The organism is Bradyrhizobium sp. P3_C3 (genome assembly GCF_056402655.1).
Genome location: NZ_JBFUGY010000030.1, coordinates 56,762 through 110,956 on the forward strand (window position 1 = coordinate 56,762; position 54,195 = coordinate 110,956).

General features: G+C 62.4%; 63 protein-coding genes, 1 tRNA gene and 2 pseudogenes (1 of these 66 running past the window's edge). 18 read left to right on the forward strand and 48 right to left on the reverse strand.

Annotated features, from left to right (window positions below):
- Nucleotides 1-183: the start of an ABC transporter permease gene (locus AC1DW2_RS28920; RefSeq protein WP_063982990.1), read on the reverse strand. Its footprint begins 741 nt before the window's first position; 183 of the gene's 924 nt are visible here — the first part of the coding sequence; the start codon lies at nucleotides 181-183; the stop codon falls past the left edge of the window.
- Nucleotides 184-243: 60 nt separating this feature from the next.
- A complete protein-coding gene (locus tag AC1DW2_RS28925) occupies nucleotides 244-1,833 on the reverse strand; it encodes an ABC transporter substrate-binding protein (RefSeq protein WP_135216792.1) in 1,590 nt (529 codons plus the stop codon).
- Between the two features lie 252 nt (nucleotides 1,834-2,085).
- On the opposite strand from AC1DW2_RS28925, the gene AC1DW2_RS28930 reads away from it, so the two are divergent.
- Nucleotides 2,086-2,253: a hypothetical protein gene (locus AC1DW2_RS28930; protein WP_244623428.1), complete on the forward strand. Its 168-nt coding sequence runs from the start codon at nucleotides 2,086-2,088 to the stop codon at nucleotides 2,251-2,253.
- A gap of 216 nt (nucleotides 2,254-2,469) precedes the next feature.
- Nucleotides 2,470-2,961, forward strand: coding sequence for a hypothetical protein (locus AC1DW2_RS28935; protein ID WP_244623427.1), 492 nt, complete (start codon nucleotides 2,470-2,472; stop codon nucleotides 2,959-2,961).
- A gap of 13 nt (nucleotides 2,962-2,974) precedes the next feature.
- On the opposite strand, the gene mtnK is transcribed toward AC1DW2_RS28935, so the two are convergent.
- From mtnK to AC1DW2_RS29065, 26 genes are all read right to left on the reverse strand, one after another.
- Complete coding sequence (mtnK, locus tag AC1DW2_RS28940) at nucleotides 2,975-4,261, reverse strand: S-methyl-5-thioribose kinase (RefSeq protein WP_135216791.1); 1,287 nt, start codon at nucleotides 4,259-4,261, stop codon at nucleotides 2,975-2,977.
- Between the two features lie 89 nt (nucleotides 4,262-4,350).
- Entirely contained in the window at nucleotides 4,351-4,698 is a 348-nt protein-coding gene (locus tag AC1DW2_RS28945; RefSeq protein WP_135216790.1) for a hypothetical protein, read from the reverse strand.
- 36 nt (nucleotides 4,699-4,734) lie between these two features.
- Complete coding sequence (locus tag AC1DW2_RS28950; protein ID WP_038943027.1) at nucleotides 4,735-5,010, reverse strand: DUF1467 family protein; 276 nt, start codon at nucleotides 5,008-5,010, stop codon at nucleotides 4,735-4,737.
- A gap of 11 nt (nucleotides 5,011-5,021) precedes the next feature.
- Nucleotides 5,022-5,426 (reverse strand): methylmalonyl-CoA epimerase, encoded by a 405-nt coding sequence (gene mce / locus AC1DW2_RS28955; protein ID WP_028149063.1) that lies wholly within the window; start codon nucleotides 5,424-5,426, stop codon nucleotides 5,022-5,024.
- 41 nt (nucleotides 5,427-5,467) lie between these two features.
- The gene (locus tag AC1DW2_RS28960) at nucleotides 5,468-7,138 is read right to left on the reverse strand and encodes a ribonuclease J (RefSeq protein ID WP_135216789.1); all 1,671 of its coding nucleotides are present in this window, start codon (nucleotides 7,136-7,138) and stop codon (nucleotides 5,468-5,470) included.
- Nucleotides 7,138-7,944, reverse strand: a complete 807-nt coding sequence (locus tag AC1DW2_RS28965) for a biotin--[acetyl-CoA-carboxylase] ligase (protein ID WP_135216788.1) — start codon at nucleotides 7,942-7,944, stop codon at nucleotides 7,138-7,140. Before AC1DW2_RS28965 ends, AC1DW2_RS28960 begins: the two co-directional genes overlap by 1 nt.
- 1 nt (nucleotide 7,945) lies before the next feature.
- Complete coding sequence (gene nuoN, locus AC1DW2_RS28970; RefSeq protein WP_063982984.1) at nucleotides 7,946-9,382, reverse strand: NADH-quinone oxidoreductase subunit NuoN; 1,437 nt, start codon at nucleotides 9,380-9,382, stop codon at nucleotides 7,946-7,948.
- A 22-nt stretch (nucleotides 9,383-9,404) separates the two neighbouring features.
- Nucleotides 9,405-10,913: an NADH-quinone oxidoreductase subunit M gene (locus AC1DW2_RS28975; protein WP_135216787.1), complete on the reverse strand. Its 1,509-nt coding sequence runs from the start codon at nucleotides 10,911-10,913 to the stop codon at nucleotides 9,405-9,407.
- On the reverse strand, nucleotides 10,914-12,992 hold the full coding sequence (gene nuoL / locus AC1DW2_RS28980) for an NADH-quinone oxidoreductase subunit L (protein WP_439036702.1): 2,079 nt from the start codon (nucleotides 12,990-12,992) through the stop codon (nucleotides 10,914-10,916).
- Nucleotides 12,993-13,000: 8 nt separating this feature from the next.
- Nucleotides 13,001-13,309 carry an NADH-quinone oxidoreductase subunit NuoK gene (nuoK, locus tag AC1DW2_RS28985; protein WP_008547737.1) on the reverse strand — a complete coding sequence of 103 codons (309 nt, stop codon included), beginning with the start codon at nucleotides 13,307-13,309 and terminating at the stop codon, nucleotides 13,001-13,003.
- On the reverse strand, nucleotides 13,306-13,944 hold the full coding sequence (locus AC1DW2_RS28990) for an NADH-quinone oxidoreductase subunit J (protein WP_028149057.1): 639 nt from the start codon (nucleotides 13,942-13,944) through the stop codon (nucleotides 13,306-13,308). Before AC1DW2_RS28990 ends, nuoK begins: the two co-directional genes overlap by 4 nt.
- A gap of 9 nt (nucleotides 13,945-13,953) precedes the next feature.
- Nucleotides 13,954-14,442: an NADH-quinone oxidoreductase subunit NuoI gene (gene nuoI / locus AC1DW2_RS28995; RefSeq protein ID WP_027529879.1), complete on the reverse strand. Its 489-nt coding sequence runs from the start codon at nucleotides 14,440-14,442 to the stop codon at nucleotides 13,954-13,956.
- A 14-nt stretch (nucleotides 14,443-14,456) separates the two neighbouring features.
- Nucleotides 14,457-15,524 (reverse strand): NADH-quinone oxidoreductase subunit NuoH, encoded by a 1,068-nt coding sequence (nuoH, locus tag AC1DW2_RS29000; protein WP_063982981.1) that lies wholly within the window; start codon nucleotides 15,522-15,524, stop codon nucleotides 14,457-14,459.
- A gap of 4 nt (nucleotides 15,525-15,528) precedes the next feature.
- Nucleotides 15,529-17,604, reverse strand: a complete 2,076-nt coding sequence (gene nuoG / locus AC1DW2_RS29005) for an NADH-quinone oxidoreductase subunit NuoG (RefSeq protein WP_439036703.1) — start codon at nucleotides 17,602-17,604, stop codon at nucleotides 15,529-15,531.
- A 5-nt stretch (nucleotides 17,605-17,609) separates the two neighbouring features.
- Entirely contained in the window at nucleotides 17,610-18,935 is a 1,326-nt protein-coding gene (gene nuoF / locus AC1DW2_RS29010; protein ID WP_014494861.1) for an NADH-quinone oxidoreductase subunit NuoF, read from the reverse strand.
- 15 nt (nucleotides 18,936-18,950) lie between these two features.
- The gene (locus tag AC1DW2_RS29015; RefSeq protein WP_028149053.1) at nucleotides 18,951-19,151 is read right to left on the reverse strand and encodes a hypothetical protein; all 201 of its coding nucleotides are present in this window, start codon (nucleotides 19,149-19,151) and stop codon (nucleotides 18,951-18,953) included.
- The gene (gene nuoE, locus AC1DW2_RS29020) at nucleotides 19,151-19,762 is read right to left on the reverse strand and encodes an NADH-quinone oxidoreductase subunit NuoE (protein WP_028149052.1); all 612 of its coding nucleotides are present in this window, start codon (nucleotides 19,760-19,762) and stop codon (nucleotides 19,151-19,153) included. Before nuoE ends, AC1DW2_RS29015 begins: the two co-directional genes overlap by 1 nt.
- Nucleotides 19,763-19,772: 10 nt before the next feature.
- Nucleotides 19,773-20,735: an FkbM family methyltransferase gene (locus tag AC1DW2_RS29025; RefSeq protein ID WP_028149051.1), complete on the reverse strand. Its 963-nt coding sequence runs from the start codon at nucleotides 20,733-20,735 to the stop codon at nucleotides 19,773-19,775.
- Entirely contained in the window at nucleotides 20,735-21,931 is a 1,197-nt protein-coding gene (locus tag AC1DW2_RS29030) for an NADH-quinone oxidoreductase subunit D (RefSeq protein ID WP_135216783.1), read from the reverse strand. Before AC1DW2_RS29030 ends, AC1DW2_RS29025 begins: the two co-directional genes overlap by 1 nt.
- Nucleotides 21,932-21,933: 2 nt before the next feature.
- The gene (locus AC1DW2_RS29035) at nucleotides 21,934-22,545 is read right to left on the reverse strand and encodes an NADH-quinone oxidoreductase subunit C (protein ID WP_135216782.1); all 612 of its coding nucleotides are present in this window, start codon (nucleotides 22,543-22,545) and stop codon (nucleotides 21,934-21,936) included.
- An 11-nt stretch (nucleotides 22,546-22,556) separates the two neighbouring features.
- On the reverse strand, nucleotides 22,557-23,144 hold the full coding sequence (locus tag AC1DW2_RS29040) for a NuoB/complex I 20 kDa subunit family protein (RefSeq protein WP_014494855.1): 588 nt from the start codon (nucleotides 23,142-23,144) through the stop codon (nucleotides 22,557-22,559).
- A complete protein-coding gene (locus AC1DW2_RS29045; RefSeq protein ID WP_007603535.1) occupies nucleotides 23,135-23,500 on the reverse strand; it encodes an NADH-quinone oxidoreductase subunit A in 366 nt (121 codons plus the stop codon). Before AC1DW2_RS29045 ends, AC1DW2_RS29040 begins: the two co-directional genes overlap by 10 nt.
- 248 nt (nucleotides 23,501-23,748) lie before the next feature.
- Nucleotides 23,749-23,979, reverse strand: coding sequence for a hypothetical protein (locus AC1DW2_RS29050; protein ID WP_063982974.1), 231 nt, complete (start codon nucleotides 23,977-23,979; stop codon nucleotides 23,749-23,751).
- Nucleotides 23,979-25,115 carry a PepSY-associated TM helix domain-containing protein gene (locus AC1DW2_RS29055; RefSeq protein ID WP_477007738.1) on the reverse strand — a complete coding sequence of 379 codons (1,137 nt, stop codon included), beginning with the start codon at nucleotides 25,113-25,115 and terminating at the stop codon, nucleotides 23,979-23,981. Before AC1DW2_RS29055 ends, AC1DW2_RS29050 begins: the two co-directional genes overlap by 1 nt.
- 22 nt (nucleotides 25,116-25,137) lie before the next feature.
- Nucleotides 25,138-27,390 carry a TonB-dependent siderophore receptor gene (locus tag AC1DW2_RS29060; RefSeq protein WP_477007751.1) on the reverse strand — a complete coding sequence of 751 codons (2,253 nt, stop codon included), beginning with the start codon at nucleotides 27,388-27,390 and terminating at the stop codon, nucleotides 25,138-25,140.
- 175 nt (nucleotides 27,391-27,565) lie between these two features.
- Complete coding sequence (locus AC1DW2_RS29065; protein ID WP_038943030.1) at nucleotides 27,566-28,081, reverse strand: MarR family winged helix-turn-helix transcriptional regulator; 516 nt, start codon at nucleotides 28,079-28,081, stop codon at nucleotides 27,566-27,568.
- A 183-nt stretch (nucleotides 28,082-28,264) separates the two neighbouring features.
- Here AC1DW2_RS29065 and AC1DW2_RS29070 point away from each other — a divergent pair, with 183 nt between their 5' ends.
- The 4 genes from AC1DW2_RS29070 (at nucleotide 28,265) to AC1DW2_RS29085 (ending at nucleotide 31,449) form a co-directional block, all read left to right on the forward strand.
- The gene (locus tag AC1DW2_RS29070; protein ID WP_135216779.1) at nucleotides 28,265-29,455 is read left to right on the forward strand and encodes an aromatic ring-hydroxylating dioxygenase subunit alpha; all 1,191 of its coding nucleotides are present in this window, start codon (nucleotides 28,265-28,267) and stop codon (nucleotides 29,453-29,455) included.
- A gap of 116 nt (nucleotides 29,456-29,571) precedes the next feature.
- Complete coding sequence (locus AC1DW2_RS29075; RefSeq protein WP_354112917.1) at nucleotides 29,572-30,867, forward strand: spinster family MFS transporter; 1,296 nt, start codon at nucleotides 29,572-29,574, stop codon at nucleotides 30,865-30,867.
- A 142-nt stretch (nucleotides 30,868-31,009) separates the two neighbouring features.
- Nucleotides 31,010-31,213 (forward strand): hypothetical protein, encoded by a 204-nt coding sequence (locus tag AC1DW2_RS29080; protein WP_135216777.1) that lies wholly within the window; start codon nucleotides 31,010-31,012, stop codon nucleotides 31,211-31,213.
- Between the two features lie 159 nt (nucleotides 31,214-31,372).
- Nucleotides 31,373-31,449: transfer RNA gene (locus tag AC1DW2_RS29085), tRNA-Asp, on the forward strand.
- 38 nt (nucleotides 31,450-31,487) lie between these two features.
- On the opposite strand, the gene AC1DW2_RS29090 is transcribed toward AC1DW2_RS29085, so the two are convergent.
- Complete coding sequence (locus AC1DW2_RS29090; RefSeq protein WP_477007739.1) at nucleotides 31,488-32,681, reverse strand: hypothetical protein; 1,194 nt, start codon at nucleotides 32,679-32,681, stop codon at nucleotides 31,488-31,490.
- Nucleotides 32,668-32,970, reverse strand: a complete 303-nt coding sequence (locus tag AC1DW2_RS29095) for a hypothetical protein (RefSeq protein WP_477007740.1) — start codon at nucleotides 32,968-32,970, stop codon at nucleotides 32,668-32,670. The genes AC1DW2_RS29090 and AC1DW2_RS29095 overlap by 14 nt, the downstream gene beginning before the upstream one ends.
- Nucleotides 32,971-33,387: 417 nt before the next feature.
- On the opposite strand from AC1DW2_RS29095, the pseudogene istA reads away from it, so the two are divergent.
- A pseudogene (istA, locus tag AC1DW2_RS29100) lies at nucleotides 33,388-34,878 on the forward strand (IS21 family transposase); the annotation flags it as partial.
- Nucleotides 34,879-34,886: 8 nt separating this feature from the next.
- The gene (gene istB / locus AC1DW2_RS29105; protein WP_039183785.1) at nucleotides 34,887-35,750 is read left to right on the forward strand and encodes an IS21-like element helper ATPase IstB; all 864 of its coding nucleotides are present in this window, start codon (nucleotides 34,887-34,889) and stop codon (nucleotides 35,748-35,750) included.
- Between the two features lie 585 nt (nucleotides 35,751-36,335).
- Here the strand turns inward: istB and AC1DW2_RS29110 are convergent.
- Nucleotides 36,336-36,773 carry a YybH family protein gene (locus AC1DW2_RS29110; protein ID WP_014494436.1) on the reverse strand — a complete coding sequence of 146 codons (438 nt, stop codon included), beginning with the start codon at nucleotides 36,771-36,773 and terminating at the stop codon, nucleotides 36,336-36,338.
- 572 nt (nucleotides 36,774-37,345) lie between these two features.
- Nucleotides 37,346-38,908, reverse strand: a complete 1,563-nt coding sequence (locus tag AC1DW2_RS29115) for a winged helix-turn-helix domain-containing protein (RefSeq protein WP_014494435.1) — start codon at nucleotides 38,906-38,908, stop codon at nucleotides 37,346-37,348.
- Between the two features lie 779 nt (nucleotides 38,909-39,687).
- Here AC1DW2_RS29115 and AC1DW2_RS29120 point away from each other — a divergent pair.
- From AC1DW2_RS29120 to AC1DW2_RS29135, 4 genes are all read left to right on the forward strand, one after another.
- Nucleotides 39,688-40,158, forward strand: coding sequence for a hypothetical protein (locus tag AC1DW2_RS29120; protein ID WP_477007741.1), 471 nt, complete (start codon nucleotides 39,688-39,690; stop codon nucleotides 40,156-40,158).
- Nucleotides 40,155-40,424: a hypothetical protein gene (locus tag AC1DW2_RS29125; protein ID WP_441260040.1), complete on the forward strand. Its 270-nt coding sequence runs from the start codon at nucleotides 40,155-40,157 to the stop codon at nucleotides 40,422-40,424. The genes AC1DW2_RS29120 and AC1DW2_RS29125 overlap by 4 nt, the downstream gene beginning before the upstream one ends.
- 499 nt (nucleotides 40,425-40,923) lie before the next feature.
- Complete coding sequence (locus AC1DW2_RS29130; RefSeq protein ID WP_441260041.1) at nucleotides 40,924-41,184, forward strand: hypothetical protein; 261 nt, start codon at nucleotides 40,924-40,926, stop codon at nucleotides 41,182-41,184.
- 33 nt (nucleotides 41,185-41,217) lie between these two features.
- On the forward strand, nucleotides 41,218-41,448 hold the full coding sequence (locus AC1DW2_RS29135; RefSeq protein WP_441260042.1) for a hypothetical protein: 231 nt from the start codon (nucleotides 41,218-41,220) through the stop codon (nucleotides 41,446-41,448).
- A 10-nt stretch (nucleotides 41,449-41,458) separates the two neighbouring features.
- Here the strand turns inward: AC1DW2_RS29135 and AC1DW2_RS29140 are convergent, their stop codons facing one another.
- Nucleotides 41,459-41,707, reverse strand: coding sequence for a hypothetical protein (locus AC1DW2_RS29140; protein WP_441260043.1), 249 nt, complete (start codon nucleotides 41,705-41,707; stop codon nucleotides 41,459-41,461).
- Between the two features lie 14 nt (nucleotides 41,708-41,721).
- Nucleotides 41,722-42,120: pseudogene (locus tag AC1DW2_RS29145) on the reverse strand (IS5 family transposase); the annotation flags it as partial.
- A 362-nt stretch (nucleotides 42,121-42,482) separates the two neighbouring features.
- Between AC1DW2_RS29145 and AC1DW2_RS29150 the strand changes: the two are divergent.
- Nucleotides 42,483-42,857: a hypothetical protein gene (locus tag AC1DW2_RS29150; protein WP_477007742.1), complete on the forward strand. Its 375-nt coding sequence runs from the start codon at nucleotides 42,483-42,485 to the stop codon at nucleotides 42,855-42,857.
- A 167-nt stretch (nucleotides 42,858-43,024) separates the two neighbouring features.
- Here the strand turns inward: AC1DW2_RS29150 and AC1DW2_RS29155 are convergent, their stop codons facing one another.
- From AC1DW2_RS29155 to AC1DW2_RS29205, 11 genes are all read right to left on the reverse strand, one after another.
- Nucleotides 43,025-43,297 carry a hypothetical protein gene (locus AC1DW2_RS29155; protein ID WP_041953481.1) on the reverse strand — a complete coding sequence of 91 codons (273 nt, stop codon included), beginning with the start codon at nucleotides 43,295-43,297 and terminating at the stop codon, nucleotides 43,025-43,027.
- 169 nt (nucleotides 43,298-43,466) lie between these two features.
- Nucleotides 43,467-43,685 carry a DUF6894 family protein gene (locus AC1DW2_RS29160; protein ID WP_441260045.1) on the reverse strand — a complete coding sequence of 73 codons (219 nt, stop codon included), beginning with the start codon at nucleotides 43,683-43,685 and terminating at the stop codon, nucleotides 43,467-43,469.
- Nucleotides 43,686-43,961: 276 nt separating this feature from the next.
- Entirely contained in the window at nucleotides 43,962-44,351 is a 390-nt protein-coding gene (locus AC1DW2_RS29165) for an NUDIX hydrolase (protein WP_212455092.1), read from the reverse strand.
- A gap of 425 nt (nucleotides 44,352-44,776) precedes the next feature.
- Nucleotides 44,777-44,953 (reverse strand): hypothetical protein, encoded by a 177-nt coding sequence (locus tag AC1DW2_RS29170; RefSeq protein WP_477007743.1) that lies wholly within the window; start codon nucleotides 44,951-44,953, stop codon nucleotides 44,777-44,779.
- Nucleotides 44,954-45,198: 245 nt separating this feature from the next.
- A complete protein-coding gene (locus AC1DW2_RS29175; RefSeq protein ID WP_039151950.1) occupies nucleotides 45,199-45,576 on the reverse strand; it encodes a response regulator in 378 nt (125 codons plus the stop codon).
- Nucleotides 45,577-45,584: 8 nt separating this feature from the next.
- A complete protein-coding gene (locus tag AC1DW2_RS29180) occupies nucleotides 45,585-45,977 on the reverse strand; it encodes a response regulator (RefSeq protein ID WP_477007744.1) in 393 nt (130 codons plus the stop codon).
- Nucleotides 45,978-46,084: 107 nt separating this feature from the next.
- Entirely contained in the window at nucleotides 46,085-46,390 is a 306-nt protein-coding gene (locus tag AC1DW2_RS29185; RefSeq protein ID WP_039151952.1) for a hypothetical protein, read from the reverse strand.
- A gap of 127 nt (nucleotides 46,391-46,517) precedes the next feature.
- Nucleotides 46,518-46,763, reverse strand: coding sequence for a hypothetical protein (locus tag AC1DW2_RS29190; protein WP_477007745.1), 246 nt, complete (start codon nucleotides 46,761-46,763; stop codon nucleotides 46,518-46,520).
- Nucleotides 46,764-46,801: 38 nt separating this feature from the next.
- The gene (locus AC1DW2_RS29195) at nucleotides 46,802-47,008 is read right to left on the reverse strand and encodes a hypothetical protein (protein WP_038937313.1); all 207 of its coding nucleotides are present in this window, start codon (nucleotides 47,006-47,008) and stop codon (nucleotides 46,802-46,804) included.
- A gap of 425 nt (nucleotides 47,009-47,433) precedes the next feature.
- Nucleotides 47,434-47,820 (reverse strand): DUF1236 domain-containing protein, encoded by a 387-nt coding sequence (locus tag AC1DW2_RS29200; RefSeq protein ID WP_477007746.1) that lies wholly within the window; start codon nucleotides 47,818-47,820, stop codon nucleotides 47,434-47,436.
- 435 nt (nucleotides 47,821-48,255) lie between these two features.
- Complete coding sequence (locus AC1DW2_RS29205; RefSeq protein WP_038960229.1) at nucleotides 48,256-48,486, reverse strand: hypothetical protein; 231 nt, start codon at nucleotides 48,484-48,486, stop codon at nucleotides 48,256-48,258.
- Between the two features lie 237 nt (nucleotides 48,487-48,723).
- Here AC1DW2_RS29205 and AC1DW2_RS29210 point away from each other — a divergent pair, with 237 nt between their 5' ends.
- Complete coding sequence (locus tag AC1DW2_RS29210; RefSeq protein WP_223153920.1) at nucleotides 48,724-48,951, forward strand: hypothetical protein; 228 nt, start codon at nucleotides 48,724-48,726, stop codon at nucleotides 48,949-48,951.
- Nucleotides 48,952-49,945: 994 nt separating this feature from the next.
- On the opposite strand, the gene AC1DW2_RS29215 is transcribed toward AC1DW2_RS29210, so the two are convergent.
- On the reverse strand, nucleotides 49,946-50,167 hold the full coding sequence (locus AC1DW2_RS29215) for a hypothetical protein (RefSeq protein ID WP_477007747.1): 222 nt from the start codon (nucleotides 50,165-50,167) through the stop codon (nucleotides 49,946-49,948).
- Nucleotides 50,168-50,420: 253 nt separating this feature from the next.
- Here AC1DW2_RS29215 and AC1DW2_RS29220 point away from each other — a divergent pair, with 253 nt between their 5' ends.
- A complete protein-coding gene (locus AC1DW2_RS29220) occupies nucleotides 50,421-50,573 on the forward strand; it encodes a hypothetical protein (RefSeq protein WP_155794997.1) in 153 nt (50 codons plus the stop codon).
- Nucleotides 50,574-50,631: 58 nt separating this feature from the next.
- On the opposite strand, the gene AC1DW2_RS29225 is transcribed toward AC1DW2_RS29220, so the two are convergent.
- The gene (locus tag AC1DW2_RS29225; RefSeq protein ID WP_014494414.1) at nucleotides 50,632-50,856 is read right to left on the reverse strand and encodes a hypothetical protein; all 225 of its coding nucleotides are present in this window, start codon (nucleotides 50,854-50,856) and stop codon (nucleotides 50,632-50,634) included.
- A 116-nt stretch (nucleotides 50,857-50,972) separates the two neighbouring features.
- Here AC1DW2_RS29225 and AC1DW2_RS29230 point away from each other — a divergent pair, with 116 nt between their 5' ends.
- From AC1DW2_RS29230 to AC1DW2_RS29240, 3 genes are read left to right on the forward strand one after another with little or no spacing between them, the layout of a single operon-like run.
- The gene (locus tag AC1DW2_RS29230; RefSeq protein ID WP_014494413.1) at nucleotides 50,973-51,323 is read left to right on the forward strand and encodes a hypothetical protein; all 351 of its coding nucleotides are present in this window, start codon (nucleotides 50,973-50,975) and stop codon (nucleotides 51,321-51,323) included.
- Between the two features lie 3 nt (nucleotides 51,324-51,326).
- Nucleotides 51,327-52,298, forward strand: coding sequence for a non-homologous end-joining DNA ligase (gene ligD / locus AC1DW2_RS29235; protein WP_477007748.1), 972 nt, complete (start codon nucleotides 51,327-51,329; stop codon nucleotides 52,296-52,298).
- A 44-nt stretch (nucleotides 52,299-52,342) separates the two neighbouring features.
- On the forward strand, nucleotides 52,343-53,446 hold the full coding sequence (locus AC1DW2_RS29240) for a DNA topoisomerase IB (protein ID WP_477007749.1): 1,104 nt from the start codon (nucleotides 52,343-52,345) through the stop codon (nucleotides 53,444-53,446).
- A gap of 315 nt (nucleotides 53,447-53,761) precedes the next feature.
- Here the strand turns inward: AC1DW2_RS29240 and AC1DW2_RS29245 are convergent.
- Nucleotides 53,762-54,195 (reverse strand): SDR family oxidoreductase (locus AC1DW2_RS29245; protein ID WP_477007750.1); only part of this gene is annotated, 434 nt, incomplete at its 5' end.

Below are 54,195 nucleotides of genomic sequence, written 5' to 3' on the forward strand. Positions count from 1 at the left end.
ATAGAGGGGATCGTCGAGGCCGAGCTGCTTCTTCATGCGCAGCTCGACCTGGGGATCGCTGTCGTCGCTCATGCTCGAGACAATGCTGCCGGGAACGACGCTGAACAGCACGAAGACCAGCAGCACGACAGCGAGCACGGTCGGAATGGTTTGCAGAAGACGGCGGAGCAGGAACGAGAGCATCCAGGCTTTTCCTCTCTCCCCCCACCGCTCGTCGCGATGGAGGGAGCGCGAGAGCGCGTGTCACTTCGCGGGCGAGGTCTCGCCGACCCAGAGGTCTTCGACGTTCTGATGGGTCAGCTCCGTCGCATTGAGCTGAACGCCCTTGAGCCACGGCTGCACCGCCATGACCGCCTTGTTGTAGTTGAAGAACCAGACCGGCGCTTCCTCATAGAGCAGCGCATTGGCCTTTTGCAGCAGCTCGGTGCGCTTTGCGGGATCGTCGGCCTGCCCTGCCGCATCGATCAGCTTGTCGAAGTCGGCATTCTTGTAGTTCATGTAGTTGCAGGCCGGCTGCGGCGTCGAGGAGTGGAAGCATTTGAGCGCGGCCAGGGGATCCGGGCCGGTCGCCTGGGAATAGATGAAGGCCTGGTAGTCGCCGCTGCGCACCACCTCGGCCAGCACCGCGGTTTCGACCTGCTTGACCTTCGCCTTGATGCCGACCTTGTCCAGCATCGGGATCACGGCCGAGACGATCGGCAGGCCCCAGCTTTCATTCTGGCTGGTGGTCCATTCGAACTCGAAGCCCTGCGGATAGCCGGCCTCCGCGAGCAGCTGCTTGGCCTTGGCGGGATCGTAGGGGTAAGGCTTCATCGCCTTGTCGTAGGCTGGAGATGTCAACGGCAGCCAGCTGGTGGCGCGATAGGCTTTGCCCTTGACCAGCTTGCTGATGATCAGGTCGGTATCGATCGCGTAGTTGATCGCCTGCCGGACGCGCTTGTCGGTGAACGGCTTGAACGAGGGATTCATGCCCATATAGCGCGTGAAGACCTCGGCGACTTCGACGATGGTGCCCTTGAGGTCGGCGTCCGACTGATAGGCGACATACTGGGCGGGCCCGAGCACCGAGGTGTCGATCTCCTTGTTGCGGAAGGCGACATCGCGCGCCGCGGCCTCACCCATGATCGACACGATGACCTTGTCGGCGTAGGGCTTGCCGGGCTTGTAGAACCGGTCCCACCGCTCCAGAACGATGCGCGATCCCGGCACGTGCTCGACGAATTTGAAGGGCCCGAGACCGATCGGCTTCTGGATAAAGCTCTCCTTGGCGGCCTCGTCGGCGGGATAGATCGAGGTCAGCGCGGTGAAGAAATAGAAGCCCGGATCGACTTTCTCGGTCAGCTTCATCTCGAGGGTGAAGTCGTCGATCTTCTTCAGGCCGGAGATCTCCTTGGCCTGGCCCTTCTCGACCGCGGCCGCGCCCTCGATCACACGAACAAAACGCGCGCCGGGATAGGCCTTGGTGCCGTCCATGATGCGGTTGTAGGACCAGATGACGTCGTCGGCGGTCATCTTGCGGCCGTTGTGGAAATAGGCGTCGTCGCGCAGCTTGAAGGTGTGAACGAGACCGCCGCCCGAGACCACGTCCTCCTTGGCGAGCTCCAGAACCGGCTTGCCCTCCGCGGAATTCCAGATGTAGAGCGACCGGTGCAGCGCCTTGGCGTAGATCTCGTCCTGGGCGCGCTGCGTGGTGTGAATATCGAGGCTCGTGAAACTCGAACCGTAGGGCGCCGTCATGCGGATGGTTCCGCCCTTGCGCGGCGCCTGGGCCTCCGCCGAGGTGGCGAGCGCCAGCCCCAAACCAGCGACGATCGCGATCATCCTGAACATCATGTGTCCCCCAACAACGCAGGTATTCCGATTAGGGATTTGATCATTCGTAGCCCGTCGAACGCAAGCTTCGTTTTGATGGCGACGGGTTCCGGAACGCGGCGCTCGCGAGACCCTCGGAGGCCAGGTTGCGTCCCAAGCGGTGCAAGCCGCCGATTGCGGTGCATCATGAGCGACCAAGAGCAGTGAACATTTTTCGTGATCAACGCGACCAAGCTCAGGATCGTTATCTGAGCCCCAGGGATCGCGGAAAAAATGAATCGCCGAACGCTAGGTATCTTGCTCGCGGGCGGACTGCTCGCCGCCACGGCCGTGCTGGCAAGCCCGGTCGCGGCCAGCCTCGGCAGGTACAGCGAGGCGGACAGCATCCGGTTCAGCTGGAGTCGCACCACCGGCGTGAACGACTATCTTGACGAAACGTGATGGGCGGTCCGGGGCCATGACACTCCGGATAATTTCGTCGAACGACTGCTGAGCATCCCCGTCAGAGCGGTCGCACGGGGCGCAGGTGCGGGCTTCGAAGCCAGGGTTTCCCAGGGCACCGGCCTGCCACTGCCCGAGAGCTGGAGCATCGCTACGGCGAAGAATTCGCCGTTCATCACGTCGGTCTACGCCGAGACCCCGCGCGATCTCGCGGCTGTGCTCGGCTTCTATCGCGCCGAGCTCGGCAAGCGTGGCTGGATCGAGACGGTGGTCGAACCGGACCGGGCCGTGATCACCTTCACGACGGCCCGTGGTCCGGTCCTGCTCCGGCTTTCCCGTCAGGACGACAGGACAATCGCCGAACTTTCGCTGCGCAAGCCGGGTATCGCGGATGCCGGCCTCCTGCCGAGGCCGAGGCAGGCAAAGCTGATGCTCGGCAACAAGTCGGACGAGGCGGCGGTCATCACCGTCGCCGACCAAACCGTCAAGCTGGCGGCGCACGCCGGCGAGAAACTGGCGCACTCCGACTCCGCCGCAGCCGAAATACCGGACAGCCAAAAGATCGATCTGCCGCCCGGCAAGTACAAGGTCACCCTCAAGGTCGAGGGCGGCACGGTCCAGATCCGGGAGTTCGAGGTCGCGGCCAACGAGACCTGGGGCCTGCTGGCCGGCACGGACGGCGTCCTGCTGCCGATGCGGCTTTATTGAAGCGCATCGGCCTCTAGCCGTTCGCAAACTCCGGCTGCCAATCGCGCAGTTTTCGCGCTGCGCCGGTGACGTCCGAGATGTTCGGAAATGCCCCCGCCTCCACCATCATCGCCCTCGCCAGCCGCACCGCGCGCGCCTCGCTGATCGCCCGCCTCCGCGGGTCCTCGATCAGCTCGAAGTCGATGTTGTGGGCCAGGCCGAAGATACGGCGGAGGGTTTTGGCGGCAGCGAAGCCGACGGTGTCAGTGAATAGCCGCTGCATGTAAGCCTGCCGCTCGGCTTCCAGGCATGCAGCGCCCTTCTCGCCGGCAAAGAGCGATGCCGGATAGGCATCGCCGGTGGCGCCAGCGCGCCAGAGATCGAGGAACTTGCGGGCGAACTCGTTCCAGACCTGCTCGACCGTCTCCAGTACCCAGCTTTCGAACGCCTGCCGCTCACCCGGCGTGCGCTCGTGGCCGGCGGAGGCGAAATAGGCCATCAGGAGGTTCGCAAGCACGGCGCCGACGTCGAATCCCATCGGGCCGTAGAACGCGAATTCGGGGTCGATCACCCGCGTTTGGCTCTCCGTCACCATGATCGAGCCGGTGTGGAGATCGCCGTGGAGCAGCGCCTCGGGACTTGCCATGAACTTCAGCTTCAGCCGGGAGATCGCGACATGCAGCTCCATGTCATCGCGCAGCCCTGCGGCCAGGCGGTCGAGATAAGGCGCAGTCCACCGGTTCTGCTCGGCAATGCGGTAGGGATCGGTGAAGATCAGGTCCTCGGTGATCTTGCAGAGCGCGTGGTTGCCGGCAAAGGCGGCGATGCCCTGCTTCTTCTCGGCCGCCGACAGCGCGAGGTCGGAGGTGAAGAACAGGGTGCGCGCCATGAAGGTGGTGATGTCGTCCACGAAACCGGGATATTGCGTTGCGGCGACCATCCCCTTGCGCATGATGGTGTGGGGCTCAAGCAGCTCCATTACCGTCAGCGCCAGCGTCTCGTTGTGGTGCAGCAGCGCCGGCACGAGACCGGGCGCGAGCTGGGCCTGCTTCGACAAGGCGAGATATTCGTAATGGGCCCGCGACAGCGGCAGCGGCCAGCTCTCGCCGACGAGGCGGACGTAGGGCAGCGCCTGCTTCACCGCGACGCCGCCGCGCGCGCCCTTGACGATGAAGACGAGATTGAGATTGCCGTCGCCGACCTCGGTGATGACCCAGGCGGCTGGCTCGCCGCCGATGAGTGCCTTCAGGTCGGATATGCCCGCGAGATGGTCCCGCAAGGCCGCCTCATGCAGAATCCGGTAGTCCCCCACTTCGGCCATGACGATCCCACCCCATGGTATTTGAGCATGATCTTATCGGAAAACCGCTTCGCACGTTTCCGGATCATGCTCTTGGCATGGCCGGATCGTTACTCCCGCTCAAGGAAGCTCGAGCCGATCTCGGCCTTTCTTTTGATGGGATCGTAATCACAATAGACGCTGTCCGCCACCAGCGTGTAGCTGGCGCTGACGGTGTATTTGTCCAGCTTGACCGAGTTCAGGCCGATCACCGAGGTGCTCTTGCCCCCGTTCCATCGAAACGGCGTCGAGCTCTTGGCCTGCTCGCAGGCCATCACGGCTTCGTTGAAGACAGAGCCCTCGACGAACGCCTTCAGCGTTCGGACCTGCACGGCCATCTTCCACTCGAAATAGCCGATGGCGCCAAGGCCGGCGACGATCAACACCAGAAGCGCGATGACGATCCGCTGAAAAGTCATTCGTTTCCCCCAAAACAATATTGCCGGCAAAAACGTCTAGAACGGCATTCCCATCAATTTGGACAAGCGCTCGATCGAAAGATAGCCGGCATGATAGGCCGCGATGCCGATCCCGTAGATGATCGCCGAGATGATCGTGGTCCAGATCAGCTTGCCTCTCATCCGCGTCAGGACCGGTGCGCCGGGGTCGGTGCCGGGCGCGCCGACGCCGTCCTCGTGCTGGCTGCGCACGCCGAACGGCAGCGTCAGAAACAGCGCGATCCACCAGATGACGAAGTAGATCGCAAGCGCGGTCGATATCTGGATGGCCATGATCCGGCGCCCTACGCCTGCTCGATTTCGACCAGCGCCCCGGAAAAATCCTTCGGGTGCAGGAACAGCACCGGCTTGCCGTGGGCGCCGATCTTCGGCACGCCGTCGCCGAGCACCCGCGCGCCCTCCTTCACCAGCGTGTCACGCGAGGCGATGATGTCGACGACCTCGTAGCAGATATGGTGGATGCCGCCGTCGGCATTGCGCTCGAGGAACTTCGCGATCGGCGAGGCCTCGCCGAGCGGCTCGATGAACTCGATCTTGGTATTGGGCAGCGTCGCGAACACGGTGGTGACGCCATGCTCGGGCAGCGCGACCGCCTCCGAGATCTGCGCCCCGAACGCCGCGCCATAGATCTTCGCGGACTTGACGGCGTCCTTGGTCGCGATCGCGACGTGGTTGAGGCGACCCAGCATGTTTCTTCTCCCTCAGCGCATGATCCGAAGACCATGCTCAACTACACCGTCAGGACGTGTACCAGACAGGGGGGCTTTTTGCCCCAATGTTCGTTGATGACGGCCCGGACAGCGCGTCGCACCGACTCAGCCAGCGCATCCGCATCGCGGCGGCGGGCCTTCGGCAGGCCCTCGATGGTGGAGACCACGGCATCGAAGACGAGGTCGTCGAAGGGCTCGCCGTCCCGGTTCTTCTCGGGAATGCCGACGAGATCGACCTCGGGATCGTCGGCAAGCTCGCCCTGCTCCGTCATCGCGACCGCGACGAAGGCGCAGCCGGAGAAAGCCATGCGGCGGCGCTCGACCACGGCGCGGGACTTGGAGTCCTCCAAGATCGTGCCGTCCTTGTAGATCCGGCCGGAGGGCACCTCGCCGATGATGCCGGGATCACCCGGGCCGAGCTTGATCAGGTCGCCGTTGCGAACGACCAGGACGCGCGGCACGCCGGCGGCGCGCGCGAGCTTGGCATGCTCGTTCAGGTGCAGCGCCTCGCCATGGACGGGGATCAGGAGCTGCGGCTTGGTCCAGGCGATCATGTCGCGCAATTCGTCGCGGCGGGGATGGCCGGAGACGTGGACCAGATGGTCGCGGTCGGTAAGGACCTCGACGCCCTGCAGCACCAGATTGTTGATGATCGAGCCGACGGCCTTCTCGTTGCCCGGGATGGTGCGCGAGGAGAAGATCACGCTGTCGCCGCGGTTGAGCGTGATCTCGGGATGGTCGTCATTGGCGATGCGCGCCAGTGCCGCGCGCGGCTCGCCCTGGCTGCCGGTGCACAGCGCCAGCACCTTGTCCTGCGGAAGATGGCCGTAGACCTCGGGCGAGCGGAAGTTCTGCACGCCGTCGAGATAACCGGTCTCGCGCGCGACCTGCACCACGCGCTCCATGGCGCGGCCGACCACGACGACCTCGCGATCGGCAGCCCTGGCCGCGGCAGCGACGGCCTTGATGCGCGCGACGTTGGAGGCGAAGGTCGTCACCGCGACGCGGCCCTTGGCGGCCTTGACCAGATCGATGATGGTTCGCGCGACCTCGGCTTCCGAGGGCGAGCGGCCGTCACGCACGGCGTTGGTGGAATCGCCGATCAGGGCGAGCACGCCCTCCTCGCCCAGTTCCCGTAGCCGCTTCTCGTCGGTCGGGCTGCCGAGCGTCGGGGTCGGGTCGATCTTCCAGTCGCCGGTGTGCAGCACCGTGCCGACGTCAGTGTGGATCGCCAGCGCGTGCGCTTCCGGGATCGAATGCGCGACGGGAATGAACTCGACGTTGAACGGCCCGATATCGACGCGGCCGCCCGACGGCACCACCGTCACCGGGATTTTCGGCGCGTTGCGCTCGGCGGCGCATTTGGCCTCGAACAGCGCCGCGCTGAACTGCGTGGCATAGATCGGGCATTTCAGCTTCGGCCAGAGGTCGATGATGGCGCCGAAATGGTCCTCATGGGCGTGGGTCAGCACGAGACCCATCAGGTTCTTGCGTTCCTTCTCCAGGAAGCTGATGTCGGGCATGATCAGGTCGATGCCCGGCAGATGCTCCTCGTCGCCGAAGGAGACGCCGAGATCGACCGCCAGCCAGGCGCGCTGCTGGCGGTTGCCGAGGCCGTAGATCGACAAATTCATGCCGATCTCGCCGACGCCGCCGAGCGGCGCAAATACCAGTTCGTCAGGCTTCGCCATCACGCAGCTCCCACGGAGGCGGCCGAGCCGAAGAACACCTCGCCGGCCGCCACCGGCAGGCGTCGGCCGTCAACGGTGCGGACGATCAGGCAGCCGGTGTCGTCGATGGTGTCGAAAATGCCTTCCAGCGTCATCGTTCCCGTGTTGATCGCGACCCGTTCGCCGAGGCCGCAGGCGCGCTCCAGCCAGAGTTTGCGGATCTCCGCAAAGCCGCGGCCATTGTCCCAGATGCCGAGGAACTCGACCCAGGCGTCCGACAGCGCCGAGAACAGCTCTTCCGCGCTGATCTGGACGCCGAGCGCGGCCAGTGACACGGCTGGCGTCGGCGTACCCTCCGGCGCCGCCACGACGTTGGTGCCGATGCCGACCACGACGGCGAGACGATCGCCGATGGCCTCGGCTTCGAGCCCAATGCCGACCAGCTTCTTGCCGCCCGCGAGGACGTCATTCGGCCATTTCAGGGCGTATCTGGGCCTGTCAGGACCAAGCCGGAGCGCGGCCTCGAGGCTGACCTTCTCCAGCGCCGCCTCTTCCGCAAGCCCCGCCGCAAACCCGATGGTGGCGGCAACCGCAGGCGCAATATCCAGCACCTCGAGGACGCTGGCGGCGAGATTGCCCTTTGGCGCGATCCAGGCGCGCTGGCGCCGGCCACGACCGGCGGTCTGGTCGGAGGTGACGAACCACATCGGGCCGCGTTCGCCGGCCCGCGCGTGCTCGATGGCGTCGGTGTTGGTCGAGCCGGTCCGTTCGAAAGCTGCGAGCTTGTAGCCCGCCGAGAGTGCGCGAGGACCGAGCGCGAACCCCATCCTAAAACAGCGACTTTGCCGCGGCGGAGGCGACGCTCACCACCGGGCCCGCGAACAGCGCGAAGAGGATGTTGAACAGGCCAAAGACAGCCAGCACAGTCTTCACCTCGACGCGCACCGGATCGACCTGACCGGCCGGCTCGTCGAAGTACATCGTCTTGACGATGGTCAGGTAGTAGTAGGCGCCCACGACGCTGGTCAACACGCCGATGACGGCGAGCGTGAACAGGTTCGCCTTGATGGCGGCGACGAAGACGTACCATTTGGCGAAGAAGCCGGCGAGCGGCGGGATTCCGGCGAGCGAAAACAGCAGCATCGCGAACATGAAGGCGAGCAGCGGATTGGTCCGCGACAGACCGGCGAAATCGCTGATCTTCTCGACGGCCTGGCCGTTGCGCTTCATCGCCAGAATGACCGAGAACGAGCCGAGCGTCATCGCCACATAGATCACGATGTACATCAAGACGCCCTGCGCGCCCTCGACGGTGCCGGAGGCGAGGCCGACCAGGGCAAAGCCCATGTGGCCGATCGAGGAATAAGCCATCAGGCGCTTGATGTTGGACTGGCCGATCGCGGCGAAAGAGCCGAGCGCCATCGAGGCGATCGCCACGAACACCAGGATCTGCTGCCACTGCGAGACGATGCCGGGGAACGCGGTCAGCGTGACGCGCGTGAAAACGGCGAGCGCGGCCACCTTCGGCGCCGAGGCGAAGAAGGCGGTGACCGGCGTCGGCGCGCCCTCGTAGACGTCAGGCGTCCACATGTGGAACGGCACGGCCGAGACCTTGAAGCAGAGGCCGGCGAGCAGGAAGACCAGGCCGAACACCAGGCCGATATTCGAGACCGTCGCGGCCGCCGCGATGCCGGTGAAGCTGACCGTGCCGGTGAAGCCGTAGACCAGCGAGGAACCGTAGAGCAGCATGCCCGAGGACAGCGCGCCGAGCACGAAGTACTTCAGACCGGCTTCGGTCGACTTGGCGTTGTCGCGGTTCGAGGCCGCCACGACATAGAGCGCGAGCGACATCAGCTCGAGGCCGAGATAGAGCGAGATCAAGTCGCCGGCCGAGATCAGCACCATCATGCCGAGCGTCGAGAGCAGCACCAGGATCGCGTATTCGAAGATCCGGCGCGACGGGTCCGACAGGAACTCGGTCGACAGCACCAGCGTCACCGCCGAGCCGATCAGGGCCAGGATCTTCATGAAGCGGGCAAAATCGTCGACGATGAAGCTGCCGCCGAAGGTGACGTGCTTGCCCGCAGGCTGTGCGTAGACGAGCACGCCGACCACGACCAGCAGCAGGACCGAAAGCGTCGTGACGGTCTTGGTGGTCTCCTGCCCGCGATAGGCCCCCAGCATCAAGAGTGCCATGGCGCCGACCGCGAGCACAATCTCGGGCAGCACCGGCGCCAGTTGATAACCTGCAGTCTCAAAGCTCATGGCGATATCCTGACCTGCCCGATCACTGGAGCAGTGCGGCGGCCTTCACGGCCGTCACAGCGGTGTTGTAATTATTGACGAGTTGCTGGACCGAGACTGCCGACATGTCGAGCACCGGCTTCGGATAGACGCCGAACAGGATCGTCAGCGCGATCAGCGGGAACAGCGTCACGCACTCGCGGAAAGTGAGATCCTTCATGCTCGCCAGCGACGGCTTGACCAGCGCCCCGAACACGACCTTGCGGTACAGCCACAGCGCGTAGCAGGCCGACAGGATCACGCCGAAGGTCGCGAAGAACGCGGTCGGGATCGAGACCTTGAAGGTGCCGAGCAGCGTCATGAACTCGCCGACGAAGCCGGAGGTGCCGGGCAGACCGACATTGGCCATGGTGAAGATCATGAAGGTCAGCGCGTAGAGCGGCATCCGGTTGACGAGGCCGCCATAGGCCGCGATCTCGCGGGTGTGCATGCGGTCGTAGACGATGCCGACGCAGAGGAACAGCGCGCCGGAGACGATGCCGTGCGAGATCATCTGGAACACGCCGCCGGCGACGCCCTGCATGGTGCCGGCGAAGATGCCCATGGTGACGAAGCCCATATGCGCCACTGACGAGTACGCGATCAGCTTCTTCATGTCCTCCTGCATCAGCGCCACCAGCGAGGTGTAGATGATCGCAATCGCGGAGAGCGTGAAGATCAGCGGCGCGAAGTCGTGCGAGGCCAGGGGGAACATCGGCAGCGAGAAGCGCAGGAAGCCATAGCCGCCCATCTTCAGCAGGATCGCGGCCAGAACCACCGAGCCCGCGGTCGGCGCCTCGACGTGGGCGTCGGGGAGCCAGGTGTGCACCGGCCACATCGGCATCTTCACCGCGAACGACGCGAAGAAGGCGAGCCACGCCCAGGTCTGCAGGGATCGCGGCACGGCGGTGTGCATCAGGGTCGGGATGTCGGTGGTGCCGCCGTTCCAGTACAGCGCCATGATGGCGAGCAGCATCAGCACCGAGCCGAGCAGCGTGTAAAGGAAGAACTTGAACGACGCGTAGACCCGGCGCGGACCGCCCCAGACGCCGATGATCAGGAACATCGGGATCAGGCCGCCCTCGAAGAACAGGTAGAACAGCACGAGATCGAGCGCCGAGAAGGTGCCGATCATCAGCGTTTCCAGGATCAGGAACGCCATCATGTATTCGCGGACGCGGTTGGTGATCGCCTTCCAGCTCGCGATGATGCAGAACGGCATGATGGCGGTGGTCAGGATCACCAGCGGCAGCGAGATGCCGTCGACGCCCATGTGGTAGGTGATGCCGGTGGCGAGCCAGTTCGCCTTCTCGACGAACTGGAAGTCGGCGCTCGACGGATCGAAGCGCATCACCAGGATCACCGACACCGCGAAGGTGATCAGCGTGGTCCACAGCGCGATCCAGCGCGCATTGCGCCGAGCCGCCTCGTCATCGCCTCGGCTGAGATAGACGATCAGCGCGCCAACCAGCGGCAGGAACGTCGTGACCGAAAGGATTGGCCAGGTTGTCATTTACTGGCCTCCAAAGCCGAACATGAACCAGGTGATCAGGCCGGCGGCGCCGATCAGCATGGCGAACGCGTAGTGATAGAGATAGCCGGTCTGGATCTTCACCACGTTGCGGGTGACGTCCAGCACGCGGGCCGAGATACCGTCGGGACCGAGACCGTCGATGATGAAGCCATCGCCCTTCTTCCAGAGCTGATAGCCGATCCACTTCGCCGGACGGACGAAGATGACCTCGTAGAGCTCGTCGAAGTACCATTTGTTGAGCAGGAACTGGTACAGCATCGGCTGCGTGTTCGCGAGCTCGACCGGCAGATACGGCCGGCGGATGTAGAACAGATACGACACCAGGAAGCCCAGCACCATCATCACCGTCGGCAGGATGGCGATGGTCTCGGGGATGTGGTGCATCTCCTCGATGATGTGCGGGTTCATCTTCACGGACTCGCGGAAGAACTCCTCGACGCCGTGACCGGCGAACAGCTCCTTGAACGGGAAGCCCGCGACGATCGAGCCGACCGCGAGAACGCCGATCGGGATCAGTATCCAGAGCGGAGCCTCATGCGCGGCCTCGTAGTGATGCTCGTCATGGGGCTCGCCGTGGAAGGTCTTGAAGATCAGGCGCCAGGAGTAGAACGAGGTCAGGCCGGCGGCGACGACCGTCATCAGGAAGCCGTACATCGCGAACGGATTATGCGAGGCGTAGGCGGACTCGATGATGGCGTCCTTGGAGAAATAGCCCGCCGTGAGCGGGAAGCCCGTGAGCGCCAGCGTGCCGATCACCATCACCGCATAGGTGTAGGGGATCTTGCGCCAGAGGCCGCCCATGTTGCGGATGTCCTGCTCGTGGTGCATCGCGTAGATCACCGAGCCGGAACCCAAGAACAGCAGCGCCTTGAAGAAGGCGTGCGTGAACAGGTGGAACATGCCGACCGAATAGGCCCCTGCTCCCATCGCCACGAACATGTAGCCGAGCTGCGAACAGGTCGAGTACGCGACGATGCGCTTGATGTCGTTCTGGACGAGGCCGATGGTCGCGGCGAAGAACGCCGTGGTGGCGCCGAAGAACATCACGACGGCCTGCGCGTTCGGGGCGAGTTCGAACAGCGGCGACAGGCGCGCCACCATGAACACGCCGGCGGTGACCATGGTCGCCGCGTGGATCAGCGCGGAGACCGGGGTCGGGCCTTCCATCGCGTCCGGCAACCAGGTGTGCAGCAGGAACTGCGCCGACTTGCCCATCGCGCCCATGAACAGCAGGAGGCAGGTCAGGGTCAGCGCGTCGGCGTGCCAGCCGAGGAAGTCGATGGTCTTGCCGGTCAGGCTCGGAGCTGCATGGAAGATGGTCTCGAAATCGGTCGAGCTCGTCAGCATGAAGATCGCGAAAATGCCGAGCGCGAAGCCGAAATCGCCGACGCGGTTGACCACGAAGGCCTTGATCGCCGCCGCGTTCGCCGACGGCTTCTGGTACCAGAAGCCGATCAGGAGATAGCTCGCGAGACCCACGCCTTCCCAGCCGAAGAACAGCTGCACGAGGTTGTCGGCCGTCACCAGCATCAGCATGGCGAAGGTGAACAGCGAGAGATAGCCGAAGAAGCGCGGCCGATACGGATCCTCGTCCATGTAGCCGATGGAATAGAGGTGCACGAGCGAGGACACGGTCGTCACCACCACCAGCATCACGGCGGTGAGCGTGTCGACCCGCAGCGTCCAGTAGACCTGGAGGTCGCCAGACATGATCCAGGGCAACAGCGGAATGCGCATGTCGTGGTGCATGAAGCCGACATCGACCAGCGTCATCCAGGACAGCGCCGCCGAGACGAACAGCAGCGCGGTCGTGATCAGCTCGGCGCCCCGCGAGCCCGCKGCCGGCGGCTCGACCGGGCCATGGCCATGGTCATCGGGAGCGTGATCGTCGTGACCATGGTCGTCATGGGCCGCCGACGCATGCGCGTCGCCGTGGCCATGATCGCCGTGATGCTCGACCGCGTCGCCCGAGGGGTGGCGGGCATGCGCGCCGAACAGCGCGATCAGGCCAGCAAGGATGGCGCCCAGCAGAGGCAGAAAGACAATCGCCTGAACCATGACTGAGCTCAGCCCTTCATCAGATTGACGTCCTCAACCGCGATCGAGCCGCGGTTGCGGAAATAGACCACCAGGATGGCGAGACCGATCGCGGCTTCCGCAGCCGCAACCGTCAGCACCAGCAATGCGAAGACCTGGCCGACGATGTCGCCGAGGAAGGTCGAGAATGCGACGAGGTTGATGTTGACCGAGAGCAGGATCAGCTCGATCGACATCAGGATGACGATGATGTTCTTGCGGTTCAGGAAGATGCCGAGGATCCCGAGCGTGAACAGGATCGCGCCGACCGCCAGATAATGTCCGAGCCCGATCGTCATTTCACCCACTCCGCCGCGTCGCTGTCCTGGAGCCCCTGCCCCGACGCCACCTTGCGCATCGCCATCGCCATCTCGGGCGTGCGTGCATTCTGAACGTTGATGTCCTGCCGCTTCACGTTCGCCTTGTGGCGCAGCGTCAGCACGATGGCGCCGATCATGGCGACCAGCAGCACCATGCCCGCGAGCTGGAAGTAGTGGATGTACTTCGTATAGAGCACGAGCCCGAGCGCCTCGGTGTTGCTGACATTGGTCGGGATCGCCGCCGTGATCGTCTTGGAGACGCCGGGGTTGATGACCCAGAAGCCGACGGTGAGCAGCAGTTCGAACAGGAAGATGCCGCCGATCACGAGGCCCACCGGCAGGTACTCGATGAAGCCCTCGCGCAGCTCGAGGAAGTCGACGTCGAGCATCATGATCACGAACAGGAACAGCACCGCGACGGCGCCGACATAGACGACGATCAGGATCATCGCGAGGAATTCGGCGCCCATCAGCACGAACAGGCCGGAGGCGTTGACGAAGGCCAGGATCAGGTACAGCACGGAGTGCACGGGATTGCGCGAGACAATCACCATCACCGCCGAGGCGACACAAACGCCGGCGAAGAGATAGAAGAACAGCGCGGGAAGGATCATGCTCTCATCTCACCGGTACGGCGCGTCGAGCTCGATCGCTTTCGCGATCTCGCGTTCCCAGCGGTCGCCATTGGCGAGCAGCTTGGCCTTGTCATAGAACAGTTCCTCGCGGGTCTCGGTCGCGAATTCGAAGTTCGGACCTTCGACGATGGCGTCGACCGGACAGGCCTCCTGGCAGAGGCCGCAATAAATGCACTTCACCATGTCGATGTCGTAGCGCACGGTGCGGCGGGTGCCGTCGTTGCGGCGCGGGCCGGCCTCGATGGTGATGGCCTGCGCCGGGCAAATGGCTTCGCACAGCTTGCAGGCGATGCAGCGCTCTTCGCCGTTCGGATAGCGGCGCAGCGCATGCTCGCCGCGGAAGCGCGGCGAGATCGGGCCCTTCTCGAAGGGATAGTTCAGCGTCGGCTTCGGCTGGAAGAAATAGCGCATGGCGAGGAAGAACGCCGAGACGAATTCCGACAGCAGGAGCGAGCGTGCAGTGGCGTTGATGTTGATACCCATGACGGCCCTCACTTCGGCGCGATGCCGGCGAAATGCAGCACACCGGCCACCACGACCACCATCGCCAGCGACAGCGGCAGGAACACCTTCCAGCCGAGGCGCATCAATTGGTCGTAGCGGTAGCGCGGCACGATCGCCTTTGCCATCGCGAACAGGAAGAACATGAAGAACACTTTGAGCGAGAACCAGATGATCCCCGGCACCCAGTTGAAGGGCGGCAGATCCACCGGCGGCAGCCAGCCTCCGAGGAACAGGATCGTCGCCAGCGCGCACATCGTGACGATCGCGACATACTCGCCGAGCATGAACAGCAGATACGGCGTCGAGCCGTATTCGACCATGAAGCCGGCGACGAGCTCTGATTCAGCTTCCACGAGGTCGAACGGCGGACGGTTGGTTTCCGCCAGCGCCGAGACGTAGAAGATCACGAACATCGGGAACAGCGGCCACACATACCAGTTCAGGATGGTGAGCTGCGGCAACCCGATCAGGCTGGCGAGGCCACGGGCATGCTGGGCCTCGACCACGGCCGACAGGTTCAGCGTGCCGGCGCAGAGCAGCACGGTGATGATGACGAAGCCGATCGAGACCTCGTAGGACACCATCTGCGCCGCCGAGCGCAGCGCGGCCAGGAACGGGTATTTCGAGTTCGACGACCAGCCGGCCATGATGATGCCGTAGATCGACAGCGACGAGATCGCGAAGATGAAGAGCACGCCGACATTGATGTCGGAGATCACCCAGCCGAGATTGGTCGGGATCACCGCCCAAGCGGCGAGAGCGAGCACGCAGGACACCAGCGGCGCCAGCAGGAATACGCCCTTGTTGGCGCCGGACGGGATGATCGGCTCCTTGAGCACGAACTTCAGCAGGTCCGCGAAGGACTGCAGCAGGCCCCAGGGGCCGACCACGTTCGGGCCGCGGCGGATCTGCACTGCCGCCCAGATCTTGCGGTCGGCAAGCAGGATGTAGGCGATCGCGACCAGCAGGACGACGAGCACCAGGACGCTCTCCGCGACCATGATGATCAGCGGCCAGAGGAAACCGGTCCAGAATGCGCTTTCGAAGAATTCCATCGGCTCACTCCGCTGCGGTCAGCATCTGCCCGGAGGCAAGCCGCGAGCATTCCGCCATCACGGCGGATGCACGCGCGATTGGGTTGGTCAAATAGAAGTCCTCGATCGCCGGCTTGAACGGCGCCTTCTCCGGCGAGCCGCCCTTCCCCGCCAGCTTCTTGATCTGGTCGGCGGCGCCGGCTTCGATCTGGTCGAGACGGATCAGGTGCGGCACGGCCTTGAAGATCGCCTGGCGGAGCGCCGACAGCGAGTCATAGCCGAGCTTCTTGCCGAGCGCCTCCGACAGCGCGCGCACGATCGCCCAGTCCTCGCGGGCTTCGCCCGGCGGGAACGCGGCACGGCCGGTCATCTGCACGCGGCCTTCGGTGTTGACGTAGATCGCGGACTTCTCGGTGTAGGCAGCCGACGGCAGGATCACGTCGGCGCGATGCGCGCCGCGGTCACCATGGGTGCCGATATAGACGACGAAGGTGCCGTCCGACGGCTTGATCTCGTCGGCGCCGAGCAGGAACAGCAGGTCCAGCGTGCCGAAGGTCGTCATCTGCGCCGCGTTCAGCCCACCTGCCGTGGCGGAGAAGCCGATATCGAGCGCACCAACGCGCGAGGCGGTCTCGTGCAGCACGCCGAAGCCGTTCCAGCCGTCCTTCACCGCACCGACATCGAGCGCGAGCTTGGCGGCGGCGGCGAGAATGGCAGCGCCGTCGTGACGCGAGGCCGCGCCTGCGCCGACCAGGATGATCGGGTTCTTGGCGTTCTTCAGCACGTCCATGAAGGAGTGCTTGCCGGCCGCGAGCTCGCCGAGCGTGTCGGTGCCTGCACCCAGATGATCATAGTCGTAGGTCAGGTCGACCTTGGCGCCGATCACGCCGACCTTGAAGCCGCCGGCGCGCCAGCGCTTGCGGATGCGGGCGTTGAACACGGCCGCTTCCTTGCGCGGATTGGCGCCGATGATGAGCAGCGCATCGGCCTGCTCGACGCCGACCAGCGTCGGATTGAAGATGTAGGAGCCGCGGCCGAGCGCGGGATCGAAGGCGTCGCCGCCCTGCACCGCCAGATTGCCCGAGCCGTACTTGGCGAGCAGGTCCTTCAGCGCGAACATCTCTTCGACGCCGGCGAGGTCGCCGGCGATCGCGCCGATGCGCTTGCCGTCGGTGCGCGCCGCTTTCGCGGCGATCGCGGCAAAGGCTTCCGGCCAGCTCGCCGCACGCAGCTTGCCGGCTTCGCGGATATAGGGCCGGTCGAGACGCTGGGTGCGCAGGCCGTCGACGACGTGACGGGTCTTGTCGGAGATCCACTCCTCGTTCACGGCCTCGTTGATGCGCGGCAGCACGCGCATCACCTCACGACCGCGGGTGTCGACGCGGATCGCCGAGCCGAGGCCGTCCATCACGTCGATCGACTGGGTCTTGCCGAGCTCCCACGGGCGCGCCGCAAAAGCATAGGGCTTCGAGGTCAGCGCGCCGACCGGGCAGATGTCGACGAGATTGCCCTGCAATTCCGACGTCAGCGCGTGCTCGAGATAGGTCGTGATCTCCATGTCCTCGCCGCGGCCGGTGGCGCCCATCTCGGGCGCGCCGGCGACTTCCGCCGAGAAGCGGACGCATCGCGTGCACTGGATGCAGCGGTTCATCGAGGTCTTGACCAGCGCGCCGAGGTACTTGTCCTCGACGGCGCGCTTGTTCTCGGCGAAGCGGCTGGTGTCGACACCATAGCCCATCGCCTGGTCCTGAAGGTCGCACTCGCCGCCCTGGTCGCAGATCGGGCAGTCCAACGGATGGTTGATGAGAAGGAATTCCATCACGCCTTCGCGCGCCTTCTTCACCATCGGCGACCGCGTGGAGATTTCCGGCGGCTCGCCCTTGGGGCCCGGACGGCAATCGCGCACGCCCCAGGCGCAGCTTGCGACCGGCTTCGGGCCGCCCTTCACTTCGACGAGGCACATCCGGCAATTGCCGGCGATCGACAGCCGCTCGTGATAGCAGAAGCGCGGAATCTCGGCGCCCGCAGCTTCGCACGCCTGGAGCAGCGTGTACTCGGCGGGGACATCGATCTCTTTTCCGTCGATGATGAGCTTGGTCATTCTCTCTACTCCGCCGCGACCATGTTCACGGGATCGCGGACGCCGATATCGTCGATGTCAGCCTTGTGCGAATACTGGTCGATGCGCGCTTCGATCTCGTGACGGAAATGCGCGATCAGGCCCTGGATCGGCCAGGCGGCTGCGTCGCCGAGCGCGCAGATGGTGTGGCCTTCGACCTGCTTCGTGACTTCGAGCAGCATGTCGATCTCGCGCTTGTGGGCGCGACCGTCGGCCATGCGGGTCAAGACGCGCCACATCCAGCCGGTGCCCTCGCGGCACGGCGTGCACTGACCACAACTCTCGTGCTTGTAGAAATAGGAGATGCGGGCGATGGAGCGGATCAGGTCGGTCGACTTGTCCATCACGATCACGGCCGCGGTGCCGAGGCCCGAGCGCAGCTTGCTCAGGGAGTCGAAATCCATCGGCGTATCGATGATCTGTTCGGCCGGCACCATGCGCACCGAGGAGCCACCGGGGATCACGGCCTTGAGGTTGTCCCAGCCGCCGCGGATGCCGCCGCAATGCTTCTCGATCAGCTCACGGAACGGAATGCCCATGGCCTCTTCGACGTTGCAGGGCCGCTCGACATGGCCGGAGATGCAGAAGAGCTTGGTGCCGACATTGTTCGGACGGCCGATGCCGGCGAACCAGGCCGCGCCGCGGCGCAGGATGTCGGGCGCAACCGCGATCGACTCGACGTTGTTGACGGTGGTCGGGCAGCCGAACAGGCCGACATTGGCCGGGAACGGCGGCTTCAGGCGCGGCTGGCCCTTCTTGCCTTCGAGGCTTTCGAGCAGCGCGGTCTCCTCGCCGCAGATATAGGCGCCGGCGCCATGCGCGACGTAGATGTCGAACGGCCAGCCGTTGACATTGTCCTTGCCGACGAGCTTCGCCTCATAGGCCTGGTCGATCGCGGCCTGGAGATGCTCGCGCTCGCGGATGAACTCGCCGCGGACATAGATGTAGCAGGCATGCGCGTTCATCGCGCAGCTCGCGATCAGGCAGCCTTCGATCAGGAGATGCGGATCGTGCCGCATGATCTCGCGATCCTTGCAGGTACCGGGCTCGGATTCGTCGGCGTTGACGACGAGATAGCTCGGCCGTCCGTCGGTCGATTCCTTCGGCATGAACGACCATTTCAGGCCGGTCGGGAAGCCGGCGCCACCGCGCCCGCGCAGGCCCGACGCCTTCATCTCGTTGATGATCCAGTCACGGCCCTTGTCGATGATATTCTTCGTACCATCCCAGGCGCCGCGGCGCCGCGCGCCCTCGAGCCCCCAGTCGTGGAGGCCGTAGAGGTTCTTGAAGATGCGGTCCTTGTCCTCGAGCATTTCAGTGCTTTCCGATCAACGATTGGACTGCTTGTAGGCAAGTCCGGCGGCGCAGACGGCGAAAGTCAGCGCCCAGAGTAGGCTGCTCTCCTGCGTCGCGTTCATCACGAAGCGCTGCAGCAGGAACATGAAGGCGGCCGCGACCGCGGCGTGCATGGCGACGAAGCCCCACTTGTTCACGGCCTCGTTCCCTCCAATTGCGGGGAGATCACGCATCAGGTGATCTCCTTCAGCGTGGTCGGCCCACCCGTCGGCGCCGAGAACTGGCGGCCGTTCTGCGGACCGGGCTTCGGCGGATTGCCCGAGGCGAAGCCGTCGAGCACCTTGCCAAAGGTTTCCTTGGTCAAATCCTCATAGGTGTCCTTGCCGATCAGCACCATCGGCGCATTCACGCAGGCACCGAGACATTCCACCTCTTCCCAGCTGAAATTGCCGTCCTTGGAGAGATGGAACGGCTCGTGGTGGATGCGGTGCTCGCAGACGTGGATGAGATCCTCGGCGCCGCGCAGGCGGCACGGCGTTGTGCCGCAGACCTGGACGTGGGCCTTCTTGCCGACGGGGGCGAGCTGGAACATCGTGTAGAAGGTCGCGACTTCGAGCACGCGGATATAGGGCATGTCGAGCAGATCGGCGACGGCGCGGATCGCGGCTTCCGACACCCAGCCGTCGTGCTGTTCCTGGACGCGCCAGAGGATGGCGATGACAGCGGAGGCTTGCCGGCCGGCCGGATATTTCGCGATCTGCTGCTTGGCGAACGCGAGGTTCTCCTCCGTGAACGCAAAGCTCGCGGGCTGGACTTCCTTCGGTGCTAATCGGCGAACGGACATCTCTTATCTCTCACTGCATACGGCGCGCGGTTTTCGCATTCAGGGCATCGATCCTGTCCTGCCAGAATGCGCTTGCGGTGCCGAAAACGTTGTAGCCGACGTGGGTCGAGACCTTGATGCGGTCGAGGATCGACAGCTCGGTCACGGTCTCCATCCGGTTGCTGCGCGGATCGAACACGATCAGCTTCAGCGGCGTCTGTTCGAGGATAAAGCGCGACACCGCGTGGCTGCGATCGCTGCCGTGCTCCTCGCACATGATGACGCTGTCGGTCTCAAGCAGCCGTGCGCCGCCCTTGATCGCCTCGATCTCGACGCCCTCGACGTCGAGCTTGATCAGGTACTTGCCGTGGGCCGCCACCTTGCCGTCGTCGATGAGATTGTCGAGCGCGAGAACCGGCACGTCCTCACCGCCCGCCGACGGTGCGCCAGCGATGCTGAAGGCCTCATGCTTGGTGCCTGACAGCCGCGCGGTACCGCGCGCCGCGCCGATCGCGCATTTCAGCGTCTCGAAGCGGTTGCCGTTGACGCGAGCGTTGTTGGCAAGCTTCGGATAGTTCTGCCCCGACGGCTCGATCGCGATCGCCTTGTGCGATCCGAACGGCTTGCTCGACACCAGCACCGACCAGTAGCCGTAATTGGCGCCGCAATCGAGCAGCGTGTAGTCGACGTCGATGGAGTCGGCGAACAGGACCTCCAGCTCGTCCTCGTAATTGTAGGAGCGGTTGAGCAGCTTGCTCCAATAACCGTCGCCGTAGGGGAATTCGAACACGGCGTCGGGATTGAGCCTGATCGCGATGTTGCGCTCGGGCAGCGTCTTCCGCAGCAGGTTCGCGCAGGCGATGTAGCCCATGTGCGAGAAGTGCGAGGAGATCTTCGATCCCGTCACCAGCGCCAAGGCAGCCGTCCGCTCCCACAGGTTGGCCCCTTCAAGGGCCCCCGAGGCACGGTCAAACTGGATTGGCGCCTGCGCCATCACCGATCGACCTCTCCGAACACGATGTCGAGCGAGCCGAGGATCGCCGAGACGTCGGCGAGCAGATGGCCGCGGCAGATGTGGTCCATCGCCTGAAGATGCGCAAAGCCCGGCGCGCGGATCTTGCACTTGTAGGGCTTGTTGGTGCCATCGGAGATCAGATAGACGCCGAACTCGCCCTTCGGCGCCTCGACCGCGGTGTAGACTTCGCCCGCCGGCACGTGGACGCCTTCGGTGTAGAGCTTGAAGTGATGGATCAGCGCTTCCATCGAGCGCTTCATCTCGCCGCGGCGCGGCGGCGCGACCTTGTTGTCTTCGACGACGACAGGCCCCTTCCCGTCGGCTGCGTTCAGCTTCTGGATGCACTGCTTCATGATGCGCACGGACTGGCGCATCTCTTCCATGCGGATCAGGTAGCGATCGTAGCAGTCGCCGTTCTTGCCGATCGGGATGTCGAAATCCATCTCGGCGTAGCACTCATAGGGCTGCGACTTGCGCAGGTCCCAGGCCGCGCCCGAGCCGCGCACCATGACGCCCGAGAAGCCCCACTCCCAGGCTTCCTTGAGCGGCACCACGCCGATGTCGACGTTGCGCTGCTTGAAGATGCGGTTGGCGGTGAGGAGACGATCGAGGTCGTCAACGACCTTCAGGAACGGATCGCACCAGGCCTCGATGTCGTCGACCAGCTTCTGCGGCAGGTCCTGATGCACGCCGCCGACGCGGAAGAAGGCTGCATGCATACGGCTGCCCGAGGCGCGCTCGTAGAACACCATCAGCTTTTCGCGCTCTTCAAAGCCCCACAGCGGCGGGGTCAGCGCGCCGACGTCCATCGCCTGCGTGGTGACGTTGAGCAGATGCGACAGGATGCGGCCGATCTCGCAATAAAGCACGCGGATCAGCTGGCCGCGGCGCGGCACCTCGATGCCGAGCAGCTTCTCAGCCGCCATGCAGAAGGCGTGCTCCTGGTTCATCGGCGCGACGTAGTCGAGCCGGTCGAAATACGGGATCGCCTGCAGATAGGTCTTCTGCTCGATCAGCTTCTCGGTGCCGCGGTGAAGCAGGCCGATATGGGGATCGACACGGGCGACGATTTCGCCGTCAAGCTCCAGGACCAGACGCAGCACGCCGTGCGCAGCCGGATGCTGGGGCCCGAAGTTGATGGTGAAATTGCGAAGCTGTTCGGGTTGCTCGTTCATGATCAGACCTTCGGTCCCGCCTTCTCGTCACCGGGAAGCGGATAGTCCGCCCCTTCCCACGGCGAGAGGAAATCGAACTTGCGGAATTCCTGGTTGAGCCGGACGGGCTCGTACACCACCCGCTTCTCCTGGTCGTCGTAGCGAACCTCGACGAAACCGGTGGTCGGGAAATCCTTGCGCAGCGGATGGCCCTCGAAACCGTAATCGGTCAGCAGGCGGCGCATGTCGGGGTGCCCGACGAAGAACACGCCATAGAGGTCGTAGGCCTCGCGCTCGAACCAGTCCGCGCCGGGGAACACGTCGATCAGCGACGGCACCTGCGTGGTCTCGTCGGCCTGGGCCTTGAGCCGGATCCGCGCGTTCAAGGTCGGAGACAGGAAGTGATAGATCACGTCGAAGCGTTTTTCGCGCGACGGATAGTCCGCGGCCGTGATGTCGGTGAAGTTGATGAACCGGCATTTCGGATCGTCGCGGAGGTACTTGACCACCTCGACGATCTTGCTGACCTCGACATCCACCGCGAGCTGGTTGAAGGCAACCGAATGACCGATGGCGGCGCCCGGAAGCGCGCTAACGATCGTCTGCCCCAGGGCGTCGAGCTTGGCGTCGTCCATGACGTAAAACCTTAGCGTTCGATGGTGCCGGTGCGGCGGATCTTCTTCTGCAGCAGCAGCACGCCGTAGAGCAGCGCTTCCGCCGTGGGCGGGCAGCCCGGCACGTAGATGTCGATCGGCACGATGCGGTCGCAGCCGCGCACGACCGAGTAGGAGTAGTGGTAGTAGCCGCCGCCATTGGCGCAGGAGCCCATCGAGATGACGTAGCGCGGCTCCGGCATCTGGTCGTAGACCTTGCGCAGCGCAGGCGCCATCTTGTTGGTCAGCGTGCCGGCGACGATCATCACGTCGGACTGGCGCGGCGAGGCACGCGGCGCGAAGCCGAAGCGCTCGACGTCGTAGCGCGGCATCGAGACCTGCATCATCTCGACCGCGCAGCAGGCGAGACCGAAGGTCATCCACATCAGCGAGCCGGTACGGGCCCAGGTGATGAGGTCGTCGGTCGCGGCCACGAAGAAGCCCTTGTCGGACAGCTCGGAGTTGACCTCGAGGAAAAACGGATCGTTGGCGCCAACCGGCCTGCCGGTCGACGGATCAAGGATGCCCTTGGGGGCCGGCGCGACGACCGGGCCAGAGGACGTTGCAGGGTTCAATCCCATTCCAGTGCTCCCTTCTTCCATTCATAGGCGAACCCGACCGTCAGCACGCCGAGGAACACCACCATGGACCAGAAGCCGGTCGCGCCAAGCTTGCCGAACGCCACCGCCCAGGGAAACAGGAACGCCACCTCGAGGTCGAAGATGATGAAGAGGATGGCGACCAGATAGAAGCGGACGTCGAACTTCATGCGAGCGTCGTCGAAGGCGTTGAAACCGCACTCATACGCCGACAGCTTTTCCGGGTCCGGCTGCTGGAACGCCACGATGAAGGGCGCGATCAGCAGCACGAGGCCGATGAGGCCCGCTACCCCTATAAAGACGACGAGTGGAAGATAGTTCTGCAGAATGCCGCTCATTGACGAGCCCTTTTTCCCGCAGCCTCGGGACAGCCACGGATTCGTCCAGTTTGGAATTGTTCTGAGCCTTAGCGCAGTGCACCAATGGGCGCAAGACACGCTCTTTTTAGGCCCTTTACCGCCCCCAGAACGATAGAAATCCCGGAATCGCCCCGCGGCTGGTATGGAGCAGATCGCCAATCCCAGCAAGGGCGGCCACAGTTTTGCAGGGCAGCCGTTCGAGGATTGCGGCACACGGGCCGAGGCAGCTATTTGCCGCGTGTCGTCCGCGATAATTGCCCGGTTTTTTGGGTGCGGCAGCGCACCCAAACCCAGGCAATGACCAGCACCGGGGCTCCCACCGTCACCCAGGCGACATACTGGCCGACCGTTCCCCAGAGTAGCGCAGCCAGCAGGCCGGTGATGGTCGCAGCCGCGAGCAGGATGGGTGCAGCAAAGACACGTATCCACAGGCCCGAGCGGTCAGAGGAGCCATGCATCACGACGGGACCGGGGTTCGTCTGGCGAATGCGTCGCTCCGGGCGGGCGCGCGCTTGCGCCGCCGTGCCAGCCAGAGATAGAGGCCACTGCCGATCACAACGATCGTGAGAATGTCGAGCACGGCCCAGATCACCTTGAGCGGCATCCCGCCATAATCGCCGAAATGCAGCGGCTGCGAGATCAGGAGCGCCTGGAGATAGACCGGCAGCGCCCGGCTGTCGGCGACCTCCCCTGTTTCGCCGTCGAGCAGGACCGGCTTGAGCAGCCGCGCCGTCAGCGCCGTGTCGCCGCGCATGAAGGCGGCGAAGTGGTGCGAGGAGGTGAACGGCGTTCCCGGAAACGCGATGAAGGCAACCTCCATCCCGGGCGCCGTCTGCCTCGCGCGCGCCACAACATCGTCGAGCGAAGCCAGATGCGACGGCGGCGGCTTGCCGGCATAGGGCGCGACCATGCTGGCAAGCTCGGTGGCCTTCCACTGGTTGAGCATCAGCTCGGCCCAGGTGTTGACGACGCCGGTGAGGCCTACCACCAGTGCCCAGGCCACCGTCACGACGCCGATCAGATTGTGCCAGTCGAGCCAGCGCACGCGGCGCGAGGCGTGGCCGCGAATGGTGGCAAAGCGCAGCCGGCGGGTGAACGGCCAGTACAGCACCACGCCGGAGATGATGGCGATGGCGAACAGCAGGCCCATCCCGCCGAGGAACAGTTTTCCGGGCTGGCCGGCAAACATGTCGGTATGCAGCTTGAGCATGATCAGCATCGGCCCGATGCCGACCGGTCCGAGCAGCTTGGTCGACATCGCATCGAACGCGCGCACGGTCGTGTTGTCGGGCAGCCCGTTGACGGCGCTGTTGGTGAACGCGGTCACGATCCCGGGCTCGTCCTTGTCCCAGGCGATATATTGCAGCACCCGGCCGGGATCGGCGGCGAGCGCGGCGTCGGCGACGGCTTGCGTCGTCGCACGCGCCGCGCCCGCATGAGCTTCGGGCTGGGGGGCATAGCCCAGGAGCTCATCGATCTCGTGATGGAAGATCAGCGGCATGCCGGTCAGGCAGAGCAGCAGCAGGAAGACGGTCGAGATCAGGCTGGTCCAGGTGTGGACCACGGACCAGAGCCTGACCGTGCGCGCCTTCACGAGGCCCTCCCCTCGCCGGTGCCTACCACTTGTAGGAGACGCTGGCGGTGACGCGCCGGCGGTCGCCGTAGAAGCATGACGAGGCCGCCGCGCAGCTTGCGACATAGATCTTGTCGGTCAGGTTGATCACGTTGATTGCCGTGCGCCAGTTCTGCCACTCGTAGTTGACCGCGAGGTCGCCGAGCACGACCGCGGGAACCTCGAGGGTGTTGGCGGCGTCCGCCCAGGAGGCGCCGACATAGCGCACGCCGCCGCCGAAGCCGAATCCCGCAAGCGGTCCGTCCTTGAATGTGTAGTCGGCCCAGCCCGAGACCAGGAGCTCAGGCGTGTTGGTCGGCGTCTTGCCGACCAGCGCCGGGTTCAGGTCCCTGCTGGTGAAGAGATGATAGGCCGTGAAGGCGCCGATGAACTTTAACTCCTTCGTCGCATTTGCGACCGCTTCGAGCTCGATGCCGCGCGAGGTCACCTCGCCGGTTTGGTTCTGCAGCGTGGTGATGATCGGATCGGTAGTGGGTACATTCTGGCGCTTCAGGTTGAACACCGAGGCAGTGAAGTAGCCATCAAATCCCTTGGGGGCGACCTTGACGCCGATTTCGGCCTGCTGGCCGGTCTCCGGCTGGAACAGCTGATTTTGCGCGTTGAGCCCGATAATCGGGTTGAAACTCGTCGCGTAGGAGATGTAGGGCGCGATGCCGTTGTCGAAATTGTAGATCAAGCCTGCGCGACCGCTGAACTGGCTGTCATTGTTGCTGGCGAGCGTCGCCCCAGTGTCACGGGCGGCCTGCGTCGTCTCGACCCAGTCGTTGCGGCCGCTCAGCACCAGCGTGAAGTTACCGAGCTTCATCTGGTCCTGGAGGTAGGTGCCGGCCTGCTTCTGCGTGATCAGGAAGTTACGGAACGGCGGGCCTGTGAGCGGGATGTTAATGCCGTAGACCGGATTGAGCACATTGATCGGAGGAACGGTGCCGAAGTTGAAGGCCTGATAGTCGTCGATCTGATAGCCCTTCAGATCGACACCGAACAGCATCGTGTGCCTGACAGGACCGGTGTTGAAGCGATATTCCAGCTGGTTGTCGAGATCGGCCTGGTTGGCGGTATCCTTCGCATACCAATTGTAGCGACCGAGAGAGGCCGCATTGATATTGTCCCAGCCGTTGCCGATGTAACCGCGATAGGTCAGGTCGATATGCGCAAATCGCGCATTCTGCCGGAACGTTAGATCGTCGGTGACATTGCGCTCGAACTGATAGCCGAGCATCTCCTGCTCGCGCGTGAACTTGTCGACGCTGGGATCGCCGGCGAAGAAGCTGGTCGGGATCTTGCCGAACGGCGCGTTGGTCACCGTGCCCTGGTAAGGCAGGAAGTTGATGCCGCGGGTGTCGGTCTTCGATGCCGACGCCAGAACCGTGAAAGTCGTATCGGCATCCGGCTTCCAGGTGAAGGACGGCGCAATGAAGTAGTTGTTGTCCGGCGTGAAGTTGACCTGCGTGTCGCCGTTCCTGATCTCGCCGACGACGCGGTAGAACAGCTTGCCGTCCTGGGGCTGCGTTGCAACGGGCCCGCCGACATCGAAGCCGACATAGGCGTTGCCGAAATTGTTGACGCCGGTCTCGATGTAGCGGATCGGCTCGGTCGGCGGCATCTTGCTGATGACATTGACGATGCCGCTCGGGCTCGATCCACCATAGAGCACCGCCGACGGGCCGCGTAACACCTCGACTCGCTCCATATTGGACGGCGGAAGCCGCCAGCTCGCATAGGCCGTGTAGAACAGCTGCGTGCCGTCGAGAAACAGTCCGATGTCGTCGGACTTGAAGCCGCGGATCAGCCACCAATCGTTGCGCGTGTCCGCACCGAAGGTGCCAGCCCGCACGCCGGCGGTGTAGCGCAGAACCTCGTCGAGCTTGGTCGCCTTCTGGTCGCGGATCTGGTCCGCGCCGATCACCGACACCGATTGCGGCGTCTCCATGATCGGCGTGTTGGTCTTAGTGCCCGACGAGCTGCGGTTGGCGACGTAGCCGTTCACCGGACCGCGCGGCGTCTCGACGAAGCCGACATTGCGCTGCTGAAGCGGTCTGCGGCTGGCGGCGGTCTCTACCGACGGCCGCGCCACGCGGCGGGCGGCCGCAGCAGGTGCGCGGCGTCGTGCTTCCGGCGCGTTGACGGTGACCGACGGCAGGTTTTGCGCACCGCCTTGCGCCGAGGACTGCGCAAGCGATGCCTGCGGTACCACTGCGAAAGCAGACGCGGTCGCCAAGACGACCGACCGCAGCATACGAAGACTGTTCAACGCGCACCCCAACATGTCTGTTTGCTTGCGTCATGCCGTCGTTCCCCCAACGGCAGGCGCTTGCAGTGACGCTTAGGTGAGCGCGCGCGAATTCCCTAATTGAAAACCTCTTAGAAGGGTTCTTAGAAATGATCCAACATTCCCGGAGATTTCCGAGAGATCAGCGTGAAACTTTCTCGGCTTCGAGCATCTTCTCGGCTGTCGCCGTGAGACGGTCGATCTGCGCCAGCAGCGTCTCGAACTCGTCCTTGCTCAACTGTTCGAGCAATTGCCGATTGCGCTCCTGCGCGCCTTCGACGATCGCATCATGCGCAGCGAGCCCTGCCGCTGTCAGCGCGACCAGCACCTCGCGGCTGTCCTTCGGGTTCGCCGACTTCGCGATCAGCTTGCGCGAGACGAGCTCCGCGAGCGCGCGGCTGATCTGGCCCTTGTCCTGGCCGACGGCTTCGGCGAGCCGCGCCACGCTCATCGGCGGACGGCGACCGAGCGAGGCGACGAGACCGAACTCGACCGAGGACAATCCGGCGAGGCGTTTGTAGCGCAGGATGGCGCCGCGCTTGAGCAAATTGGCGAGCACCATCAGCCGTGACGACAGCATCACGGTGATCGGCGCCGGCGAGTGGCTTTCGTCCGCATCGGGCGATGCGTGCCCGTCCCTGCTCGATGTCTGGCTCATGATCCACCTCTGCCAAGAAAGCCGGGGCGTGCCAAGCGCTGGTAGCGCAACCTCCCCAACCTGATTCCAAATGCGATTAAGAGGCATTCTGGAATATCGTTGACATTGTCATCGAACTATTTTTCACTGGGTCACCGCATCAAAACGACCCGGCCACCTAAGGCCAGCGGCGGGAGGAACAGCATGACGATGACCCAGCGGGATCGCGATCTCGGCACCGCCTATGCGATGAAGCCGGCGCACACGCGCACCGAACTCACCTCGGTCGTTCGCGGCACGCCGATGGGCGAGCTGCTGCGCCGCTACTGGCATCCGGTCGCGCTGGTCAGCGATGCCACCGACAGGCCGAAGAAGGTCCGCGCGCTCGGCGAGGATCTGGTGCTGTTCCGCGACAAGCACGGCCGTGTCGGCCTGCTCCATGCACGCTGCTGCCATCGCGGCACCACGCTCTATTACGGCAAGGTCGAGGAAGACGGCATCCGCTGCTGCTATCACGGCTGGAAGTTCGACGCCGAAGGCCATTGTCTCGAGCAGCCCTGCGAGCCCGACGGCGGCCAGTTCAAGGACAAGGTGCGCCAGCCCTGGTACCCAGTCGAGGAGCGCTATGGGCTGATCTTCGCCTATATGGGCCCGGCCGAGAAACGCCCGGTGCTGCCGGCTTACGAATGCCTGGAAAACATGGACGAAGGCGAGTTCGTCGAAGCCGACGATTCCTCGATCGGCGGCGGCGGCCCCGCGATCATCCCCTGCAACTGGCTACAGCATTTCGAGAACGTGGTCGATCCCTATCACGTGCCGGTGCTGCACGGCTCGTTCTCGGGGCCGCAATTCACTGACATGATGGCCTCGATGCCGGAGGTGAGGTTCGACAAGACGCCGCGCGGCATCGCCGTGCGCTCGATCCGCAAGCAGGACGACGGCAAGGTGTTTTATCGCGTCACCGAAGCGGCCCTCCCCACGCTCCGTGTCGTGCCGAACCCGCGCGTGGCGCAATTCGCCCGCGTCGAGTCGATCGGCTGGACGCTGCCGATCGACGACACCTCGTTCCGCATCTACGTCGCCGGCCGCGTCAAGACTTCCGGCGACATCGGCCGCATGCGCTCGAAGTTCAACGGCAAATTCTGGTGGGACATGACGGAAGCCGAGCACCAGCAATTCCCGGGCGATTACGAGGCCCAGGTCGGCCAGGGCCCGCAGACCATCCACTCCGAGGAGCATTTCGGCCAGAGCGACCGCGGCATCCTGATGATCCGGCGCATGCTGAGCGAGCAACTGGAGGCGATGGAGGCAGACCGCGATCCGATCGGCGTATCGTTCGACGCAAGTGCTGCGCCAGTCGAATTCGAAGCGGGGAATTACATCCGCGAAGGCTGAGTTTTTGGCGCGTTTTCTTCACGCAAACCGGTATCCACTTCGCTCGAAAACGCTCTCGACCAGCCTCACGAAGGGCTGGACCGGCAACGATAACAAAGACAAATTGGGGGGATGCGATGGTCGATGTGACGTCACAGATGTCGGTGCAGACGACTGCGGCGGCAAAGCCCCCGGCGCGGCGCTATTACGTGCTGGGCCTGCTCACCATCATCTATGCGCTGAACTTCCTCGACCGCACGATCTTCAACGTCCTGATCGAGCCGATCAAGAAGGAGTTTCAGCTCAGCGACACCATGATGGGTCTGCTCGCGGGCTTCGGCTTCGCACTGTTCTATTCCCTGCTCGGCATTCCCATCGCGCGCGTCGCCGACCGGCTCAACCGGCGCAACATCGTCGCGGTGGCCCTTGCGTTCTGGAGTGCGATGACGGCGCTGTGCGGGTCGGCCTCGAGCGTGACCTCGCTGGCGCTGGCGCGCATCGGCGTGGGCATCGGCGAATCCGCGGGCTCGCCCGCCTCGCAATCGATCGTCGCCGATCTCTTCACCAAGAACGAGCGCCCGCGCGCGCTCGGCATCTACGCCATCGGCACCTATCTCGGCGTCTTCCTCGGCTATTTCATCGGCGGCTACGTCAACCAGCACTATGGCTGGCGGATGGCGTTCTACGTCGCCGGCCTGCCCGGCATCCTGCTCGCATTGATTCTGTGGCTGACGATCTCCGAGCCGAAGCGCGGCGCGATGCAGGAGAGTTTTGTGCCCGAGCCGCTCGGGCCGACACTGCGCTTCCTGGCCTCGCAGCAGAGCTTCATCATCGTGCTGGTCGGCTTCTGCCTCACCACCTATACGAACTACGCAACGGCGGCCTGGATCCCGCCGTTCCTGGCACGCGTGCACCATCTGTCGAGCGCCGAGATCGGCACCTATGCCGGGACCTTCAAGGGGCTCGCCGGCATGGCCGGCACCCTGCTCGGCGGCTTCGTGGTGGCGCAAATCAGCCGCCGCGACGACCGCTGGAAGCTGTGGGCGCCGGCGATCACCTCGGGGCTCGCCGGCCCGGTGTTCGCGCTGTGCATGCTGACGCAGGATTTCGCGATGATGGTCGCCATGCTGGCGCTGACCTCGTTCCTGGTCGGCTTCCATCTCGGACCGATCTTCGCGATTGCACAGACGGTGGCCAAGCCGAGCATGCGGGCGCTCGCCTCCGCCCTGATCGCGCTCACAGCCACCTGCTTCGGCCAGGGCGTCGGCCCGCTTGCCGTCGGCATGGTCAACGACGCCCTGAAGGGCACTTATGGCGCGGACGCGGTGCGCTATTCCCTGCTCTCGGCGGCGGTCACGACCACACTGGGCGCCCTGCTGTTCGTCTGGGCAGCCCGTTCGATCCGGGACGATATCGGCCGGGCGGCCGCCTGAGACCTGTTCCGGCCGCCAGCCCGGCGAAACCAAGCGGGCGTATTAATGAAACCATTTTGCGGAACCCGCGAAACCATCCGGAAACAGATGGTCCTTAAGACATGAGCCCATAGACGGCGGCTAAGCCCGTCGGGAGGCTTATATGAACCACTCAATTCACTCGGCTGATCGTGGCACCCACCTGAAGATCGTGGTGGTGGCGCTGGTTGCCGGTATTCTGGTCGCCGGCTTCGGGATCGCAGCCCGCACCAACGTCGATGACAGCCAGACCGCCCAATCGGCTCACGTGATCAAGGCCGGCAAGCCGGTGGCCGTGACCAGCGCAGGCACGTCAGAGATTCGCTGACACGCCCTGTTTCGGGCTGACCGAGGCCGCCGCCTGGCGGCCTTTTTCGTTTTCCAGAGCAATGCTTAGCCGATGCGTCCTGACAAAGCGCAACGTCCTTGACTTCACCAAGCCCCGCCTTTAAGTCCCCCCTCGTTCCGCGCGCTTTCAGCGAACCACGCGGGAGTAGCTCAGTTGGTTAGAGCGCCGGCCTGTCACGCCGGAGGTCGCGGGTTCGAGCCCCGTCTCTCGCGCCATTGTTTCAATGGCTTAGCGGTGGGCAGCCCCGTCAGTTTCAACTTTTTCCGCCAGCGAGTTTCAACTTTCTGAGCTTGTTCTGTTCCGAACCGAGCAGCCTCCGGCCGATTCTGCGCGCCTCATCCGCAGCCCTAACCGCCGCGATGTTCACCGGCATGTAGGTTTTCTGCAACCTCCGGTTCTGGTCGATGCTGTTCGCCATCTTCGCGGCAATGACCTCGACCGGCGCTCCTCCGGCATTCGCCTCGACGGGACCCGTCCGCCGCATGTCCATCAGCCGCCGCATCTCGCCCTTGCCGAAAACCGCCCGTCGCAGGTCCGCGAAATCGTCGATCAGCGAGTCCTTGGTATACGGAACCGGGACGCGAGGACGGCCGCCCTTGCCAGTCGGCTTGAAGCCCTTGGTGCGGAAGATCAGCGCATCGTCGTGCAGATCATAGTCCAGCCCGGCAACGTAGGCCTCGACAAGCCGCTGCGAGCGGGCTGTGAGCGTACCTATCGCCGGCTCGCCGGTCTTAGCCCGATCGCTGGTAAACGCCATGTCGGTGCCGCTGGTAACGGCCTGAGCGGGTGTCAAGGTGCGGGCGTCCACCGGGGCAAAGCCCGTATCCCACGCAATGGCGATGATACAGGCCAGCCCTCGATAGCCAGTGCGCCATCCTTCCTTGACTAGGCGAACAACCTCGCCCTCGCGCCAAGTCTCGGTGCGCCCAGGAACTCCAGTCTTTCGGATGACCTGTGACGGGTCCGCCTCGGGGATACAGAGCTTAAGGCCAGCCAAGACGTTGTATAGCGCCCTCCAGATCTTGAGCGCGCGTCCGGCCTCGCCATCGCCCTTCGTGGCCTTGAGCAGGCCGTACCACCGATCCAGCATTTCGAAGGTGACCGTCTTGGGATCGACGTCGCCGAAAACGGGCTCGATATACTTCCAGCCACGGTCCCAATCCTCACGTGTCCGGGTCGGTTTTGATTTCCACTCGTTGCTTCGACGGAATCGCTCAAATCCGTCGCCGACGCTCCCAGAAGGATAGAAGCGGGCTGGCGGCTTCTCCAGCCCCTTGCGGGCGCGCTGGTATCGGTCCTCCCATTCGCGCGCGATGGCCCAAGCATCAGGGCCGTCGTGCCCGCAGGACACGATCTGAAAGCCCATGGCGCGCATCTTCGCGGTGGGTAGCCAATACCCATGCTTCCCTTTGCGGACCACGTAATGCTTGAGCTTAATGTTTCCCAAGGCTCGCCAACCGCTCCTCAAACACGACACGGGCATCTACGGCCACACCAGATGATGCACCAAGACCGGCGCGTCGATCCAGCCAAGCGTCAATGGCCTGCAGATCGTAGTGGCCCGTCACGGGGCAAGCGGCCGGAAAGCCGATACGCTGCAGGGCCGACAGTTTGGTGAGGAAGTCCGATTCAGTTAGGTGCAGGCGCCGCGCGGCCTTCTGCGGCGGCACGAGGCGCGGGTCGACGGGAAAGCGAATGGCGCTTCCCCGAAAGTTGTCGTTGGCGATGTTGGGCAAAAGCGGGCCCCTGAGAATGAACTAATCGCAAACCTCGCCGGCCTGAACCGACGAACAAGCCGCTAAATGGCGAGCTACATCATTATTGTACGACGTTTCCGCCTGGATCCCAGTCAAAACCCGTAAATTTCTGCGGCGATGCCAAAGAAAAGAGCCGGTGCCCTACGAGGCGGCCCAGCCCCTATGGCGCACGCGATGAACGGCGGGAAGTAGAGCGCCCGCCCCTCTTTCGTGAGCGGGCCAGGGCGGTGTGGGGGCGCGGTAATGTTGTGTTTCTAGCAAAATGAGTAGTTAGCACAATTGTGTCATTCGGCCTGCAATATTGACCCCCTAAGCCGGGGGATCGGCGTCCAAAATTGACCCCCTATAGGTTGGTCTGTTGCGCTGCCTGCTTTGGAATGAAGCAGGTGGTCGAGGATGCTGATCGTGGAGACGATTGCGCGGATTCGGCGCGAGCACTTCATCAAGGGCAAGACGATCAAGGAGATTGCCCGTGACCTGAAGGTGTCGCGGAACACGGTCCGGAAGGTGCTGAGGTCAGGAGAGACCTCCTTCGAGTACGAGCGGCAAGTGCAGCCGCGGCCAAAGCTGGGACGATGGGCAGTAGAGCTCGACGGACTGCTGGCGGCGAACGCGGCCAAACCGGCTCGTGAACAGCTGACGTTAATCCGGATCTTCGAAGAGCTGCGCAGCCGTGGCTATGACGGCGGCTACGATGCGGTGCGGCGTTACGCCAGGCGGTGGAGCAAGGAACGCGGGCAATCGACCGCGGCTGCTTATGTCCCGCTAAGCTTTGCCCCAGGCGAAGCCTACCAGTTCGACTGGAGCCACGAGGTGGTCTTGCTGAGCGGCACCACGGTGATGGTGAAGGCCGCCCATGTCCGGCTCTGTCACAGCCGCATGCTGTTCGTGCGGGCCTATCCGCGGGAGACGCAGGAGATGGTGTTCGACGCCCACGACCGGGCGTTCGCCCTGTTCAAAGGCACCTGCACCCGCGGCATCTACGACAACATGAAGACCGCCGTAGAGACGATCTTCGTCGGTAAAGGGCGTCTCTACAATCGCCGCTTCCTGCAGATGTGCAGCCACTATCTGGTCGATCCGGTCGCCTGCACGCCAGCGTCGGGCTGGGAGAAGGGGCAGGTCGAGAACCAGGTCGGGCTGGTCAGGGAACGCTTCTTCACGCCGCGGCTGCGGTTCAAAAACCTCGACGAGTTAAACGCCTGGCTGCTCGACAAATGCATCGCCTACGCCAAGGTTCATCGCCATCCGGAGCTGGTCGATCAGACGATCTGGGAAGTGTTCGAAGCCGAACGCCCCAAACTCGTTCCCTATGCCGGCCGCTTCGACGGCTTCCATGCGGTGACGGCATCGGTCTCGAAGACCTGCCTGGTGCGCTTCGACAACAACAAGTACTCGGTCGCAGCCAGCGCAGTCGGACGACCGGTCGAGGTTCAAGCCTATGCCGATCGCATCGTGATCCGTCAGGATGGACGCATCGTTGCCGAGCACCCGCGATCCTTTGGCCGCGGCGATACCGTCTACGACCCCTGGCATTATGTGCCGGTGCTCGCCCGCAAACCCGGCGCCTTGCGCAACGGTGCTCCCTTCAAAGACTGGGTGCTGCCAGCCGCGATCGAGCGGATCCGGCGCAAGCTTGCCAGCACCGACGACGGCAATCGGCAGATGGTCGACATCCTCAACGCGGTGCTGACTGACGGTCTGCCCGCGGTGGAAGCGGCCTGTGCCGAAGCGCTCAGTCACAGCGTCCATTCGGCCGATGTCGTTCTCAATATCCTGGCCCGTCAACGTGAACCCGCCCCACCGGCCAACATCATGACGCCGGCCGCACTGACGCTCCGTCATGCACCGATCGCCGATTGTGCCCGCTACGACAACCTCCGGAGGACCATCTGATGGAACGAACCCAAATCTTCGACCTCATGGGCGAACTCAAGCTCTACGGCATGAAGGCTGCCTTCGACGAGATCATGGCAACTGCCGTCAAGCGCCAGCACGAACCTCAGCGCATTGTCGGCGACCTGCTCAACGCCGAGATCAACGAGAAGCAAGCCAGGTCGATCAAATACCAGCTCACCATTGCCAAGCTTCCGCTTGCCAAGGACATCGCCGACTTCCAGTTCGACGGCACGCCGATCAATCAGACACTCGTCAATGATCTTGCTGGCGGCGGCTTCATCGCCCAACAACGCAACGTCGTGCTGGTTGGCGGCACCGGCACAGGCAAAACCCACCTGGCCATTGCCATCGCCAGAAGCTGCATCCGATCCGGTGCCCGCGGCCGCTTCTTCAACGTAGTCGACCTCGTCAATCGCCTCGAGACCGAGACCCGCAACGGACGGCAAGGACGGCTCGCCGAGCATCTGACCCGGATGGACTTCATTGTGCTGGATGAACTCGGCTATTTGCCCTTCGCCCAGTCCGGTGGCCAGCTTCTCTTCCACCTCGTCAGCCGGCTCTATGAGCGCGCCTCCGTCATCGTGACCACCAATCTCGCCTTCGGCGAATGGCCGAGCGTGTTCGGCGACGCCAAAATGACCACCGCGCTGCTCGATCGGTTGACCCATCACTGTGACATCGTCGAGACCGGCAATGACAGCTGGCGCTTCAAAAGCCGCGACGACGATCACGCCACCCGCGCTCGTCTCGTCTCCGCTATCCCGGCCAGCTCCAACGAGCCGAGCGCTACCGTCAAACCGCGGCGCACGAAGGGGTCAAAATTGGACGCCGATGAGGGGTCAAATTTACAGGCCGATTGACAATGTTGCGGGCGTGCAGTCGTTCGATGACCTTGTCATCACTCAAAGCGGAACTAGCACGATTATCATGGCGGGAGCTGATCAAGTTACGCTTGCAAACTTCACGCACTTGATGACGGCGAATGACTTTTTGTTTGTTTGAGAGCGTTCCTTCGTCGGCGATCTAGTCACCGATCCTCAAATCCAAGGCAATCGCTCCAATGAATTCGGTCCTCAACCGCGACTGCTCCTGCTCATAAGCGAACGCATCATGAAGATAGCCCGCTGGATCATATCCGGCGGGCTGTTCGCGATGCGACTACTTCCCCTTCATCTTCGGGTCATTGATGTCGCGCCCGGGTTGGTCGATCCAGGGCTGCTCGAATCGCCTTGACCGCTAGCGGCCGCCGGAGAATTGCCGCCGCCGCCCGATCCAGCACCCCCAGCCCGCGCCGCCGCCGGCTCCGCCTGATCCAGCAGTCGCACTCCTGCCCGCCAGCTTCTGCTACCGACCCAACCCGGAGATCTCTTGCACCGGCGGCAAGTAGCCGTTTTGGGTGTCCGGTAAGGCCGCCGCCTCACCGGACGGATTAAGCCTCGACCGCTTTAGTTGAATGTTTGCAGCCTCAATTTGAGCGATCCGTCGGCTTGGCGTTCGAAGACGTGCGTCGCTAAACCACTGAAGGGAGACGGCTTGCCCTCCTTGTCCTTACCCGTAGCGCTCCACTTGGCTGTGCCGAACACAATTTTGTCGTCTCCGCCGGCGTCGATCATCTCCAACTTATGACCCGTCACACCGTTGGTAAAGAGTCCGGCAAAGAACTTCTCGATCTCAGCCGGACCCGACGCGACCTGATGTGTTGGCGGCATCAATTTTGCCGTTGCGACATAGGAGGCGCCGATGGCTTTCTCGTCCTGCTTGTTGAATGCGGCATCCCAAGCGGCGTAAGCCTTCTCCACGTCCTCTTTGGCGTCCGCGGCCAACGAAACTCCCGGCGCGCCGAGCAGACAAATGATTAGTGCTGATGTTTGAGCCAACTTCATAGGATACTCCTCTATTGCATAATGCCTTTCCCGATTTCTCAGATAATCAATCCGATCGTCTGCCGCGGCTGCGCTCCCGCCAGCATGCCGACACCGTCGCCGGTCGCGCTGCAGCCGGCCATTCGTTCATTAGGAAGGAGGCGCAGGCGGCGCTAACTTCAACTGCGCCATTCACCTCGGGAGTCCACATCGCGCGCCATGACACCGCTAATGCAGCCGGTCACACATGCGCCGAACTTCAACCACCATGACCAGTTCTGCGAAGGCACATTCATCATGATTGGTTGGTAGGACTCCACCCAATAGTTCGCGGAACAGCAATTCCGGGCAATTACGGTCAACGGCGCTGACAAATGGGAGACGCGGCACACCATTGCCCAGGTCGGAAATCCCTGCGTTGGTCACAGTGTAATTCGGCCTTGGCCCTTAGCTATCATCTGTCTCAATCGCCGTATTGTCGGCTTTGGGCTTTGAGCTGACCAAGGTCGGACACCAGCTAGACAGCCGCTTGTGACCCAAAGCCGACGTAGGTCAGGAACGCGCTGAAGTCGACTTCTGACCCGAAGCGCTCATCATCCTTCCGGCACGCCAGCGAGGCGCCAGCCTTCACACAAGCGCTGCACCCCGGCAAGGTAAATTGGATTGTCGCTTTGTTGAGCTGCGAGCAAGCGACGAATGGTGAAACCTGAGTTGAGCGCAAGTCCCGTTCTCGCAGCAGTTCGCGCCTCATCGAGCGCGCCGGTCAAGGCCAAGGCAGCGGCGAGCGATATATGAGCGAGATGAAAGTTACGGTTCGCCTCGGTGCTTCGTCGCAGCCAACTAACGCCTTCGACGTCTGAACCAAGCAGCAGCTTGGCCACGCCCGCAAAACACGCCCACTGGTAGGCGAAAACGTCGCGAGGAGAGAGCCGTAAAGCTTCGAGTATATGGCCTTCGGTCTCGGCAGCGCGACCTATGTAGGATTTTGCGAAACCAAGGGCAGCATGAGCGTGGACCAAATTCGGAGCCAGCGCCAACGCAAGTTCGAACTCACGGATGCCTTGGGCGGCCCGGTTCGTAAAGGTCTGGACCCAACCCCGAGCCATGTGGGCTGAGGCACTGTTCGGCCTAATCGACAATACCTTGTTCACCATCGCCTCGGCCGCCGCAAGCCGCGCGGGCCCATCATCCGTCGTAAAGCTACCTCCAACTACCGTATCAACATTTGCCAGACCAATCATTGCTTCGACGTTGCCGGGATCGAACTCCAGCGAGCGTTCGAAGAAGCCCCGCGCTTGCGTCACGCATTCAAGGCTAATCCCCTTCATCAACCAGGCCCGGCCCTGGAAACACAAGTCCATCGCATCGGGATGCAGCGTACGCTCGGCTCGTCGCGCCTCAGCCTCAATGAGCTGGGCACCTAATGTACCGGCGAGCCTCGATACGATTTCGTCCTGCATATCGAACAGGTCGCCGACAGGCTTCTCGAAGCGCTCGGCCCAAAGATGCTGGCCGCTCTTAGCATCGATCAACTGCACGTTCATCCGGAGTCGCTTGCCGCTGCGTTGCACTGAACCTTCGAGCACGTAGCGAACGTTTAATTCGTGGCCGACCTGCCGTACATCGACTGCTCTACCCTTGTATGAGACGGCGCTGTTCCGTGCGATTACAAATGAACCAGCGATGCGCGACAAGTCCGTGGTCAAGCTCTCGGTTACACCATCCACGAAATAGTCCTGCTCGCGATCACCGCTCAGGTTCGCGAAGGGTAGCACGACGATGGACAGGCGCGGCGGCGCGTCGTCGGTTCGCTCGACTGGGCCCACCGTCTGACTTGCGGGCCTCCGGTCTTCCTGCACTGCACCAACGAAGCGGAAACCTTTGCGCGGCAATGTTTTGATCAACTGCTGTTTCTCGCCCGTGTCGCCGATTGCGCTCCGGGCGGCATTGAGGCGAGTCGTCAGCGCAGCATCCGAGACGATGCGACCCTTCCAAACGGCGTTGATGAGGTCGTCCTTGCTGACGACGCGCTCTCTGTTTCGGATCAGGTATTCGAGCAGATCGAACACTTGGGGTGCGACAACAACCACGTCTGTTGCGCGCTGCAGTTCGCGCCTGTCGGTATCAAATGCGTAATCCTCAAAAAGAAACCGCAAGCTGCATTCCCTCTCCGGGGCCACCCTCGGAAACCATAACAATAAGCTGCCAGTGAGGAAAATGTAAGCGAGCTGTTAGTGCGCCACTAGCGACCAACGCCTTCGTCCTTAGATCCGCGGCCGGACTGGCGTTCCTTATTCCCTCTCCTCCCGCTTGTGGCCCTTAGAGGTCGACCCAGCATGTCCGCTAGATGTCCGCTCCTTGGGGGTGAAGCAGACTTGATATGCTCAGGCCGAGTTCTTCCGGGTGTGACCCATAGCGCACTGGTCGCGCCCTTTGCGCAGCGAAGGCGCCAATCGAGATTGCGGAAATCGTTGGCTGACCGCTTTCGCCGCTCGCGGAATCATACGGGATGGCAGACGACCTATCCTTGCGCCGGACCAAAAGAAAAGCCCGGCATCGCTGCAGGGCTTGAGGTCATGAAAAAATTTACGTGATGAAGGCTAGTAGCAATAATTTTTCCCGTTATTCCAATCTCCTTTGATGAAGATGCGTTCGCGGATGACGAACGACAAGAAGGCCGCAATCAGGGTTGAAGCTGCACGAATGGCTTGGGCCAACTCGCAATAATTGCGCAAAGATTCATTCCCCGAAAATGGACCAATTGAAAATGCCTAGCGAAGAAAGCGGTAGCGAGGGGTTCAAAACGACCAGAACCGCTGCGCATCGGTACGGCGGCTTCTGGGCAGCCTATTGACCAACCTATTGGGCTCGGCCCAAGACCACGCGCAAGCCCCAGCGACTGGCTCAAGGCTCGGCTAGCCCCTATCCTGTCGCCATGATCAACACCGCCCTCACCCGCCGCCGCGCCGACAATCCGCATGAGGAGACCTGGCATATCTACTTTACCGACGTCCGCATCGGCGCGATCGGCGTGCGCACCGGCGTGCCTGTGCACGCCGATCAATGGGGTTGGTCGGTCGGCTTCTATCCCGGCATGGAGCCAAGCACATGGCGGAGTGGCATAGCCGCCACCTTCGAAGCCGCGCGCGAGGCTTTCGAGACCGCTTGGTCGGATCTACAGCCGAACATCACCCACAATGCCTTCGCCGAATGGCGCCAAGACCGCGACTGGCGCGCCGCGATGGCGGCCAAGCGGGCGCGGAGCGAGAAGCTCGACAGCGAGATCCGGAGCACGCTTATGCGCTGCATCTGCGGGACCACATTCGACAGCTGGAGACCGGCGGAGAGCTACCAGCACCGCGCACATATCACCGCCGCGCAGGCGGCCAATGGGACACGCCTATGAAGCACACCGAAGAACGACCCTATGCAGATCCGGAGGCGGCCGCTCGCAAGCTCGTCGAGCTCGCAGCCAGCGTCGAGGCCGTACAGGACGGCCGAATCTATATCGAGAGGATCAACGCGCCCTTCTTGTTCAAGCTGGAGGGCAGTGGCAGCGAGTTCGGCGCCGGGCTCAAACACGCGATCGAGCGCGGTTGGTTGTGGAAGCACGAAAGCGGCACGTATGTGAAGCTGATGCCGTCCAGTGAAGACCTGCTGGCCCGCAAATAAAGGCGTTCTGAACCTGCGGCACGCATCTGCGCGATCGTCACGGACGCGGCGCCTGGCCGATGGCGGCTGGCGTCTTTTTCGCGTGGATCTTCCATATGACGACTAGACCGAACTGACCCCAAGCTTCGCTGAAAAATCCCCGCTCTCCCTGTACAGCCCCGAAGCCGAAATAACGCACCAGCAAGGGCGCTGTGCAGCGCTGGGACGCACTCGAACTTGAGCTGCGGATGCGCTGACGCCATGAACGGCGGCAAGTAGAGCGCCCGCCCCGCTTTCAGGAGCGGGCCAGCGAGTCGTGGGGTTGTTGTGTTTCCAGTAAAATGAGTAGTTAGCACAATTGAGTATTTCTCAAAATAAATCAGTGAGTTAACGCAGGATATAGAAACCAACCACGACCCTGGTCAGTTTAGACGCCATCACCGCGCGGTATTGTGGCAAACATCGGTGATGAGAACGCGACAATGCGCTCCCGCCTTCCTCTGACGGAAAGGTGCAGCGCATGATCAAGCGTCGCAACCGAACCAAGCACACGAAAACATTTGAAGAGCGATTGGCTGAAGAGGCTGCGCGCTTCAAGGAGGCCGCAGCACAGTTGCCGCCAGGCACCCAGCGCGAGCTCTACCTCAGACGAGCCCGCCAGGCCGAAACGGCCTCACACATCAACGAATGGTTGACGTCGCCGGGGCTACAACCGCCGACCGCGTTGGAGAGTTTGCAGGCAGGAAGACAGGCGAAGCGAGATCGAGGCGCATCGGACTAGAATCCGGGTGCAAGTTGTCGCATTGAAAAGAAAATGGCGGAATCCTTCGGTAATAGCTTCACCGTCGTTCAAGTGACTGCGGACGACACAACAACGCAAATTTGGATCGCGCTCGCTAAACCGAGCCAAGCGCTGACGTTGGTGCTCGCCGCCGTGCCTGAGGGATGGATTGCGGAAGTATTGAGTGTCGCGATAACTTCCAAGCAGCAGCGACTATTCGAAGGGCTTAAACTACAGCCCGGGGATGTTCATAGAGTTGGATGAGTGAGGCTCGCTACGTAGGCCTGCGCCGTTCGCTTTCGGCCTTATTCACCGCCCTTAAAAGCTCTTCGATGTAGGCGGCGATGTCGCCAATCTCCGCCCGCACGTCGGTCTCCGAGATGCCCTGCCCTTTGGCAACCTCGACGAGACGCCGCGTCAGTTCCGCCACATCCTGCGACGCTCCCGCAGTCTGGTACTGCTCGACAGCATGGATGCTGTTCTCGACCCAGAAATCTATGAACTCGCGAGCGCTCTCTGACATGTGACGTTCCCTGCCGGCAGGCCATTGGTGTCCACCACCGCGTGAATCTTGCTCGTCAGGCCCCCTCGTGAGCGACCCATATCTTGATGATTGTTGTCGGCAATGCAGGCTCCGTGCTGGTGCACGCGAACGACCGAGGTATCGATCATTTGCACCGCCGCGTCACGACCGGCGGCCAGTGCATCCATGATCCGGTCCCAGACGCCAGCCCGCCGCCACCGAACGAAGCGATTGTAACAAGTGGTGCGGGGACCGTAGTTCTCCGGCAGGTCGCGCCATGGCGCACCTGAACGCAGGACCCAAAAAATGCCATTGAGCACGCGACGGTCATTTACGCGCCGAACGCCGCGCGGCTTGTTCGGCAGCATGGGTTTGATGGCGGTCCATTCGTAATCGCTGAGTTCGTAGCGCATGATTCCAGGCTCCGGTTTTCGGAGCTTGAATCACGTCTCGGGCAGCGCCATCAACCGGCAACGCTCCGTGGGCGTGCCACTAATGCTCTGAACTTACTTCCGCTTTCGGCGGTATAGCGGACTTGACCGGACTTACTCCTGGCTCGACCCGGTCGCGAATGGCCCTTACCGGACATCGGCAGCCGCTTGAACCTTAGTGTCCGCATCGCAGACGTAGCAACGAGCGGGATTTTTGGAAGTCGCCCAATTGTCTGCAATTGGTGCGACATGACGCGGCTCGTATTGGAAAGACCGCGCAGTTTGAACTAACGCATTTTGAGGAAATCGCGGCGCTAATTTCTTGTTTTCTTAGAGAAATTGCGATGACGAACTTGCCCTTGAAGGCCGCAATCTCGGCGACGCCATTGATCGTGCTACTGGTCTCGCACTTGGCAGCGCACGCGCACGATCCTAACCGCCCCGAACTAAATCACTGGTTCGAGAGCCTCAAAAGTGGCAAGGGGCCATGCTGCTCAAACACGGACGGAATAGCAGTCGCCGGCCCCGATTGGGAGAGCAAGGGCGACGGATACCGCGTCCGTTTGTACGGACAATGGTGGGATGTGCCACCGGAAGCGGTGATTGTCGGACCCAACCTCACCGGACGGACCATTGCGTGGCCCGTGTATGAATATATCGATGGCATGCCAGCACGCGTGACCGATATTCGCTGCTTCATTCCGGGTCCCATGATGTAATTCAAAATCAGCAACATCAGTTCCGCCCGTGGCCCATCGCGTCAGTTGAGCAAGCCATGAAGTCCAGCCAAGCGCGAAGTAACCCGCAGCGGCCCGGTCGGGAGCGGGATTGACGCATGAAAAGCGCGTCTCCCAAGCGACCAGAAGCCACGCACGCCGACGAGCCGTTAGTTCGCTACTTGAGCGCGCGCCTGTTTGACATTGCGTGAGACGACGCGATCGTAGGCCGATATAGCGGCATCGGTCGCCAACTCAACCATTTCGCGATAAGCAGCGTCGTTCGTTTGAGTGAAGCTTTCGCGGATTGCTCTGGCAAGCTGTTCGTCTGATACGGCGTCTCCAGGGGCCGCTCGTCCCGTGAGTCGGCTATACAGATTCAAGCGATACACGTCGGCGGCGATTTGCCAGGCCCAATCCTCCAGTCTCAGTTGTTGAACCACCAGGCCGACCCCTTGCTCTACGCGCAGAAAAATTGGGGTTAGTCGACACTGGGCATCGAAAAAACTAACTCAGGTTAGAAAAAAATCTGTCCTACAAATTCAGGTGGAAGCGGCCGCTTCAGGGGCTAAAGACGGCCGCCCGTTCACGCTGGCGGGCCGATCAGCCCCGTCACAAGATAACATCCAGGGGAATGGTGCACACGCCTCTGCCATCATCGTCACTGACGAAGATCGAATAGCGATGGCCGACCAGTTCCGGGCGAGTTTCGCGCAGTGACCGAGCAAGCCTGATTGCCTCTATCTGTGCGTCCGTTTCGCTCGGCAGGTCATGCGATCCAAAATCCGAGACAAAGTGGGAATTGATGAGCTTGAACGAAAACAGCGGCATGGAACATGATGTCCAACGGATGCCAAAGCGAAGCCCCCGCCCACCGTTAGAGAGCGGGGGCTCGCGGATGGATGGCGCGAGGCTCGCGCGAACGAGGTGTCGCACCAAGGACCCGCAGAACTATGAACGCCCTTGCGCGCCGATCGTGGAGCACAAATGTTGTGCAGATTGCGCAAAAAGAAGCCCGCCGGTACGGCCTACTCCAGAACGTCGTATTGAATGCGGCCATCGGCCTCTATCTGCTCCTCGAAAGGCCGCCTAGCCTCGGCCAATAATTCACCGTTTCGATTTTCTAGGAAATAGCCGGTCGCGAATAAAGCGTGATGTTGCCGTCAGGCGCACCGCACGTGGCTTTTGCCACACGGCGCGGTCGATCTCTTTCTTGTCGCCGATCGCGAGCCTGCCCCTGGCGCCCTTGGCGATGAAGATCGCGTCGCTCATCTTGCGACCGGAGCGCTTATTCCTGGCCGTCACTTCCTTCCACAGGCTGATCCTGCCGAGCTTCAGCTTGGGCAGCTCCTCCTTGATCTCCCGCCGCAGGCAGTCCTTCTCGGACTCGCGCGAACGCTTCCGGCCGCCCGGGAACATCCACAGGCCGTCCGACCGCCGCCTCACCAAAAGAACTTTGCCACGTTTGGCTGCAACGAGCTTAGATGCCTTTGCCATTTCAGCTGATGAGCCTCCATGAAGAATCGTCAGCAATTATAGCTGGATGGCCCTTTGTTCCAAACGGTGCCTACCGATACCCCATGCCACCGATTGGCCCCGCGGCGTTCAGTTGAAGTCCGGCCGGACGACTGCGCCACGCCCGCCGCAGGCGGAGCCCACGGCGCCACAATCGAACTGCCCAGTACCGCGCGGTCGGTAGCCCTAAATCGACACTAAACGGCTGTTCCGGGATACTTAAAAAAAGGTGATGGAATTGGTGCCGTGCAGTCCAGGAACGAGCGCGTTGAGCTGGAAATGCGGATACTCCGCTATCGGCAAATAGCCCGGCGCTTTGCCCACGACCCAGAGCCGGCCGAGCGCATCAAAGACCTAGTTCGGAAACTGGAAAAACAAGCTTCGCGAGATCGACGAGTAAGGCCGCCTCAGTCGGAGGCCCCTCGGTTGCCGGTGGCGGACTCTAACACCTCGTACTCGAAGGCCACCCCCTCGGGGTCGTTCTCATCAAGCCAATCCTTGGCAGCGTCTTCGGTCGCAAAGATCTTGAGGTGCTCGACGTCACCGATCTGTTTCGCGGTGTTCACGTAAACAAAGACGCTCATTGATTCCTCCCTTGGGACGGCCCGCGTGCCTGCACCTGTGGTGGCGCTGGCGCCCTGCCCGGCCTGCAACGTGACTGAGCGAGGGTGAAGTGCCGGCATGCGAGAGGGCTTTCGCGTGGAAGTCGACAAGGACGGCTGGCGACACTGAGGTGCCTTGTGACAGTTCAGAACGAAGCTCGGCATGAGTATATGCCAGACCTCGTGCCCTGAACGACTTGGGCGGCCGTCCCTTAGGCCCCCCAAATTTACGCTGCTCCCCGAGGTCTGTCTCCGTTCGGTAGGACAGCATCGATTGTGTGCTTGAGCGCATCCGGCGTACAGGGTTTGACGAGCACGGGCATTTTTTCAAATCCGTCGGGCAGACCTGCACTTCCGTACCCGCTCAAAAAAAAGAAGGGCAGCCCCCGGCCCCTCACTACCTCGGCAACTGGCTGCACGTTGATGCCTTGCAAATTGATGTCGAGGATCGCGAGATCATAGCTCTCGCGTTCTGCAAGAGGTCGCGCTTCATCTACGCTTCCCGCCTCGGCGATGACTCTGTGCCCCAATTCCTCAACCATCGCGACAAGCATCATTCGAATGAGCGCTTCATCTTCGACAAGGAGTATCGATGCTTGCGTCATGACTTGCCTCAATCCCTGCTCGAACCGGCCACCGAGAGCCCATTAAGGAGCTGAGAGATCGCAGTCGTAAGCTGCACCGGCGCAAAGGGTTTCTGGAGCATTATGCTGTTGGGAACACCTTGTGCCGGCCATTCGTGGGCTGCTACGCCCGACATGTAGACTACGGGAAAATTGGGATCGACATCGCGTGCCGCCCGCGCGACCTCCCAGCCGCTGAACCTTCCCAAGAGATTGATGTCTGTGACACGGGCGCGGTAGGTGACAAGCCGCCCCTTGAGCAGCGTCACCGCTTCCTCGCCGGTCGTGGCGATGGCGGCCTCAAAGCCCCCCTCGCTCAAAGCATCTTCGACGATGCCCTGGATCGTATCGTCGTCTTCAATCACCAGGACTATAGGTAGCATTTCGGCAAAGTCTCCCCTGGCGCACGAGCACTGGATGTTACAAAGTGCACACAAGGAGAAAGTTCCCGAGCTACCGGGAAAATTCGGCAAACTCCAGAGACGATGGTTCAGTCCCTGTCAGAGGATCTCTTGGCCTTAGCTTTTTGACGGAGGAAGCTGACCTCCAGTTCTTCGCCGTTGACCCGGTCGAGCTGACAACGGCGGTAGGCCAGTCCGGTGGAGGAAAGCAGAAGAAAGAACTCGTTGAGGGTCAATCCCTCAATCGAGGTCTCAACTTGAAGTCTGGCTCCGACGTCTGAAACATCCTTAAGCATGCAGGCGCGACGCCAAGTGCCGTCGATAGCCATCATCTGCGCGGGCAATGGATGCTCGAAGGAGACCCAGCGGCCTTCTTGCTCTTTTTCTGTCGGCATTTGGCAAACCCGAACCTATCCCGCCTTGTATCCCCAACCAACTAAGAGGACGTAACTAATTCGGGAAAACTTGGCAATTTTGAAATACGAACAGCGCCCGTGAAGTTGCAAGCAGGCCAGTGCCGCCTTACTTCACCTCCATTGTCTGCTCGTTCCTCGCGAGAGACGCCAGTCTATCCAGTTGGCCGGCCAAACCGACATAAGTTCGGGCGATGTTTCTCAGTGCGGTGGCGCGGTCCTTGGAGATGCCGCTCGCGGAAGAAAGTCTCTTGTAGTGGTCAGAAAGTCTCTTGTAGTGATCCGCATGTTCGCGGCGCTCAGCAATGTTGTGGTCGAGGCGGCCGGCCGGCACGATCGAGGGCGAGGAACGCATACGTTACTCCGATATGACAACGGTGTGAGACGGCCCCACTAATCCCGGCGGAAAATCTGGCCCCGCTCGGCCGCGAGCGCGAGCTCAGTCCATTCGCGCGCAAGCTTCAACCAGCCTTCTCGATCGACCTGGTCGAGGCTCCGAGCCGCCTCCTCGCGACAGGCCGTCGCCTCCGTGAAAAATTGCTGAGCGGAGGCGGCCATCTTATCGTAGTGTGACAACTTCCCGGATAGCTTGGTCTTCATCGATGCCTCGGCGCATAACCATGCAACACAGACGGTTCGAAAACCCGTGGAATTGCCACTTGTTCCCGCACCAATAAGTACGGCCAGGCCTAAGGTCGGACACAAGCCAGTGCCCATTTTTGGAATGATGGTCCCAATAGGAACGACGAGCGCGGGCAATTATTTGAGTCCTCGCCGGCAGAGCTGGCGGAGCGGCCTCGGCCTACCCCCTTGACCCCTGCAGCCGGGTTCTCCGCCATTATCGTACACCCGGCTCGGCGGCCTCGAGCACGAGAAGCCCGCCACAGTTGCCTGGCGGCCTTCTCGCAACGACGATCTCCCAACCGCACCGGCGGTTCGCGCCAATTCGGCAATGACGAACTAAGGCCCCGCGGAGTGACGCTCCGCGGGGCCTTGGCTCTTAAAAGCCTACACGCCTTGACCGATCAGTCGATGATTTTCATGACCCGGCGCGTGCGCGGTTCGACGATGACACGGCGGTCGTTCACGACCGCGTAGCGATACTCGGTGTAGTTCGGCACCGGGCGCAAGACCACGGTCGGGGGCAAGGGCTCGCCGACGACGACGCGCTCGTGGATCACGACGGAGTCGTCGCGCGGGATTCCGCCGAGCACGGCATTCGGAATTTCGAGGCCGGCGCCAACGGCCGCACCGACGGTGCCGCCGACCATCGCTCCGACCGGGCCACCGATGTCGCCACCCGCACGCGCGCCGTCCCTAGCGCCCTGTTCGGTCGTCGACTGGGCAAAGGCTGCACTCGACGCCGCCAGCAGCGACACAGCAGCCAATGAAATCGCAAGACGGGTTTTCATGTCCACTCTCTCCAGCGGTTGTTGATGCGCCGTCAACCGCTGGGCCAGAGCATTGTTCCGGTTCCTCCGATGAAAGGCGCGTCTGGAGAATGTTACTGCGTAACAGTTCAGGCCGCGGCGGCGCAGCGTTGCTGTCAGGCATACGTTGCTAAGACGGGTAACTCTTGATCGGAAAGCCGCAGTTTCATGGACCGATTGCAAGAGATTGCGACGAAGAAGGCTTTCGCAATTATTGCAATCTTTTGCTTGATGGATTCCAAGTCCGCGTTTTCCTGAACGATGCGGAGCAGATCGAATACACTGCGGCAAATCCGAAGAAGGGTGGGTTCGGGTAATTCCTCCCGGCAACTCGTTGTCCGCTCGCGTTACTCTGACGGGCTATGTTGAGATCAGGATTGAGCGAACGTCCAGATCAGGGCGCACGTGAAGAGCCGCCTAGCTCTTCTTTGCCTTTTTCTTTTTGGTAGCTTTCTTCTCAAGCCGCACGCCCTTGAATTTCTTTGCGGCCTTCTTGCCCTTCGCGGGCTTCTTGACGCCCATGAATTCGCCGGACGCCTTGTCGCGCTTAGTGAAGGCGGAAGCTCCACCCAATGTCGTCTTCGTCTGCGAACGCTTCTTGACCGCACCTTTGCGAGCGTTGTCGCCGGTGGGCTTGTTGACCGCCATGTTTCCTCCCTGAGGCAACTTAGACTTGCGAATCCTGCCTTGCAGTGCCTTTTCTAAACTTCAGGAACGAATCGGTCCGCGTCAAATTGAATCCGGGTTCCGTTGGGTGAGTTGCTTACGCGTCAGTTCCGATGGCTTTTGGTCGATCGCCCCGAACAGCGACGAGACTGTCTACTTGGTTGCAGACAACTCCGGCCGCAATGGCAGCGCTTGGTGCAAGCAGACCTGGAGAGCGCGGTGGAGACCGTCATCCAGGATCTGCTGGCCGGAGAATATCGCAAGCCGATCCGGGTAGTCGCCTTCAACACAGCCGAATGCTGGTCGCAAGATGTTTCCGAGGACATCGCCCGAGAGATCCAGCGTCGTTGCAATCTGCACCTGAGCGACGTGCCGTCGTACCTGCAGGAGTTGGTGGATCGCTACTCACCACAAGACCTGCAGCAATTCAGCCTGCGCCTCGTGTAGCGTTGGCCTTCCAGCGAAAAAAGCCGGAAGCGCTAGGCGTCAAGGCACCCTCCCGGCTTCATCAAGCCGGCCTTGGCAGCCTCGATCGACCGCGTGCCCTCCGGCGAACGCCCATTCAGTCTGACAGTATCGTCGGAGGAATCGGCGAGCAGTTCGGTAGGCGACGGCTTGCCGAATTCGATCCGCAGGGTCCGGCACAACCCTGATACCAAAAGGCGCGAGGGGCCGTTCGGCGACGATGAGGGATAGACAGTCCCTCCACATCGATGACCGCGACTGCCTATTGAGAGAGCTAAAGCGATTAGTCCTTTGATATAGCTCAATGGGGTTGCCGGCGAGCTAGGTTCAAGGCTCTGCCATGAACAAGCCCTCCCAATCCGATAAGCCCGAGCCCAAGCCAACGCGCTTGGAGGACGCTCGCCGGATCATTGAGGAGTACGCTAACGACCTGCGCGAGATAATAAGAAAACTCCGTGAGAAGATGAATTAAAGCCGCCCGCCTTGGCCCACGGTCCGGAGCACAGTGCTTGCTCTTTCCGGCCAGTCGAACGCTAGAACCGCGCTCGTCGCGTTAGCAGCGTGTCCCCACTTGGCCCCAAGCGGTCTTCATGAAGCGTCGGGCTTCTGCGCCGCTGTTGGCGAATAAGCCAACAGCGCAAATGAAGAGGCCGCCAACTGAGGCGGCCTCTTCATTGCCTTCTAACAATCCTGGAATTGAAGATGGCCGTTACTTCGAGAACAGGCCCCATTCCATTGCGGACCTCGACAGCAAAGCGCTGATCCAGAGACCCTTCGATGACTGCTTCACGAGCTGCATCCACGAGTGCGTCAAGCAACCCCACTTAGGAACGCTCTGTCAGTGATCGGCTCGTGTTTGCGGTGACTGTTTCCTTGAGAGACAAGAGCCTGTCCGGAGGCCCCAGCATCATTAAGCCCCCCGGCCCGATGCTGGGGCCCAAGCAGCGTGACCAGGCAGCGCTCAACTTTTGATTCTTCAAGTCATGTGCAGGCGCAGCCTGCTGCCTTTTTTACGATTGAGGGCGGGCGGAGCGTCGCCCTTGTTCAGGTTCTCGGCCACAACCTCTGCCGTTGAATGAGAGAGTCCAGTTAAAGGCGTCCCGTCCGGCGTGACTGCAGGCTGATCTATTAAAGTGTCCAGCACTGTGAATCGGCCGTTCTTGGGATGCTCGTACCGAACGACAAAGCGGTCTGCCATGAGGATCGCCCTTCCCTTCATGGTTGTAAACATACATGGGCGAAGGTCGATGACTAACGGGCGGCGCCACCACCGAGGCGGCCTTGCATCATCTTTCGGCGCAACTTCTGATAATTTCGCGGAAGTACTCCTAAATATCCAGAGCGCCTCGTCCCAAGCGCGACGGCTTGGCGTTCGGCAAACGTGCGGTGGCCTAAATCGAAACTAAACGGCTGTTCCGGCATACTTAAAAAAAGGTGATGGAATTGGTGCCGTGCAGTCCAAGAACGAACGCGTTGAGCTGGAAATGCGGATACTCCGCTATCGGCAAATAGCCAGACGTTTTGCGCATGACCCACAGACCTATGAGCGTATCCAGACGCTCGTTCGGGAACTGGAAGACAAGCTCCGCGAAATCGACGAGTAGGCCGCGTCAGTCGGCGGCCTCGGTGTCCATCAGACGATCAAACCTCGGCCACCGACGTCTAGCGCCCCCGCTTGGCGGATTTCTTGGCTCTTTCGACCCGCACGCCTTTGAATTTCTTGGCAGCTTTCTTCGCCTTTTTCGGTTTCTTCACGGCCATGAACTCGCCGGACGTTCTGTCGCGCTTTGTATATCCGGTAGCTCCGCCAATTGTCGTTTTGGTCTGCGAGCGTTTCTTCACCGCGCCCTTGCGAGCGTTGTCGCCGGTCGGTTTATTGACTGCCATGTTTTCTCCGCTGGTTGCCTCTCGCTATAAAAGCGCAGCGTAACTCGCAGTTCCAACCAGAGGAACAAATCGGCGCGGATCAAATTGAATCCCGGTTCTGTTGCGTGGAGTTGCGTATGCGTCAGTCCCGGTGGACCCCTTCCATCGTCCCGGCCGATGAACCGACCGTGTATCTAGTGGCGGACGACTTCGGGCGCGCAGGCAGCGCCTGGCGCGAAACCGACATGGAATCGGCAGACCTCGAGACGGTCATCCAGGACCTCCTCGCCGGCGAGTATCGACGTCCGATCAAGGTTATTGCCTTCAACACGTCCGAGCGCTGGTCAGAAGACGTTTCCGAGGACGTTGCTCGCGAGATCCAGCATCGGTGCAATCTGCAGCTCACCGACGTTCCTTCGCATCTCCAAGAATTCGTCGATCGCTACGCTGCCCAGGACACCCGGCAGTACAGTTTGCGCCTGGTCTAGATCGTGGCCTTCCAGCGAAAAAAGCCAGAAGCGCTAGGCGTCAAGGCACCCTTCCCCGGCTTCATCGAGCCGGCCCTGGCATCCTCGATCGACCGCGTGCCATCCGGCGAGCGCTGGATTCATGAGATCAAGTTCGACGGATATCGCGTCCAAGTGCATCTCGCCAACGAAGCTGTCACCGTTTTCACCCGCCGCGGGCACGACTGGACCAAACGCTTTAAGAAGGTCGCCGACGACGCATGGCACATTAAGGCGAGCTCGGCGATCATCGACGGCGAGGCCGTGGTGCCGGCCGCCGGCGGCAGCACCGATTTCTCCGTCTTGCAGAACGAGCTAAAGGGCACCTCGACTAAGATCGTGCTCGTCGCCTTCGACCTGCTGTATCTCAACGGCCGGGATCTACGGAAAGTCCCCCTGCTCCAGCGCAAGGCCGCGCTGAAGAAGATCATAGCCGGCAGCGACGTCCAATTTAGCGAAAGCTTCGAGATCGACGGCCGCGAGATGTTCACGCACGCCTGCAAGGTCGGGCTCGAAGGCGTGGTCTCGAAGGTGCGTGACAGCATCTACGCGAGCGGCCGGGGCAACAACTGGGTCAAGAAGACCTGCGCCCAACGCGAGACGCTGACGATTGCCGGCTTCGCGCTCGATGATGGCAAATGGGACGGCATTTATCTCGCGCGGCGCAGGGGCGACGACCTGATCTATGCCGGCAAGGTCGACCACGGCTTCGACAAAACGTCAGCCGCCGAGTTGCGGCGGCGCCTCGAGCCGCTGGTCCGGAAGACACAGCCCTATGCGAAGCGGGTTGCGCACAAAGGTATCTGGGTCGAGCCGAAGCTGCTGGCCGAGATCGAGTACCGCGCCAAGTCCGCCGAGGGAAAGGTGCGGCATCCGTTCTACAAAGGGCTGCGCGAGGATCTCTGTAGCCTGGCCCGACCTCCGAACGGAACGAACAGGCGCCTTCGGTCCTTATGAGGAAGCGGAGCCTCGATCCCAGGGTGCATCCGAGGGACAGGCCAATGCTCCGTCAGACCGGAAACGAAGAACAGGTTCTGGATCGTACCGTCGAGTTGGCGGCGACCATCGCGGAAGAAGGCCTCCGGTACGTCAGCGACTCCTCGCCAGGCTACACGCGCAAGCGGACCGGCACGACGTTCACCTACTACGACAAGGACGGCAAGCGCATTACCGATGCCGCCGTCGTTCGGCGGATCAAGGCGATCGGCATCCCGCCGGCCTACGAGTCAGTCTGGATCTGCCCCTCACCCAACGGCCATATCCAGGCGACAGGGCTCGATGCACGCGGGCGCAAGCAGTACCGCTATCACCCGAAATGGCGCGAGCTGCGCGACCAGAACAAGTACGAGCACATCATCCAGTTCGCGGCCGCCCTCCCAGCGCTACGGCACCGGGTCGCCGCCGACATGAAGCGGGACGGACTGCCTCGCGAGAAGGTGCTCGCCACCATTGTCAGCCTCCTGGAGAAGACGCTGATCCGGGTCGGCAATGCCGAGTATGCCGAGACGAACAAGTCCTACGGGCTTACGACCCTGCGCCGCAAGCACATCGCGGTCGGCCGCGGCGTTCTTCGGTTCGCCTTCACGGGCAAGTCGGGCAAGCAGTGGAAGCTCCGCGTTGAAGACAGGCGGATCGCCTCAATCGTGAAACGCTGCGCGGAGATCCCGGGACACGAGCTCTTCAAGTACCTCGACGACGACGCAGAGCCTCGCAGCGTGGATTCCGGCGACGTCAACGCTTACATCAAAGACGTTACGGGCGAGGACTTTAGCGCCAAGGATTTCCGCACCTGGGCCGGGACCGTGCTGGCGGCGCTGGCGCTGTCCGAGTTCAAGAAGTACGACAGCCAAGCCGAGGCAAAGCGCAACGTCGTCGCCGCGATCGAGAGCGTCTCGAAGCAACTCGGCAACACGCCGGCCATCTGCCGCAACTGTTACGTGCATCCCGAGGTTCTGGACGCCTACATGTCCGGCGACCTCGTGAAGATGATCGAAGCCAAGATCGCGCAGAAGTTCAAGCGCCAGTACGCCAAGCTCACCTCCGACGAGGTCATGGTGCTGGCATTTCTCCGCAAGCGTCTCGATGCCCTGAAGGCCGCCGCCTGAGCCCCGCGTACCATTCGGCATAAGGCGTGTTCTCGACCGCGTGTCGGTTGAAGTCGGGCGCGCCATCCTTCCACCACACCGGTCCCCGCTCTCCCAGCCGGCGCTTAGCTTCGTCGACGAGGCGATGGGCGACGGTCTCTGCGTTCAGATCTATAGCCGCCCTGGCGTCCTTCACGGCTCGCCGCGCATCCATCAGCTGTTTCACCAGCCGCTCCTTGTCTTGGGCAGCAAGGTCGGGATCGCTTATCCGCCAGAGTCTACCGCGGACGACGAAATAGCGCCCGTCGGGCGTGACTGGATGCTGCAGGCCCGGCATCAGATGAAGGGCTTCCCTCCGGTCACCGCGACCGTGGTGCCGGAGGTGTAGCTCGACCGCGGATCGGCGAGCATCACATAGGCCGTCGCCAGCTCGGCCGGCTGCCCGGCCCGCTTCATCGGCACCTGTTTGCCGAAATTCTTCACGGTATCCTCGGGCATGGTCGATGAGATCAGCGGAGTCCAGATCGGCCCGGGCGCCACCGCGTTCACGCGGATGCCCTTCTCCGCTAGCATCTGGGCCAACCCGCCTGTGAAGTTCTGGATAGCGCCCTTGGTCGTCGCATAGGCCAGGAGAGTGGGGTTCGGCATGTCCGAGTTCACGGATGCCGTATTGATGATCGCGCCGCCCGGCTCCATGTGCGGCACGGCGGCCTTCGCGAGGAAGAACATGGCGTGGATATTCACATCGAACGTCATTCGCCATTCCTCGT

Coding starts and splice junctions, on each gene's coding strand:
- AC1DW2_RS28925 (WP_135216792.1), bottom strand. CDS start 1,833: ATGATGTTCAGGATGATCGCGATCGTCGCTGGTTTGGGGCTGGCGCTC.
- AC1DW2_RS28930 (WP_244623428.1), top strand. CDS start 2,086: ATGAATCGCCGAACGCTAGGTATCTTGCTCGCGGGCGGACTGCTCGCC.
- mtnK (WP_135216791.1), bottom strand. CDS start 4,261: ATGGCCGAAGTGGGGGACTACCGGATTCTGCATGAGGCGGCCTTGCGG.
- AC1DW2_RS28945 (WP_135216790.1), bottom strand. CDS start 4,698: ATGACTTTTCAGCGGATCGTCATCGCGCTTCTGGTGTTGATCGTCGCC.
- AC1DW2_RS28950 (WP_038943027.1), bottom strand. CDS start 5,010: ATGGCCATCCAGATATCGACCGCGCTTGCGATCTACTTCGTCATCTGG.
- mce (WP_028149063.1), bottom strand. CDS start 5,426: ATGCTGGGTCGCCTCAACCACGTCGCGATCGCGACCAAGGACGCCGTC.
- AC1DW2_RS28960 (WP_135216789.1), bottom strand. CDS start 7,138: ATGGCGAAGCCTGACGAACTGGTATTTGCGCCGCTCGGCGGCGTCGGC.
- AC1DW2_RS28965 (WP_135216788.1), bottom strand. CDS start 7,944: ATGGGGTTCGCGCTCGGTCCTCGCGCACTCTCGGCGGGCTACAAGCTC.
- nuoN (WP_063982984.1), bottom strand. CDS start 9,382: ATGAGCTTTGAGACTGCAGGTTATCAACTGGCGCCGGTGCTGCCCGAG.
- AC1DW2_RS28975 (WP_135216787.1), bottom strand. CDS start 10,913: ATGACAACCTGGCCAATCCTTTCGGTCACGACGTTCCTGCCGCTGGTT.
- nuoK (WP_008547737.1), bottom strand. CDS start 13,309: ATGACGATCGGGCTCGGACATTATCTGGCGGTCGGCGCGATCCTGTTC.
- AC1DW2_RS28990 (WP_028149057.1), bottom strand. CDS start 13,944: ATGATCCTTCCCGCGCTGTTCTTCTATCTCTTCGCCGGCGTTTGTGTC.
- nuoH (WP_063982981.1), bottom strand. CDS start 15,524: ATGGAATTCTTCGAAAGCGCATTCTGGACCGGTTTCCTCTGGCCGCTG.
- nuoG (WP_439036703.1), bottom strand. CDS start 17,604: ATGACCAAGCTCATCATCGACGGAAAAGAGATCGATGTCCCCGCCGAG.
- nuoF (WP_014494861.1), bottom strand. CDS start 18,935: ATGCTCGAGGACAAGGACCGCATCTTCAAGAACCTCTACGGCCTCCAC.
- AC1DW2_RS29015 (WP_028149053.1), bottom strand. CDS start 19,151: ATGCGTGATCTCCCCGCAATTGGAGGGAACGAGGCCGTGAACAAGTGG.
- nuoE (WP_028149052.1), bottom strand. CDS start 19,762: ATGTCCGTTCGCCGATTAGCACCGAAGGAAGTCCAGCCCGCGAGCTTT.
- AC1DW2_RS29025 (WP_028149051.1), bottom strand. CDS start 20,735: ATGGCGCAGGCGCCAATCCAGTTTGACCGTGCCTCGGGGGCCCTTGAA.
- AC1DW2_RS29030 (WP_135216783.1), bottom strand. CDS start 21,931: ATGAACGAGCAACCCGAACAGCTTCGCAATTTCACCATCAACTTCGGG.
- AC1DW2_RS29035 (WP_135216782.1), bottom strand. CDS start 22,545: ATGGACGACGCCAAGCTCGACGCCCTGGGGCAGACGATCGTTAGCGCG.
- AC1DW2_RS29040 (WP_014494855.1), bottom strand. CDS start 23,144: ATGGGATTGAACCCTGCAACGTCCTCTGGCCCGGTCGTCGCGCCGGCC.
- AC1DW2_RS29045 (WP_007603535.1), bottom strand. CDS start 23,500: ATGAGCGGCATTCTGCAGAACTATCTTCCACTCGTCGTCTTTATAGGG.
- AC1DW2_RS29050 (WP_063982974.1), bottom strand. CDS start 23,979: ATGCATGGCTCCTCTGACCGCTCGGGCCTGTGGATACGTGTCTTTGCT.
- AC1DW2_RS29060 (WP_477007751.1), bottom strand. CDS start 27,390: ATGCTGCGGTCGGTCGTCTTGGCGACCGCGTCTGCTTTCGCAGTGGTA.
- AC1DW2_RS29065 (WP_038943030.1), bottom strand. CDS start 28,081: ATGAGCCAGACATCGAGCAGGGACGGGCACGCATCGCCCGATGCGGAC.
- AC1DW2_RS29070 (WP_135216779.1), top strand. CDS start 28,265: ATGACGATGACCCAGCGGGATCGCGATCTCGGCACCGCCTATGCGATG.
- AC1DW2_RS29075 (WP_354112917.1), top strand. CDS start 29,572: ATGGTCGATGTGACGTCACAGATGTCGGTGCAGACGACTGCGGCGGCA.
- AC1DW2_RS29080 (WP_135216777.1), top strand. CDS start 31,010: ATGAACCACTCAATTCACTCGGCTGATCGTGGCACCCACCTGAAGATC.
- istB (WP_039183785.1), top strand. CDS start 34,887: ATGGAACGAACCCAAATCTTCGACCTCATGGGCGAACTCAAGCTCTAC.
- AC1DW2_RS29110 (WP_014494436.1), bottom strand. CDS start 36,773: ATGAAGTTGGCTCAAACATCAGCACTAATCATTTGTCTGCTCGGCGCG.
- AC1DW2_RS29120 (WP_477007741.1), top strand. CDS start 39,688: ATGATCAACACCGCCCTCACCCGCCGCCGCGCCGACAATCCGCATGAG.
- AC1DW2_RS29125 (WP_441260040.1), top strand. CDS start 40,155: ATGAAGCACACCGAAGAACGACCCTATGCAGATCCGGAGGCGGCCGCT.
- AC1DW2_RS29130 (WP_441260041.1), top strand. CDS start 40,924: ATGATCAAGCGTCGCAACCGAACCAAGCACACGAAAACATTTGAAGAG.
- AC1DW2_RS29135 (WP_441260042.1), top strand. CDS start 41,218: ATGGCGGAATCCTTCGGTAATAGCTTCACCGTCGTTCAAGTGACTGCG.
- AC1DW2_RS29140 (WP_441260043.1), bottom strand. CDS start 41,707: ATGTCAGAGAGCGCTCGCGAGTTCATAGATTTCTGGGTCGAGAACAGC.
- AC1DW2_RS29150 (WP_477007742.1), top strand. CDS start 42,483: ATGACGAACTTGCCCTTGAAGGCCGCAATCTCGGCGACGCCATTGATC.
- AC1DW2_RS29160 (WP_441260045.1), bottom strand. CDS start 43,685: ATGCCGCTGTTTTCGTTCAAGCTCATCAATTCCCACTTTGTCTCGGAT.
- AC1DW2_RS29165 (WP_212455092.1), bottom strand. CDS start 44,351: ATGGCAAAGGCATCTAAGCTCGTTGCAGCCAAACGTGGCAAAGTTCTT.
- AC1DW2_RS29170 (WP_477007743.1), bottom strand. CDS start 44,953: ATGAGCGTCTTTGTTTACGTGAACACCGCGAAACAGATCGGTGACGTC.
- AC1DW2_RS29175 (WP_039151950.1), bottom strand. CDS start 45,576: ATGACGCAAGCATCGATACTCCTTGTCGAAGATGAAGCGCTCATTCGA.
- AC1DW2_RS29180 (WP_477007744.1), bottom strand. CDS start 45,977: ATGCTACCTATAGTCCTGGTGATTGAAGACGACGATACGATCCAGGGC.
- AC1DW2_RS29185 (WP_039151952.1), bottom strand. CDS start 46,390: ATGCCGACAGAAAAAGAGCAAGAAGGCCGCTGGGTCTCCTTCGAGCAT.
- AC1DW2_RS29190 (WP_477007745.1), bottom strand. CDS start 46,763: ATGCGTTCCTCGCCCTCGATCGTGCCGGCCGGCCGCCTCGACCACAAC.
- AC1DW2_RS29195 (WP_038937313.1), bottom strand. CDS start 47,008: ATGAAGACCAAGCTATCCGGGAAGTTGTCACACTACGATAAGATGGCC.
- AC1DW2_RS29200 (WP_477007746.1), bottom strand. CDS start 47,820: ATGAAAACCCGTCTTGCGATTTCATTGGCTGCTGTGTCGCTGCTGGCG.
- AC1DW2_RS29205 (WP_038960229.1), bottom strand. CDS start 48,486: ATGGCGGTCAACAAGCCCACCGGCGACAACGCTCGCAAAGGTGCGGTC.
- AC1DW2_RS29215 (WP_477007747.1), bottom strand. CDS start 50,167: ATGGCAGACCGCTTTGTCGTTCGGTACGAGCATCCCAAGAACGGCCGA.
- AC1DW2_RS29225 (WP_014494414.1), bottom strand. CDS start 50,856: ATGGCAGTCAATAAACCGACCGGCGACAACGCTCGCAAGGGCGCGGTG.
- AC1DW2_RS29230 (WP_014494413.1), top strand. CDS start 50,973: ATGCGTCAGTCCCGGTGGACCCCTTCCATCGTCCCGGCCGATGAACCG.
- AC1DW2_RS29240 (WP_477007749.1), top strand. CDS start 52,343: ATGCTCCGTCAGACCGGAAACGAAGAACAGGTTCTGGATCGTACCGTC.